Origin of the sequence: Shewanella sp. SG44-2, assembly GCF_014164215.1 — a bacterium.
Lineage (GTDB): Bacteria > Pseudomonadota > Gammaproteobacteria > Enterobacterales > Shewanellaceae > Shewanella > Shewanella frigidimarina.
This window is the reverse complement of record NZ_JACJEU010000030.1, coordinates 1-51614: the sequence shown is the minus strand read 5'-3', so window position 1 is coordinate 51614 and position 51614 is coordinate 1. Positions and strand designations below refer to the sequence as shown.

General features: G+C 41.6%; 38 protein-coding genes and 5 tRNA genes. 25 read left to right on the top strand and 18 right to left on the bottom strand.

Annotated features, from left to right (window positions below; translation table 11 throughout):
* The first annotated feature begins 679 nt into the window (after positions 1-679).
* From H5181_RS21000 to H5181_RS17435, 3 genes are read left to right on the top strand one after another with little or no spacing between them, the layout of a single operon-like run.
* Entirely contained in the window at positions 680-913 is a 234-nt protein-coding gene (locus H5181_RS21000) for a colicin E3/pyocin S6 family cytotoxin (protein ID WP_182751624.1), read from the top strand.
* Entirely contained in the window at positions 906-1235 is a 330-nt protein-coding gene (locus tag H5181_RS17440) for a hypothetical protein (protein WP_182751623.1), read from the top strand. Before H5181_RS21000 ends, H5181_RS17440 begins: the two co-directional genes overlap by 8 nt.
* Entirely contained in the window at positions 1232-2221 is a 990-nt protein-coding gene (locus H5181_RS17435) for an ImmA/IrrE family metallo-endopeptidase (RefSeq protein WP_182751622.1), read from the top strand. Before H5181_RS17440 ends, H5181_RS17435 begins: the two co-directional genes overlap by 4 nt.
* 870 nt (positions 2222-3091) lie before the next feature.
* Here H5181_RS17435 and H5181_RS17430 read toward each other — a convergent pair.
* From H5181_RS17430 to H5181_RS17420, 3 genes are all read right to left on the bottom strand, one after another.
* A complete protein-coding gene (locus H5181_RS17430; protein ID WP_182751621.1) occupies positions 3092-3673 on the bottom strand; it encodes a lipid-binding SYLF domain-containing protein in 582 nt (193 codons plus the stop codon).
* A gap of 165 nt (positions 3674-3838) precedes the next feature.
* Positions 3839-4777 carry a hypothetical protein gene (locus H5181_RS17425; protein ID WP_011635892.1) on the bottom strand — a complete coding sequence of 313 codons (939 nt, stop codon included), beginning with the start codon at positions 4775-4777 and terminating at the stop codon, positions 3839-3841.
* A 64-nt stretch (positions 4778-4841) separates the two neighbouring features.
* Positions 4842-5234 (bottom strand): nitrous oxide-stimulated promoter family protein, encoded by a 393-nt coding sequence (locus tag H5181_RS17420; RefSeq protein ID WP_011635893.1) that lies wholly within the window; start codon positions 5232-5234, stop codon positions 4842-4844.
* Between the two features lie 360 nt (positions 5235-5594).
* On the opposite strand from H5181_RS17420, the gene H5181_RS17415 reads away from it, so the two are divergent.
* From H5181_RS17415 to H5181_RS17385, 7 genes are all read left to right on the top strand, one after another.
* Positions 5595-6542 (top strand): hypothetical protein, encoded by a 948-nt coding sequence (locus tag H5181_RS17415; protein WP_182751620.1) that lies wholly within the window; start codon positions 5595-5597, stop codon positions 6540-6542.
* A gap of 107 nt (positions 6543-6649) precedes the next feature.
* Positions 6650-6982, top strand: a complete 333-nt coding sequence (locus H5181_RS17410) for a hypothetical protein (protein ID WP_235585929.1) — start codon at positions 6650-6652, stop codon at positions 6980-6982.
* The gene (locus tag H5181_RS17405; protein ID WP_123883551.1) at positions 6972-8453 is read left to right on the top strand and encodes a YdiU family protein; all 1482 of its coding nucleotides are present in this window, start codon (positions 6972-6974) and stop codon (positions 8451-8453) included. The genes H5181_RS17410 and H5181_RS17405 overlap by 11 nt, the downstream gene beginning before the upstream one ends.
* 25 nt (positions 8454-8478) lie before the next feature.
* Positions 8479-8781, top strand: a complete 303-nt coding sequence (locus H5181_RS17400; RefSeq protein WP_011635897.1) for a DUF3630 family protein — start codon at positions 8479-8481, stop codon at positions 8779-8781.
* Positions 8782-8791: 10 nt separating this feature from the next.
* The gene (locus tag H5181_RS17395) at positions 8792-9793 is read left to right on the top strand and encodes a serine/threonine protein kinase (protein ID WP_059746325.1); all 1002 of its coding nucleotides are present in this window, start codon (positions 8792-8794) and stop codon (positions 9791-9793) included.
* 131 nt (positions 9794-9924) lie between these two features.
* Positions 9925-10542 (top strand): thiol:disulfide interchange protein DsbA/DsbL, encoded by a 618-nt coding sequence (locus H5181_RS17390; protein ID WP_011635899.1) that lies wholly within the window; start codon positions 9925-9927, stop codon positions 10540-10542.
* A 504-nt stretch (positions 10543-11046) separates the two neighbouring features.
* Positions 11047-11250 (top strand): DUF1107 domain-containing protein, encoded by a 204-nt coding sequence (locus H5181_RS17385; protein WP_011635900.1) that lies wholly within the window; start codon positions 11047-11049, stop codon positions 11248-11250.
* A gap of 5 nt (positions 11251-11255) precedes the next feature.
* Here the strand turns inward: H5181_RS17385 and H5181_RS17380 are convergent, their stop codons facing one another.
* On the bottom strand, positions 11256-11477 hold the full coding sequence (locus H5181_RS17380) for a cell division protein ZapB (RefSeq protein WP_011635901.1): 222 nt from the start codon (positions 11475-11477) through the stop codon (positions 11256-11258).
* Between the two features lie 172 nt (positions 11478-11649).
* Here H5181_RS17380 and H5181_RS17375 point away from each other — a divergent pair, with 172 nt between their 5' ends.
* Together H5181_RS17375 and H5181_RS17370 are read left to right on the top strand one after the other, a co-directional pair.
* Positions 11650-12003, top strand: coding sequence for a RidA family protein (locus tag H5181_RS17375; RefSeq protein ID WP_011635902.1), 354 nt, complete (start codon positions 11650-11652; stop codon positions 12001-12003).
* A gap of 235 nt (positions 12004-12238) precedes the next feature.
* Positions 12239-13330, top strand: coding sequence for a branched-chain amino acid aminotransferase (locus H5181_RS17370; protein WP_182751619.1), 1092 nt, complete (start codon positions 12239-12241; stop codon positions 13328-13330).
* Between the two features lie 56 nt (positions 13331-13386).
* On the opposite strand, the gene H5181_RS17365 is transcribed toward H5181_RS17370, so the two are convergent.
* The 4 genes from H5181_RS17365 to H5181_RS17350 all read right to left on the bottom strand — a co-directional run bounded on the left by H5181_RS17365 (position 13387) and on the right by H5181_RS17350 (position 21545).
* Positions 13387-17847 (bottom strand): EAL domain-containing protein, encoded by a 4461-nt coding sequence (locus tag H5181_RS17365; RefSeq protein WP_182751618.1) that lies wholly within the window; start codon positions 17845-17847, stop codon positions 13387-13389.
* Positions 17848-18133: 286 nt separating this feature from the next.
* The gene (locus H5181_RS17360) at positions 18134-19039 is read right to left on the bottom strand and encodes an acyltransferase (RefSeq protein ID WP_011635905.1); all 906 of its coding nucleotides are present in this window, start codon (positions 19037-19039) and stop codon (positions 18134-18136) included.
* A 6-nt stretch (positions 19040-19045) separates the two neighbouring features.
* Positions 19046-19942, bottom strand: coding sequence for an acyltransferase (locus H5181_RS17355; protein WP_011635906.1), 897 nt, complete (start codon positions 19940-19942; stop codon positions 19046-19048).
* A gap of 79 nt (positions 19943-20021) precedes the next feature.
* A complete protein-coding gene (locus H5181_RS17350; RefSeq protein WP_011635907.1) occupies positions 20022-21545 on the bottom strand; it encodes a YifB family Mg chelatase-like AAA ATPase in 1524 nt (507 codons plus the stop codon).
* Positions 21546-21911: 366 nt separating this feature from the next.
* Here H5181_RS17350 and H5181_RS17345 point away from each other — a divergent pair, with 366 nt between their 5' ends.
* Complete coding sequence (locus H5181_RS17345) at positions 21912-23219, top strand: hemolysin family protein (protein ID WP_123778375.1); 1308 nt, start codon at positions 21912-21914, stop codon at positions 23217-23219.
* A gap of 32 nt (positions 23220-23251) precedes the next feature.
* Here H5181_RS17345 and ilvY read toward each other — a convergent pair whose 3' ends face one another.
* Complete coding sequence (gene ilvY, locus H5181_RS17340) at positions 23252-24124, bottom strand: HTH-type transcriptional activator IlvY (RefSeq protein WP_182751617.1); 873 nt, start codon at positions 24122-24124, stop codon at positions 23252-23254.
* 208 nt (positions 24125-24332) lie between these two features.
* Between ilvY and ilvC the strand changes: the two genes are divergently transcribed.
* The 6 genes from ilvC to H5181_RS17310 all read left to right on the top strand — a co-directional run bounded on the left by ilvC (position 24333) and on the right by H5181_RS17310 (position 33491).
* Positions 24333-25814, top strand: a complete 1482-nt coding sequence (gene ilvC, locus H5181_RS17335; protein WP_182751616.1) for a ketol-acid reductoisomerase — start codon at positions 24333-24335, stop codon at positions 25812-25814.
* A gap of 564 nt (positions 25815-26378) precedes the next feature.
* A complete protein-coding gene (gene ilvG / locus H5181_RS17330; RefSeq protein ID WP_182751615.1) occupies positions 26379-28064 on the top strand; it encodes an acetolactate synthase 2 catalytic subunit in 1686 nt (561 codons plus the stop codon).
* On the top strand, positions 28061-28318 hold the full coding sequence (gene ilvM / locus H5181_RS17325) for an acetolactate synthase 2 small subunit (protein WP_011635912.1): 258 nt from the start codon (positions 28061-28063) through the stop codon (positions 28316-28318). The genes ilvG and ilvM overlap by 4 nt, the downstream gene beginning before the upstream one ends.
* Positions 28319-28480: 162 nt before the next feature.
* A complete protein-coding gene (gene ilvD, locus H5181_RS17320) occupies positions 28481-30340 on the top strand; it encodes a dihydroxy-acid dehydratase (protein ID WP_182751614.1) in 1860 nt (619 codons plus the stop codon).
* Between the two features lies 1 nt (position 30341).
* Complete coding sequence (gene ilvA / locus H5181_RS17315; RefSeq protein WP_182751613.1) at positions 30342-31913, top strand: threonine ammonia-lyase, biosynthetic; 1572 nt, start codon at positions 30342-30344, stop codon at positions 31911-31913.
* Between the two features lie 435 nt (positions 31914-32348).
* Complete coding sequence (locus H5181_RS17310; protein ID WP_011635915.1) at positions 32349-33491, top strand: alanine--glyoxylate aminotransferase family protein; 1143 nt, start codon at positions 32349-32351, stop codon at positions 33489-33491.
* A gap of 122 nt (positions 33492-33613) precedes the next feature.
* Here H5181_RS17310 and H5181_RS17305 read toward each other — a convergent pair whose 3' ends face one another.
* Positions 33614-33862: a ubiquinone biosynthesis accessory factor UbiK gene (locus H5181_RS17305; protein ID WP_182751612.1), complete on the bottom strand. Its 249-nt coding sequence runs from the start codon at positions 33860-33862 to the stop codon at positions 33614-33616.
* A 143-nt stretch (positions 33863-34005) separates the two neighbouring features.
* On the opposite strand from H5181_RS17305, the gene rep reads away from it, so the two are divergent.
* A complete protein-coding gene (gene rep, locus H5181_RS17300) occupies positions 34006-36018 on the top strand; it encodes a DNA helicase Rep (RefSeq protein WP_011635917.1) in 2013 nt (670 codons plus the stop codon).
* Positions 36019-36042: 24 nt separating this feature from the next.
* On the opposite strand, the gene H5181_RS17295 is transcribed toward rep, so the two are convergent.
* The gene (locus tag H5181_RS17295) at positions 36043-38667 is read right to left on the bottom strand and encodes a diguanylate cyclase domain-containing protein (RefSeq protein WP_123778367.1); all 2625 of its coding nucleotides are present in this window, start codon (positions 38665-38667) and stop codon (positions 36043-36045) included.
* Between the two features lie 264 nt (positions 38668-38931).
* Between H5181_RS17295 and H5181_RS17290 the strand changes: the two genes are divergently transcribed.
* From H5181_RS17290 to H5181_RS17270, 5 genes are all read left to right on the top strand, one after another.
* Positions 38932-39008, top strand: a tRNA-Arg gene (locus H5181_RS17290).
* A gap of 51 nt (positions 39009-39059) precedes the next feature.
* Positions 39060-39135, top strand: a tRNA-His gene (locus tag H5181_RS17285).
* A gap of 21 nt (positions 39136-39156) precedes the next feature.
* Positions 39157-39233: transfer RNA gene (locus H5181_RS17280), tRNA-Pro, on the top strand.
* 65 nt (positions 39234-39298) lie between these two features.
* A tRNA-Pro gene (locus H5181_RS17275) sits at positions 39299-39375 on the top strand.
* Positions 39376-39438: 63 nt separating this feature from the next.
* Positions 39439-39515 (top strand) — tRNA-Pro (locus tag H5181_RS17270).
* Between the two features lie 580 nt (positions 39516-40095).
* On the opposite strand, the gene H5181_RS17265 is transcribed toward H5181_RS17270, so the two are convergent.
* The 7 genes from H5181_RS17265 to H5181_RS17235 form a co-directional block, all read right to left on the bottom strand.
* Positions 40096-42018 carry an EAL domain-containing protein gene (locus H5181_RS17265; RefSeq protein WP_182751611.1) on the bottom strand — a complete coding sequence of 641 codons (1923 nt, stop codon included), beginning with the start codon at positions 42016-42018 and terminating at the stop codon, positions 40096-40098.
* 7 nt (positions 42019-42025) lie between these two features.
* Positions 42026-42676: a transglutaminase-like cysteine peptidase gene (locus tag H5181_RS17260; RefSeq protein WP_182751610.1), complete on the bottom strand. Its 651-nt coding sequence runs from the start codon at positions 42674-42676 to the stop codon at positions 42026-42028.
* A gap of 82 nt (positions 42677-42758) precedes the next feature.
* Complete coding sequence (locus H5181_RS17255; protein WP_182751609.1) at positions 42759-43361, bottom strand: OmpA family protein; 603 nt, start codon at positions 43359-43361, stop codon at positions 42759-42761.
* Positions 43361-44770, bottom strand: coding sequence for a TolC family outer membrane protein (locus H5181_RS17250; RefSeq protein ID WP_182751608.1), 1410 nt, complete (start codon positions 44768-44770; stop codon positions 43361-43363). Before H5181_RS17250 ends, H5181_RS17255 begins: the two co-directional genes overlap by 1 nt.
* A 21-nt stretch (positions 44771-44791) precedes the next feature.
* Positions 44792-46174, bottom strand: a complete 1383-nt coding sequence (locus H5181_RS17245; RefSeq protein WP_182751607.1) for an HlyD family type I secretion periplasmic adaptor subunit — start codon at positions 46172-46174, stop codon at positions 44792-44794.
* Positions 46171-48348 carry a type I secretion system permease/ATPase gene (locus tag H5181_RS17240; protein WP_182751606.1) on the bottom strand — a complete coding sequence of 726 codons (2178 nt, stop codon included), beginning with the start codon at positions 48346-48348 and terminating at the stop codon, positions 46171-46173. Before H5181_RS17240 ends, H5181_RS17245 begins: the two co-directional genes overlap by 4 nt.
* 83 nt (positions 48349-48431) lie before the next feature.
* The coding region (locus H5181_RS17235) for a type I secretion C-terminal target domain-containing protein (RefSeq protein ID WP_182751605.1) at positions 48432-51614 on the bottom strand (3183 nt) is incomplete at its 5' end.

Sequence of the window (51614 nt, the reverse complement as noted above, 5' to 3'; positions counted from 1 at the left end):
GCCTGCGGCCACTAACGTCGTGGCGCTTCACCCACACCAGACCAAGAGGAAACCAACGGCTGTTCCCTCTTGGAACTCCCAGCCGCCCCGCAACATTTTCAAACAGCGAAAAGGTCGCCATGGGGTAAATCCAGCTTTTAATTTCGCTTGTAGTTTGCTTCGGCCTTATTCGAAAATGCTAACGCTTCCGATGGGGCGTCCCTTCCCCTTGAAAGCTAGCCTGACGTCCTGTCAGGCTCACGCTATTTTCTTCAACGGCCTCAATGTATTGAATACTGAAAGTTTGAGATCAAATGTAGGATGATATTAATCAATAACTTAAACGGCCGGCTTATTGCGTAAGCCATAAGATAAGCCTCTACGAGGAGCTTAAAGATACTTCTATTAAGTGTATAACCCTCATTGAATAAACTAGGCTTAAAGATGTATTATATAAAAATACAATGAAAAGGAATTTCAATGAAAAACTTACCCACTACTCAATATTAGCTTACCAAAAGCTCCGCTATAGCCCATAGCCAGCATCAAAAAAAATTCCTATGGCATGATGTATACCAATTTACCGGGACTTTGTGTCGGACAAATCTAATAAGCGATTTATGCTTTCAAAACAGCACAATGCATAAATACTAAAATATAGCCCTAGTATTTTGAAATGTACACAAACTAAGGAGAGTCTGTGACTCGATTACCAATTCCACATCCCTCGTATTTGGATACAGCTGAGTACTTAGGATTCGTACATGGAGCAAAAAGGTGGCGTACAGCCTGTGGACAGCGTCTTTATACTTGGGATGCATACCATGGAGAAATCGAAGTCTTTAACAAAAGAGGTCGACATATAGGTGTGATTGACGCCTTAAATGGTAACATGTTCAAAGAAGCAGTTAAGGGGAGGAAAATCGATGTTTAGAGTTATTGAAGGCGGGAGATTTATTGATCTGTGTGTCATGGGTCATGCACTACCTGATGACGTAGACGATTACGTCGATGATTGGCATGACTCTGAGTCAGACGTAACTATAAGTGAATATCTTGGTATGTCTTCAGAGGAATATGAATCGTGGGTTCATGCTCCCGAAACTTTAAATTCTATCATTACAGCAAGAATAACAAATGTTCCGCTGATAAGTGTATTGAAACAGACTTATGATTTACCAATGGCTGCTAGAGCTAGTTCCCCTGAAGCAGCTAAGTTTCTCATGAAATGGCTTAAAACTGAAGATAATAAATGAGAACTGTTATAGTTCAAAATTATGCCAAAAGATTGCATGCTAAATACAAACTGACATTACCTGTTGATTTAGATGAATTAGCCAGAAAGTATGCAACCCTTAAATATATGACGATTCCTATGAGAATCGATGGTATATGTGCAGACTTAAAAAGTTCAGTGAAGAAGACTCGTATTTATGTAAATAGTGAAATGCCGGTAAAGCGCCAAAGATTTACCTTAGCTCACGAAATTGGGCATGTCATAATACCTTGGCATACAGGAACAATATTTGACCTAACAACTATTACACAGAATGATAGTTCAGTTGATTATTGGGAAATGGAACAAGAGGCTAATTCATTTGCAACAGAATTGCTAATGCCCTCTAATTGGATCAATGTTCTAACTGAAGGTGATTTAACTAACCTTTCTCGGATTCACAAAACTGTAGTTGATACTGCGGGTGTTTCTGATATTGCTGCTTGTTTACGTTTAATTCAATTTTTACCACCGGGTTATGTATTTGTAGCTGTTGATCAAAGAAATTATGTTCAATATTCTGGTAGGAGCCAAGGAACTGTAGCCCCAGCGTTATCAAATGGTGATTTATTCAATATTAAGAAGCATTACTCCTATTGTGATAAAATATCCCATGTAGAAACAATGTCTGGTGCTTTTTATTGGTTTCAATTACCAGCAGAAATAGAACTTCCTGAAAATAATAATGATTGTGATTGGCGTACTATATTGGAATCTATTTTTGATGATTTAATATTAGAGATGCCTGCACAAGTTAAATTGACACAACAACTAAACGGTGTACTTGGTTTTGCAAATAGTATTGTGAAACGAGGAAATCAAACTAAAGAAAATCTTTATAGTGCATGCATTCAAAGGCTCGAACGAAAAGAGAACTTATTTCCTTTAACTGATCATCCTGCGTTTTCAGCGTTTTTAGTGGCTAAAATAAATGATCTTTTTGCTAAAAATTTAGATGGTAAATAGTCCTCACTAATTTAGTGGAGGCAGGCTAACATTTATAAAAAAATATGCACTAACAAGCCTCGGTCCACAAACGCGTTTTCCTTCTTAAAAAATCTAAATTCAACTCTGAACTAGAGACCGTTGAAGAAAATAACGTGAACAGGCCATATCCTCTCTCGCACATTTATGTGCTTCAAGGCATTCAGAAATCCAGTCTATCAAAGCCCGCAAATTTAGTGGAGTCAGGGTAAACTTTTATAAAAAGTAAATTGAAACACTGGCTTTTCTAACACGTTTATGTTCAAAAACGAGCTAGTCTCTGCTTGAAAATGCCTAAATTCAACTCTGAAATTGAGGCCGTTGAAGAAAATAGCGTGAAGCTCACATGGATGTGAGCTTAGCTTTCGCGGTACAGGATGTACCATCGGAAGCGTTAGCATTTTTGAATAAGGCCGAGGTAGGATTCAAATGAGGTTTCAAGCTGGATAAATTTCCGTGGCAATTTTTTCGCTGCTGTTGTTTGGTTAAATAGCGAAAATGTTGCCGGAACGGCTGGGGTGATCCAAGAGGGGATTGCTGTTGATCCCCTTTTGGCCCGTGCAGGGTGGAACCTTGCGATGTTAGTCTGGTGTGGGCGAAGCGCCACGACGTTAGTGGCCGCAGGCCATCAATACCAAACATAAAAGAATAAACCTAGATCCCGGCTACAAGCATTACCGGGATGACGAGAAGGTTATCCACAAATATATCAGCAAGGTTAATTTGACCACTGTGCATATGCTAATGCCATTGTTTGGACTCTGCGATAATAAACCAATTATTCCAAATAATTCAGGCTGCCAATGGCAGCCTGAATGTTATGTACTTAACGAGTGTTAAGACTCGCAGTGGTTACTTGCCATCAAAGGTAAACGACTGACCTGCAAGAGTGGCTTCAAACATTAACCCACCCTTTGCGGCGGTAAATATCGCCATACCATTAATATAGGCTGCTGCAGCGGCATGATTACTGCCTGCTTGTCCTGCGCCTGCTGAATTACCTGTGGTACCTACTTGCGCATTGGCACCAACGTTAATTGCCACTGCTGACGCTTGCGCGCTAAATTCAAAGCTACCGCTGGTGAACTCATTATAAGCTTTGGCATCTTTAAAGAAGATAATTTCACTATAGGCTTGTCCACCTAACTGAAAACCAATGGATAGCTGGGTTAATGTGGAATCCCCCATATAAGCATCGCTTTGGTATACACGACCATTACCATATGCGGCACCAATCCCGATGCCGCCTTTGGCTACGGTAGGGAAGACGGCATAACCGTAAGCCGTATCAAATAAATGTCGGCTTTCATTGGCCTTTTTAAAATTAGTGATGGCATCGTTATAAGCATCTTCGTCTGCAAAACTAGGAGCTGAAAACGCGAAGCTTAATAACACGAGTAAACTGGAAACAACTAAGCTAATTGAACGTTTCATAAATAACCTCGGTGACTAAATTGTCATGGTAAAACTCACCTTAGAGTAGCATAACCCTTAATTGGCGCGAGTTAATAAACATTTATACTTGGCGAGCATTGGTAAAACAGTGATCATTATTTTTAGGGTGATGAGCACGGGAAAATCAGTCTGTTTTCTGCCTAGCTAATCCTTTTTTTTATCCCTATCTATAACTGAGTTATCGTTTGGGTCGCTCTCATCTTCATCGCCCATTAGATGGTGCAAATAAGTTATTTCTTCCTCATCGAGTAGCGGATCAGTGTGCGGCTCTTTGGTTGGTGGCGTAGCTTGACTGGTGGCATTGAGCGATCCGCGCAAATAGGCCGAACGGGTGACTTGTTGGATGCCATATAATGCAAACACATATACGGTCAGTAATAGGCTTAAACGCGTTACCGCTTGGGTTAATAATAAAACTGAGTCGCCTAAGTAAAACGGTAAGTAGACCAACACGATACGCAATACCCAATTAATGAGAATGCCGATGGTTAATACACTTAGCCAGCGAAATCGAATCACTTGTAAGTTAGGCTGCCTATTGGCCAAATATTGTGGGCGATAACGGGATAATAAACGATAAATAGCCCAGAAATACCCAAAGGTTTGTAGCATTAATAGGATGGGTAAAACCATGGCTAATAGATTAATACTGCTTATTTCCCCCAGAGTTCCAATGCTGTTATTTGAGTTTTTGGGATCGATACCAATATGAAATAATATGGTTGAACTGGTGACTAATGCAATGATGATGGCAAAGCCAAAATGTTTGATTAACAGTGGTTGATAATCTTGTGCTGTTAGGCTGCTTTTACAATATAAATACAGCATTGGCATTAGCAGAAAATAGATTGGAATAAACAGCGTAAGTGTTAAATGTATCGGGATAGGGGTGGTTTCTGGGGTCAACAAACCCGTTAAAAAATAACAGCCGATAAGTAAAAAGATCCCAGCCAGCAGGCTATGGCTGCGGGTGGCACTTTGGTAAATATAATGAACATACAAGCCGACTCCAAGACAATGAATGCCTCCGAGCAAGGAGAGCCACCAGTATGTTTGAATGAATAAATCGTTAAATTGGTTCATTTTCACTCTCTTTGACGATAGTGAATACTAACCTACTTTGTGTAAACCGAGTAGTTCTCGGTTATTAACTTTGCTTTAATTTACGTAAATGTCTGTTTGAGACTCTTTCTGGTGGTAGACCTGGTGCCGGTTTGCGTTCTGCCAATAAATGCTTAATGGCAAAAATTGGATGAGGCAATAACATTCTTGGTCCTGCATACATCATGATTTCTCGTGCTCTTTGTTTCATATGAGGTTTGTAGCAATGTACAGGGCATTTATTACACGTCGGTTTATCTTGGCCGTAGGGGCAACGATCGAGTCGAGTATTGGCATAGCTTAAAAACTCGCTACATTGCAGGCATACACCTTGGGAGGGTTTAAGAGGATGGTGCGCTTTACAGTAGATTTCGACCATTGCTTGCATGGTTCGAAATTCGTAGAGGAGCTTGCCACTTAATAGTTCTGTATCAGCCATAGCGTTATCTCTTATTAAATACCTTAGTAAAACAGTCGGATATTTAATAGTGTAAGCTTGCCAGTAGTAGCAGACAAACTCCGTTTATTTAACTTTGATCTTAGGCTCAAAATGTCCTTTTTTTGAGGTTGGGATCGCAAAAATGATTAAAACTGATGTGAAATGGTGAGTAGTCTACGACTTGTTACAGATTAAAATAGATAAATACTTGATTTTATAGTGTACATTGAAATAATAATGGCTAGTGCTTAAAAAAACAGCGCGGTATCATTAAAACCATTACATTGCCTCACAATGAATGCAGTTGTGAGTGAGATAAAATAATGTGCTCTGGCACATAATCAGCAAGGTGGAAGCCTAATGAAGGTAATTTTAACTGTCATATTGATTGCAATTGCTCTGTATTTATATAGACGTACTCAAGCTGTGGCAAAACAAGAACGTGATAAAACCGATCGTAATGCCACATCGCATTCATCTAGTGAGGTTGCTCAACCTTCAACGGCAGCAGACGATACGACTATGGCAGAATCTGAGCATGTCGGTATGGATAAGTCGGCAGCAGATGAGGTATTAACTGAGGCTACCCTGAAGACCGATGAACTTGTTTCTGTTGATGTAGATCTTGTTGATCCTGTTAACGAGTCCAGCAAAAAATCGAAAACGCCAGCGGAGCAGGTTAGTGAGCCTGTTGATGTTGTCGAAATTGCTCCGGAAGCGATCCTTGAATCCGAAAGTAAAGTAACTGACGTGGTTTCTGAGCCTGAAGTTGTCCCCAAGGATGTTGCCGCGGTGGCTGACGTGAGCAAAGCGAGCGTTAGCAAGGCAGATGTCGAGCCTGAAGTGTCTACTACAACAGCCGTTGATGCGCCAAGTGATCAAGGCTTGTCCTTGAACCTAAACCGTGTTGAAGGCGATTGGGCCAGCGAAAGTTTTCTGCAACAGATTGATGCTGCCAACAACGCTAACGATCTTCAAAGCCAGCATAATGGCTTAGCCAGTGTGATTAATCATTGCTATAAAATGCGTAAACAGGCCGATTATTGCCAATATGGTGCGGCGTTACAGTTGACCTATTTAGATTTATATCGCTCATTACATCAACAATATGTTTCTCAAAAAAGCACTGATGAAATCAAATCGCCAGCGTTTATGCAGTTATCGACATTGTTAAATGATGTAGGTCAGTTTGATGAAGCTATTAAGGTGTGCGAGCAAGCGCTTGAATATCAGCTAACCGACGGTACTGTCACTGGCTTTGAAGGACGCATAAAGCGAATCGAAAAGGCCAAAGCCAAAGCGAACTAACAGGCTAATCAATACTGTTGGATGGATATCAGGTATGATATTCAAAAGGAAAGCGGACCTTGGTTCGCTTTTTTGTTGCTTCAAATCCAATGCTTTCAAGGTTTAAAATGACATTAATGACTCGTACATTAACAAAAACATTGCTGCTTACTGCCACTGCGATTTTACTGGCCGGTTGTATTCGTACACCCGAATGGACCTTATTTTATGTTGCAGACAGAACGCCTATACCGACGACAATAGTACTGCAAGACCACATTTCTGGTTATTACGATTCATTGGAGCAATGCCAAGCTAAAGGCGCCGGAATGTTACGTTTACAAGCCTCGTCAGTGCCAGCAGAACAAGCATTTGTATGTGGAGAGTTGTGTCAGATAGATGAAAAGCAACAATTGCAGTGTAAAACTCAGGTTGTGGGTATAAAACATAATGCAGTTTAAGCAAGATTTCTTTGAACAATTAGAAGGCTTTTATTCGCAAGTTTATCCTTTACCCATCAGTAATCCTCATTGGCTGGGTTGGAGTGATGACGCGGCTCAATTAATTGGATTAGAAAAGCCCAATGCTGAACTGTTGATGCAATTATCGGCCAACTATGCGGCTCCGGGTGCCAGTTATTACGCTCAAGTTTATAGTGGCCATCAATTTGGTGGTTATACACCAAGATTGGGCGATGGTCGCTCAATTATATTAGGTGAAGCTATTGGTCCAAATGGGGCTTGGGATGTCGCGCTAAAAGGCGGTGGCCCAACACCGTATTCTCGTCAAGGTGATGGTCGGGCGGTAATGCGCTCAGCTGTACGGGAGTTTTTAGTATCCGAAGCCCTTGCTGCGCTAAATGTACCTACCAGCCGTGCGTTAGCGGTTATTGGTTCCGATTTGCCCGTATGGCGCGAAAGCCAAGAAACTGCCGCTATAACGGTACGCTTGGCTAAAAGCCACATTCGGTTTGGCCATTTTGAATATTTTTTTCATAGCGAGCAAGGTGATGCAGCCAAACTGACTCAATTAGTTAATTTTACCATTCAACAGCATTTTCCACATTTATCAACCGATGCCGCAGGTTACAAACAATGGTTTTATGAGGTAGTGCAGTCTACCGCTAAAATGATTGCCCATTGGCAGTCTGTTGGTTTTGCTCACGGGGTGATGAATACCGACAATATGTCGATACTCGGTGATACTTTCGATTTTGGCCCATTTGCTTTCTTAGACACTTTTAAAGAGGGCTTTATCTGTAATCACTCCGATCACGAGGGGCGTTATGCATTTGGCCAGCAACCGGGCATTGGATTGTGGAACCTCAAGCGTTTGGCACAAACATTAACGCCTATTATCGAGTCTGACGATTTAATCGCAGCGCTAAATACGTATCAATTTGAATTAGTTCAGCAGTATTTATTACTCATGCGCGCTAAGTTAGGGTTTTCTCAACCAAATCAAAGCCCAAATGCTATTAACGCAGAGGAACAGGCTGATCTCGGTAATAAAGATTTGCAGCTTGTGGGGCAATTAACCGGATTACTTGAAACTAATCAGCTTGATTACACCAATAGTTTACGCCGTTTTGGCCAGCTGGACCCGAGTAGTGCGCATTCTAGTTTACGGGACGATATGGTCGACCTTGCTGGTTTTGATACTTGGTATCAAGCTTATCAAAACCGAGTGGGTGAGGTTGCGGATGTGAACGTGTGGCAATGTGAGCGTAATAGTGCCAACCCTAAATATATTTTGCGCAATTACCTCGCCCAAGAAGCCATTATCGCGATTGAAGAAAATGGCGACAACAGCAAATTATTGCAACTTCAACAACTTTTACGTCGTCCTTTTGACGAACAACCCGAGATGGAAGATTTTGCCAAACGCCCACCCCAATGGGGACAAGGCTTAATTATGTCTTGTAGCAGTTAATTGATGTATTTTATCTGAGTCGATTATGAAATTATTGTCAGCCAAATTAGATCCAGCAGCATTAAGTATTGTTATTCAAGCTGAAGTGGATTTTGAGCAATTTGAACAATTTGCAGAACCGCTAGCGGCTGCACTTGATTGTGACATTCGTGAGCGCCAATGGGGCGCAGATCGTCACCAATGGTTACTGAATTTTGAAGGCAGCCCTTTATGGTTACATTATGAGTTTTATGGTGATATTTGTTGGATTTCCACCGATAGCGCAAACGAGTTAGACGTATTAGCGTTTTTATTAACGCTACTTGCCCCACATATTCAAACTGCTTAAGAAGGTATACATGGACAACGGTACAGGCGCAGAGTTTCATTTTCAGGCATTGAGACCCGATCTCATTTTAGATGCCATCGAAAGCATCGGCGTCTTCCCTGAGACAGGGCTATTAGCATTAAACAGTTACGAAAATCGGGTGTACCAATTCCGCTGCGATCAAGGCATTCGTTATGTGGTGAAGTTTTATCGACCACATCGTTGGAGTAATGAACAAATCCAAGAAGAGCACGATTATGCCTTAGCTTTAGCGGCTGAAGATATTCCTATTGCTGTTCCTGTGGTTATTGAAGGTAAAACCTTATTTGAGTATCAAGGTTATCGTTTTGGTCTCTTTCCGTCTATTGGCGGGCGCGCATTTGAAGTAGACAATCTTGAACAACTTGAATCGGTTGGCCGCTTTATTGGCCGAATTCATCAATATGGCGCAATGCAGCCTTTTAAATATCGTGAATCGCTGACCCCTGCCATTTTGGGAGATGAGTCTTATCGCTATTTACGTGAAAGTGGTATTGTTGCCAGTTCGATGCAAACGGCTTTTTTTACCGTTGTAGAGCAAGTTTTAGAGAAAGCCAAGCAGATATGGCAGCAGCACAATTTTACCTCTATACGCCTGCACGGAGATTTACACCCTAGTAATATTTTATGGACACCAGACGGACCTGGATTTGTTGACTTAGACGATGCCAGGCAAGGGCCCGCAGTACAAGATTTATGGATGATGTTGACTGGCGATCGTCAGCAGCAATTATTACAAATTGATATTTTATTAGAGGGATATCAAGAGTTTTGTGATTTTGATGCGAAACAGTTGGCACTCATTGAGCCATTAAGGGCATTCAGGATGGTGCACTATAATGCGTGGTTAGCCAAGCGCTGGGATGACCCTGCATTCCCGATGAATTTCCCATGGTTTGGCGATATTAAGTATTGGGAGCAACAAACACTGGCGTTTAAAGAGCAGTTATCTGCGCTTAATGAGCCGCCATTGAGTTTACCTAGTTTTAATTAACATTATTTCATAATCACTACCTAATAGTATTTAGTTACAAATACAATTGGCTAGCGATTGAGTTACAGGCTAACGCTAGACTATGATAGAGCCAGCGTATTTATATTTTTGCCTATTTAGAAGGAAGTAAAATGAAAAAAGCATTACTGATGGCTGCTGCACTACTGCTAGCGCCGATGGCTGCGATGGCTGCCGATTATAAAGAAGGTGTACATTACACTGTGATTAATGACGGCCCTGAAACAGCCAAGCCAGAAATTACTGAGTTTTTCTCATTCTATTGTCCGCATTGTTTTAATTTTTCTAAAACAGTAGTACCTAAAATTGAAGCGAACTTACCTGAAGGTGTGGCATTTAATCAGTCGCACGTTGAGTTTATTGGTCGTGATATGGGCGTAGAAATGTCTCGTGCCTTTGCGGTCGCTCAGCAGCTAAATGTTGAGAAAAAAATGGATGCAGCTCTATTTACTGCTATCCACGACAAGCGTCAGCAATTTACTCGCCCAGACGATATCAGAGCAATATTTATCGCTAATGGCGTAGATGGTAAAGCTTATGATGCAGCGGCAAGTTCATTTATGGTGAACGCTCAGATGTCGAAAATGAAGCGTGATACTGAAAATGCTAAAATTTCTGGTGTACCAACATTAGTGGTTAACGGTAAATATCGCGTAGAAACCAGCTCGATTAAGTCTTATGACGAATTAATTGATATCGCATTTTACTTAACATCAATGAACAAAAAGTAATCTACACAACTTATGTTTGTTAAATGAGGAGCTTCGGCTCCTTTTTTGTTGTCCAAATTTTAACAAAGGGTATTGGAGAGTACTGACACTTATGAAGAAGAGGCGACGCTGTTATTTAGGCGGATTGTTGATTAGCGCGCAGTGGAAGTTTATCGCAGGCAAAAAAAAACCGTATGTCTATAAAAGACAATACGGAGATGAGTCAAGTGACTCTTTTTTACCCTGAGTAACGTCAAAGATCTTAACATGGTGTCAAAATATTGGCAAGTGGCATTAAACTGTCATTTTTATTTTTTTCGATGGATCTGAACAATAAAAATAACCTATTAATGAAACTCTTTTGGCTTCGGGTGGTCAAATTCGATGACATTGAAGTTGTGCTTAACAAGAAAGTGAATAGTGGTTTTATATCTGCTTTGGACATTTACATTTCTTATTTATACATGGCTTATCGTCGTTATTTCATTGCACCTCAGTGCATGTTATTTTCTTGGAGGAAGTCGTATGAGAATGTTCCCTGTTTATGCACCTAAACTGATAGTTAAGCATGCCAGGATTTTTTTGAGTGGCGTTATTTGGGTAAAAGACTTAGGGTTGATCGAGTTTGATAAGGGGCGTTTTTTGCAGACGAAAAAAAGCCTGCCGGAAGTTAAGCAGGCTATCAGCGAATTAAATGCTTTGATTGAAATACAATCAAAACAGCATTAATCCATTTAGATTTCGTTATTCAATAAACCAACAAGGCCGTTGACCTTATCACTCCAAGAGTTTAGGTCTTGCTGCAATTGTTGGTTTTTTTGTGTCAATTCTTGTTGCTGTGAAAGCAACGCTTCGTTCTTTTGCTTCTCTTCATCAAGCTCCATTTTTAGTAGCTCAATATTTTCGAGAGTTGCCTGGATTTTGGTTTCCAGTTGGGACAATAATTCGAGGCTCATGGGGAGTCCTATACGTTTCTGGATGGAATCCCGATTCTAGCAGTGACAAGGCCTATAGGAATAGCCTTTAAAACTAAGTGGCTAAAATATATTCAATAAATCGTACTATATTGTGCTTTATCTGAGATCGCGCTATTTTCATCTGCTAACCAAGACAGTAAAAGACCTTTTTATGACAATTACCCGACTCGATGTTAACACTCGTATGAGCAGTATTGTGATCCACAATAATACCGTTTATCTGTGTGGGCAGGTGGCTAAAGACAAGTTCACCGACATTAATACCCAAACTATTACCATGCTAGAAGAGGTCGAAAGCTTACTCGCACAATCTGGTAGTCGACGCGATCATATTTTATCAGCCACTATTTACCTTAAAGACATGGCCGATTACGATGCTATGAATCAAGTGTGGGACAGCTGGTTGCCTAAGGGGCATGCACCTGCAAGAGCTTGTGTGCAAGCAGCGATTGCCGAGCCAGAATATTTGGTTGAAATATCGGTAATAGCGGCAGTGGTAAGTTAGCCATTAATGGTTAATCATCCTGATGACAATAGACTGATTTATTTTGATTGATCCATTGTGATTGGCTTGAGATAAAATGATAGATGCACTGACAGTTTGTCTGTTGCAGTATGAATAAATATATTGATGCTTGTTACGTTCAATTGACGTATTTTGATTTAGGATCTAGGGCTGCGACTTGACATTAATCTCTAGCCTCCATAGTCTGCAAGCTCAGTTTTTAAGGTGGTATGCAATGGACATAAAATATAATTTAAAATCAGCGTCAGAGCGCCGCACAGAACCATTTAAGCCAGAAGGCGATGTAGGTTTCGGTAAGCTTCGTACTGATCACATGTTTTTGATGGATTATCGTGATGGTCAATGGTGCGATCCGCGCATAGTCCCTTACGGTCCGTTTGAAATGGCACCAGGTGCAATGTCATTGCATTATGGCCAATCGATTTTTGAAGGCGCTAAAGCCTTTATGCACGAAGACGGCGAGATTTACACCTTCCGCTTAAACAAAAATGCTGAGCGCATGAACCGTTCTGCCGATATCGTGTGTATTCCCAATATCGATGAAAGCATGCAAGTAAAGGCTATCAATGCCCTTATTGATGTTGACCGTTTATGGTTCCCACAGCAACAAGGCGCGTGTTTATACATTCGACCTTTTATTTTTGCAACAGAAGATCGTTTGTCTGTTAGCCCTAGTCAACAATATACATTCTGCGTAATGCTAAGCCCATCTGGAGCGTATTATGCCTCTGGGGTTAATAATGGTATTCGCTTGTTAATCAGTACTAAGTACCACCGTGCAGTATCTGGTGGTACTGGAGCTTCAAAAGCTGCTGGTAACTATGCAGCCTCACTGCGTGCAGGTAAAGCGGCTGTAGAATATGGCGCATCGCAGGTATTGTATTTAGATTCAACCAATACTCAAATTGAAGAAGCTGGCGCGATGAATCACTTCCACATTTTAAAAGATGGCACTGTGATTATTCCAACGTTCACTGATACCATTTTAAAATCCATTACCTCTCAGTCCATTATGGAACTTGGGAATATGCTGGGTTGTGAGGTGAGACAAGAGACGGTGATGTTAGATAAGTTCATTGCTGATATTGAAGCGGGTGAAATTATTGAAGCGGGTGGATTTGGTACAGCTGCAGTGGTATCGCCTGTAAGCTCATATATCTTCGAAGATGGCCGAATTTTGACGGTTGGCGACGGTAAAGTAGGTCCCAATATTCAGCGTATTTATAAGCTGTTTACTGATCTACAAAAAGGCAACGTTGCTGCACCGCAAGGCTGGGTAAAACGCGTTGAACGTGTTGCTCCGTAGTTTATTTAATCAATAAAATACACTTAAAAGCTCCTAAATGGAGCTTTTATTTTGCCTTATGAATGGCTAACCTCTGATTTGTCTTGCGTTAATAATGCCAGGCAATCAACCGCACTCAGTGGTTTACTGAGCAAGAAGCCTTGCACTTGATCACAACCTCCCTCACGTAAGAAATTCAATTGCGCTTGGGTTTCAACGCCTTCAGCCACAACGTTAAGCTCTAAACTGTGGGCCAAGGTTATAATGGCGCTAGTGATGGCAGCATCGTCAGGATCTTCAGTTATATCACGCACAAACTCACGATCAATCTTCAAGGTATCAATTGGGAAGCGTTTCAAATAGCTTAAGCTTGAGTATCCGGTACCAAAGTCATCAATAGCAATGGTCAAACCTAAGGCTTTGAGCTGCGATAACACGGTCACTGAATCTTGTGGGTTACCCATAATCATTGACTCGGTTAATTCGAGTTCTAGAGCACTTGCCGGTAATCCAGATACCGCTAATGCGACTTCTATAGTCGAAATGATATCGGCCTTCAATTGTCTGGCTGAAAGGTTAACGGCAATAGAGATATGCTCAAACCCTTGTTGGTGCCATTGCGCCAGTTGGTTACAGGCTTGTTGAATAGCCCAATGACCAATCTGATTAATGATGCCTGTTTCTTCTGCTAGCGGAATAAACTCAACCGGTGAAATAAAACCAAGTTCTGGGCTTTCCCAGCGCATTAACGCTTCCAGTCCGATAATTTTTTCAGTTTTTACATCATATTTAGGTTGATAAACCAAATATAGCTCATTGTCTTGAATCGCTTTTTTAAGACCAGCCTCTAACTGAACATGACGTGTTGCATATTGGTTTAATTGCTCGGTATAAAATTGGAAATTATTGCGTCCCAGTGATTTTGCGTGATACATGGCGGTATCAGCATACTTAATTAATGAGGTGGTATCATCTGCATCTTCTGGGTACAAACTGATACCAATAGACGGTGAGATCGTCAGTATTTTATCATCAAGTAAAAAAGGTGTTTGAAAAGCATGTAACACTTTTTCGGCAATAATGGTGGCGGCTTTCGTTTTGGCAACGCCTTCTAAAATAATGGTAAATTCATCCCCACCTAAGCGTGCAACAGTATCACCATCTCGAACTGCATTTTGCAGGCGATGTGCGACGGCTTTAAGCAGTAAATCACCGATGTGGTGCCCCATTGAATCATTGATATGTTTAAATCGGTCAAGGTCTAAAAATAACAATGCCACGATGCTATTGGCACGGTGTGCTTTAGTCACGGCTTGATTGAGCCGGTCCTGGAATAAAGTGCGGTTAGGCAGTCCTGTCAGTGGATCGAAGTTAGCCAGTACTCGTAAATCTTCTTCGGCTTTTTTACGTGCTGTAATATCGGTGAATACTGCCACAAAGTGACTTGTTTCACCTTTATTATCGATAACTTGGTTGATTTCTAGCCATGCAAGAATGCCGCGACGGTTGCGGGTTCTAATGTGAATTTCACCGGCCCAATGTTTGTGTCTTAATAGTTGGGTTTCAACTGAGTTATAAAACTCGCGCGACTGCTTTCCCATGGTTAAAAACAAGAAATGCTTACCGACAACATCACGGTGTTTAAAGCCAGTAATGCGGCTAAATGCTGGATTTATTGAGCGTATTTGATAGTCCAGTTCACCGACGACAACGGCTTCGTTCATGCTAAACAGTACTTGTGATGATAGCTTAAGTTCGTTTTCTGTGATCTTTCGGCTAGTAATGTCTTTATGAGTTCCGGCCATTCGCACTGGAATATTATTGCTATCACGTTCAACAATTTGGCCACGGTCGAGCACCCAAGCCCATTGTCCGGGTTTAGTTTCAACGCGATACTCTGCTTCAAAAAACTCACTTTCACCATTGAGGTGATCGTTAAGCAATTTTTGAACTCGTGGTCTGTCTTCCGGATCAATGTTTTTAATCAATAATTGATCTTTTAACGAAAAACTCATCGGCTCGACCATGTTGGTGCGATAGACTTTATCGTCTTTAATGTTCCAGTCCCACATTCCGTCGCCAGAGGCCCAAAGTGCCAGTTTTAGTCGCTCTTCAGAGGCGCGAATACTGTTATCAAATTCGCGCTGCTTGGCCACTTTTTTCTGTCTTGCATAAAAAAACCAAATAATAATCAATAACCCGACTGTCACATACAGTATGTAGGCTGTGCTGGTCATATACATTGGTGGCACTACTGACACATTTACATTGAGGGTGTATTCACTGTATCTATTCGTTCCTAGCGCATGGCGAACCGCTAATTTGTATTCACCCGGTGGTAGGTTGGTATAAGTGATTTCGTTACCATGGGATAGTTCACGCCAATCGTTATCATAACCGTCTAAAAAGTAGCTAAAACGGCTTAATCCAGGGTAACTAAAATTGAGTGAGCCGATCTCAAAGCTGATGAGTTGTTGTTCATAAGGCATGATAATGCGCGGAGCATGGCTTAAGTCGCGAATAGGGTGTTGGGTTTCACCAATAGTGTATTTTGTCAGTGCCAGTTTGTTTTCAGCTCTTTGGCTTGGAATAGTGCTTGGATTAAACTGGTTAAGGCCTCGAATACCACCAAACCATAAGGTACCGTTAAGCTCTTTAAACTTGGCTGCACCATTAAACTCATTGGCTTGCAAACCTTCGAATTTATTATAGGAAATAAAGCTTCGAGTACTAGGAGTAAAACGTGAAACCCCCGAGTTAGTACTTAGCCACAAATCATGCTTATCGTCTTCTAAAATGGCATAAACCGTATTACTGCTGTTATCAGCATTGACGTCCATTCGTTCAAATTTAAACGTACCATATTCAACTGTTAGCTTGTCTATACCACCATGAGTGGCCACCCAAAAAACGCCATTTTCTGCCTGTAAAAAGTCTCTCACACGATTGTCACTAAGACTGTAAGGATTTTCTGAGTCATGGCTTAAAAAATCTAGTTTTCGTTCTTCAGCTGAAAGCCTAACCACTCCGCCCATTGTGCCGAGCCATAAATAACCCTGGCTAAAATAGAGCCTAATAATTTGGTATTTGAATGGTGAAAAATCAGCCTGAAAGCCAAAGTTATAAGCCATCATACGATTTGTATATTCAGAGATAAAATACAAACCTTGTGAGCTGGCTATCCATAAACGGTCTTTGTCATCAAAGGCTAAGCTGCGGATCTGGGTATCTGTTTGAAATTGTCCGTTTGCCGGTTTAATTTGCTGCAGGGTATTACTCTTATCTAAGGTAAACAGCCCTACATTGGTGGCAAACCACAGTACACCTTGTTTATCTTGTTTAATATCATGCACTATCAACGATAATTGTTCTGTTGGTATTGCTAATTTTTTTGCAAATAAATCGTTGATATAGTGATATTGGTTATCATTAGGGGCCAAATACTTAAGCCCCGCACCATCGGTACCTATCCATAGGCGTTGCTGTGTATCCCGCAAAATCACGCGGATCATGTTTGCCATGCCTGGAGCATTAGTTTGGTAGTCGTAAAAGTGGCTAAAATATTGATGGCTGAGATTCAGTTTATCGATGCCCGAATAACCTGTACCAATCCATAGGGTGCCGTTTTGATCTAGCATTAGGTTTTGCAGGGTATTAGCACTGATGGTATTGAGTTTTTGCGGATTATGCTTATAAAGCGTGCTCCGCCACTTACCATCAATAAAATCGAGTTTGAATAAGCCTGTATTGTTGCCGATAGCAAATATCTGATTGGCATTCACCACGACAAAATCAATAATCTTACGGTTATTACCCAAACCATTGTCATGCGACCATATTAATTCTTTTTTATGAGTATCGAGATTGTAACGCCAAATTTGGTTGTCGATGGCTAGCCAGACGGAATAAACAGAGCTGGATTTGATTTGGTTTACCGTCATATTGACCGGGATATCAAGCCGAATAATGGTATTACTATCAATGGCAAATGTGCCATGTGATTGAGTGCCTATGACAATATATTTATCGTCAATATTGGCAATGCTGGTTATATTTGGAGTGATATTATTGCCTAAACTGACAGGAATAATTTTTTCGGTTTTTAAGGATAATATGTACAGACCCGAACGCGTTCCCACCCATAAGGTATCTCCAATCACAGCAAGATGGGTTACCTGAAGCTCAGTTAAGCCTTGAGGTTGTTTAAACGCAGTGAATTCCCCTGTAGTGAGGTTGAGTCTATTGAGTCCATTGTTGAAGGTGCCTATCCATAAATCGCCGTCAGGTGACTGCAAAATATCTGTGATAAAATTGCCTGAGATAGAGTTGATATTTTTTGACTGTTTTAAGTATAAATCAAACTCAACACCATTATAGCTGTGTAGACCGTCTTGAGTTCCTATCCATAACATGCCAGAACTGTCCATAAACAGACGAGTAATTGAGTTTTGATTAAGGTCTCCCTCGGTACTGAAGTGATCAAACTTTACTTCAGTTAGGCTGTCATAAGGATCATTTTTTTGCGCTGAAACAGACACTGAAAAACTCAATGTTATGACTAAAATTAGCCAGTGTGTTAAAAGCGTGAATGCACGAAAATTCAAATTTCACCTATAAAAAATTCATTGGGAAGGCTGTGACAAATTTCAATTATATAAACAATAAAATGCTACATTAAGTCTTGCACATTTAATTGTTAATTCATTTTATCAATTTAGTTATCGATAAACTCTTTTTCCTTATAAAACTGACAGTTTTACACCTTCAACGCAACAGAAAATCGTCATTTGTCGGTTTTATGACAGTTTAATCTCTTTAATGCAGTTATTGCTGTTGGTAAGCTTTTATTATGTCATCAATTTGCTGATCTTTTTCGACCCAAAGCTGGTTCAACCAACGTTGAAATTCAACACGAGTTTCTGGGCTTGAAAAGTAAACTTCTGAATCCACTTTTGGCACAGGCAGAGTTTCAATACGAACCACAACTTTTTTAGTGCGTCCATGCATGACATTAGTCAGCACTTTTTCCGACGTTTCAGGATAAACCAAGGTGATATTTAATAAGCCGGTAAACTGTTCGCCCATTGCTGAGAGTGTAAAAGCTATCCCACTGGCTTTAGGACGTAATAAATGGCGATAAGGTGAATTCTGACGTAATCGTTTTTCTTCGGTAAACCGACTGCCTTCAACATAATTAATAATCGAGGTTGGCATGTGCTTAAAACGTTCGCAAGCTTTGCGGGTTGTTTGCAGATCTTTGCCTTTCAATTTAGGATTTTTTTTCAGCTTAGCTGCGCTAGTACGATCCATAAACGGCATGTCGAGCGCCCAGCAACCTAGCCCCATTATTGGTACATAAAGTAATTCTTTTTTCAAAAAAAACTTCAACATTGGGATATGGTTACGCAATAAATATGTTTGGGCTGCAATATCAAAGCCGCTGACATGATTACTGATCAGTAAATACCAACCGTTTGGGTCGAGTTTCTCTAACCCTTTTACATCCCATTCAATATTAGATATTAAATATAAAATACCGCCGTTACATGTGGCCCAAGACCACATAAAACGGTTCATTATTCGAGTTAGTAGTTGGCGTGCAGGCAAGAAAGGCAGTAATAATTTTGCTACCCCACCAATCGTTAATAATGTGCTCCACACAACAGTATTAATGATTAATAGCGACAGGCTGATAATAAACAGTATCGGACCAGGTAAAAAAGCCAGCATATGTCGTTAATCCTCTTGTTTTGCTTGTGAAGCAAAATTCTGTAATTGCAGGTCTTTTTCTAGCCATATTTGATTGAGCTGCTCTTGAAACTCAATTTTAAATTCGCGATCTTTTAGATAATCGCCACGCATACGCTGAGGGATATCAGTGATTTTAATGTCCACTCTTACTTCGGATAATCCACCACAAATATAGTGCCAATAAGTCGGTACGGTATCAGGATAATATATGGTGACATTAACCAGTTTATTAATGTGCTCTCCCATAGCGGAGAGTGCGAATGCCATTCCTCCAGCCTTAGGTTTTAAAAGGTGCTGAAAAGGTGACCCTTGTTTATCATGTTTAGCTTCCGTAAAACGTGTACCTTCAACAAAGTTCATAATACTCACAGGTTTCGTTTTAAATTTCTCACAGGCTTTGCGAGTAATTTCAATGTCTTTACCTTTCAACTTGGGATTTTTTCGTAACTGTGATGTGCTGTAACGGCGCATAAATGGAAAATCTAATGCCCACCAAGCGAGGCCGAGTACCGGGACAAAAATAAGTTCTTGTTTGAGGAAAAACTTTAAAAAGGGAATTTTGCGGTTAAATACTCGCTGTAAAATGAGGATGTCGACCCATGATTGATGGTTAGCAATAACCATATACCATTCTTGTTCAGAAAAAGATTGATCGCCTGTGACATGAATACGCATTGGATGAAAAATAGATTCCACTATCGTATTGACACTGATCCATGCCGTAGCGCAATTATCGAGAATATAGCTACAGATTTTTTGACAAATGCCAATCGGGATCAATTTAACAATACTGAACGCCAAGATAGGGATGGTCCAAAAAATGGTATTAAATAAATAGCATAAGAATGCAATTGAACCTTTGATTTTCGAAAGCAGCGACATTTTTCTCTCCTATTAAACGGAGGGCTATGTTACTCGTAGTCGCAGTTTTGCTCAATCTATACGATAGGTTAAATTACGTTTATTGCTGATTCAATTTTGCCAGTAATCGGTCCATGGCCCGATAACCAAGGGCTTGAGCAATGTGACTGCGCTCGGTAGTAGGGGATTGCTGCAAGTCGGCAATGGTGCGTGATACCCGTTGAATACGATGAAAACTACGTACTGACAACCCTAAGCTCACGACACTTTGTTCCAAAAAAGCCAGATCTGGCTGAGTAATCGCGCCATCTTGTTTGAGTTGTTTTGGGGTTAACTCACTGTTTAATACCCCAGAACGGCTGAGTTGTAGATCGCGTGCTTGCTTGACTCGCTTAGCTATTTCAACGCTAGACTCACTGGGCTGGTGTTGTTGGGTTAACGTACCTGCAGGAAGTTTGGGAACATCAACGGTTAAATCGAAGCGGTCTAAAAAAGGCCCCGATAAACGCGATAAGTAACGCTGAATTTGATCTGGGGTCGAACGTGCGCGCTCCGTATCACCGCAAGGGCTTGGGTTCATGGCGGCAATGAGTTGAAATCGACTTAAAAAGGTCAATTTTGCTGCGGCTCGAGAAATCTCTACTTGGCCAGTTTCTAAAGGCTCACGCAGACAATCCAGTACCTTACGAGGAAATTCTGCTATTTCATCAAGAAATAATATCCCACGATGCGCTAATGATATCTCACCTGGTTTGGGATGGCTGCCGCCACCAATCAGTGCAATAGATGATGATGTATGGTGCGGCGAGCGAAAAGGGCGATTAAGGAAGTTTTGCGGTTTTACATGTAATCCAGCGACAGAATGAATGGCGGCTACTTCAATGGCTTCGTCGTAGGTAAGTTTTGGCAGTAATGGGATAATTCGATTGGCTAACATACTTTTCCCCGTCCCTGGGGGGCCAATAAACAACATGTTATGTCCTCCGGCCGCGGCGATTTCAAGCCCGTGTTTGGCCTGATATTGGCCAATAACATCGCTCATGCACAGCGATGATTGCGCTTGAATTTCTTCTTCAATCCATTCGGGCAAGGTGTCGAGTAACGGTAATTGTGCTTGGCCGTGTAAAAATGCCGCTAAGTTTTGTAAGTGGGCGACAAAATAACTGTGCTTATAGCCAACGAGCTCTGCTTCATGGCGGTTTTCGATGGGCATAAAAAAATGGTGCTGATCATTGCGCGCGGCAATAATGGCTGGTAATAATCCACTGCAAGGGCGAATTTGCCCAGAAAGAGCCAGCTCACCCACAAATTCGCATTGGTGCAATGCTTTAGCTGGAACTTGATTTGATGCGGCGAGAATACCGACTGCAATAGGCAAATCATAGCGCCCACCTTGTTTGGGTAAATCTGCTGGGGCTAGGTTGACGGTAATTCTTTTCTGAGGGAATTCAAATCCTGCATTAATCAACGCACTTCTGACGCGCTCTTTGGCTTCTTTAACTGAGGTTTCCGGAAGCCCCACTAGATTAAATGCGGGTAAACCGTTGCTTAAATGAACTTCAACAGTGACTCTTGGCGCTTCTACACCGCAACTTGCTCGAGTAAATACACAGGCTATCGCCATCAACAATTCCTTTTGTTTGAATAATATACAAATGAATGGGTGGTTACAGTCTAGCAGCGATGTGTTTTTTTGCGTGATAAAGGCTAAATAAGTGAGATAAAGTTGTGCTTGTAAGCTAGTTTAAATGACTGATGTTGAGTAGAATACTGTCGCTTTATAGTTCGCAAGGACCAAGTATAAATAGGTCTGTTGTCGTGAAACACTATAATGATATTCCATCACTCGTTATTTCTATCTGCATTGAATCATTAGCCTTATTAATTTGAATGTTAATAAATGGCTGAGGTCTTGCATTTGCCCATTTTGCAACAAAGATATGTACATACATTCCTGATATTTTGGCTAGTATTCGGGTAAAGGTAAACTATGAGCCTCTCTGATAATTTATTGATCATCTTGTGCCTGATCGGCATTAGTTGTTTTTTTTCTATGTCTGAAATTGCCCTTGCGGCATCACGAAAAATGCGTTTGCAATTAATGGCCGATGAGGGCGATTTGCGCGCCGCAAAAGTGCTTAAACTTCAGGCCCATCCAGGCAGCTTTTTTACCGTGGTACAAATCGGACTCAATGCGGTCGCGATTATGGGCGGTATTGTGGGTGAATCGGCCTTTAGACCCCATTTTGAGCAATTACTGTTGCCTTTATTGGGCAATGAGTGGGGTTTACAGCTGAGTTTTATTTGTTCATTTGTGACGGTTACCTCGTTGTTTATTTTATTTGCTGATTTGATGCCTAAACGAATTGCGATGGTGATCCCAGAGCAAGTCGCGGTCACTTTTGTAATGCCAATTATTTTGTGTATTAAAGTGTTAAAGCCGTTTGTGTGGATTTTTAATGGCTTGGCCAATGCAATTTTTAAATTGTTGCAAGTTCCTACAGCACGTAACGACCAAGTCACCCATGATGATATTTACGCCATGATGACAGCAGGTACTGAAGCTGGGGTGATGGATAAAGGCGAACAACAAATGATGGAAAACGTGTTTGAAATGCAGTCTGTTTCGGTAACCTCTGCAATGACGGCGCGTGAAAGTTTAGTGTATTTTTTACTGCAAGACAGTGAAGATGATATTAAACAGAAAATTGCTAAAAATCCGCATAATAAGTTTCTCGTTTGTGATGGCCAACTGGACATGATCAAAGGTTTTGTTGATGCGAAAGAGTTGCTGATTAGGGTAATTAACGGCGAGAACATCACCTTAAAAGGCAGTACGTTAGTACATAACTGCCTTATTATTCCTGATACGTTGACTCTGTCAGAATCGATGGAATATTTTAAGAATAATCGTTCCGACTTTGCGGTGGTGATGAACGAATATGCATTGGTTGTCGGCATTGTGACCACCAACGATTTACAAAGTGCCGTTATGGGCGCGTGGTCATTACATGAAAGTGAAGAACAGATTGTTGCCCGTGATGGTAACTCTTGGTTAGTCGATGGGGTGACACCGATTACTGATGTAATGCGAGCATTTAATATTGAAGTGTTTCCGCATAATCAAAACTACGAAACCATTGCAGGTTTTATGATGTATATGTTGCGCAAAATTCCTAAACGTACTGATTTTGTCAATTATGCGGGTTACAAATTTGAGGTAGTCGATATTGATTCATACAAAGTCGACCAACTACTGGTTACTCGGCTAGACATTGAGATGCCGCCTCTGCCTTAAGTCAATTAGCATAAAAAATCTAACCGACACCATTAAATGATGTCTAAGAACGCACGAATGATAGGATCATTGGTGCGTTTTTCTTTACAGCAACAACCTAATTCAAATGGTGGGATCGGGATTGGCGAAGCTAGAGTTTGGATACGATCGCGTACCGGACTATTGTGGATCACCGCTTCTGGGCTTATACCAACACCACAGCCGAGCGCGACCATAGACACAATAGCCTCCTGACCAGAGACTTGGGCATAAATATTGGGTTTTATACCCATTTGCTTAAACCACAAATCAATCCTTTTTCTGCCGGGACCATGGTCCGGTACGATATAGGGTAGTTTAGCCCAGTCAATTTTTGCTTGGTTTACCCATTGCTGAACTTGGCATTGTATTGTGGGCGCAATGACGGAAATCGGTACTTTATCAATCGGGGTAAAATGCAGACTGGCAGGGAAAGCTTCCGGTAATGCAATAATCGCGATATCGGCGCGATTTTTTTGAATTTGGTTTACCGCATTGGCTGGATCTCCGGTGTTGAGATTGATATCGACATGGGGATGCTCACGTCTGAACCGATCTAACAGTGCCGGTAAATGGCTATAAGCTGCGGTAACTGAGCAATACAAATTAAGATTGCCACGTAAAAATTGCTGGCTTGGGTCAATACGACTGCGCAGTTGGGTCCATTCCGATAATGTTTGCTCTGCAAAACGTTTAAATTCAACGCCCGCGTGGGTAATAGTGACGCTTCGATTGTCACGGTCAAATAATTTACTGCCCACTTCATCTTCTAAACGCTGCAACGCACGGCTTAAGGTTGATGGGCTGACATGCGATTGCTCTGCTGTTTTGGCAAAATGCAGGCTATCGCATAAGTGTAAATACATTTTAAGTGAACGGATATCCATCACAGCACCTTCAAGCACGCATTAAGTTGAGTGTAAGTTAAATATTAGGTTAAGCATTCTATGTTGCATTAATTGCAACGTCATGTCCCGAATATATCATTTTAAGCAATCATATGCATGCGCTATAGTGACTTCAATCACAACGCTTAAGGTCGCTGACTTATAAGATGTTGAGTCCCAAATTACTAAATTTTATAGGTGGTATCAGATGGCTAACTATTTTAACTCTCTGAATTTACGTCAACAATTAGCTCAACTAGCACAATGCCGCTTTATGGACCGTACTGAATTCAGTGACGGTTGCCAATATATTAAAGATTGGAATATCGTGATTTTAGGTTGTGGCGCACAAGGCCTTAACCAAGGTTTAAACATGCGTGATTCAGGCCTAAATATTTCTTTTGCCTTACGTCCGCAAGCTATTGCTGAAAAGCGTGCATCGTGGCAAAAAGCCACCGATAACGGCTTTAAAGTCGGCACCTTTGAAGAGCTTATTCCTGCGGCTGATTTAGTGTTAAACCTTACACCAGACAAGCAACACACTAACGTCGTTAATGCGGTTATGCCATTAATGAAGCAGGGTGCTACGTTATCTTATTCGCATGGTTTCAATATCGTTGAAGAAGGCATGCAAGTTCGTCCTGATATTACTGTGGTTATGGTTGCACCAAAATGTCCAGCGACGGAAGTTCGTGAAGAATACAAGCGTGGTTTTGGCGTACCAACATTGATTGCAGTACACCCAGAAAATGATCCAAATGGTGATGGCTTAGCGATTGCTAAAGCTTATGCAAGTGCTACTGGTGGCGACCGTGCCGGTGTATTAATGTCATCGTTTGTGGCTGAAGTTAAGTCAGATTTGATGGGCGAGCAGACCATTTTGTGTGGCATGTTACAAACGGGTGCCATTTTAGGTTATGAGAAAATGGTCGCTGATGGTGTTGAACCTGGTTATGCCGGCAAGTTAATTCAGCAAGGTTGGGAGACTGTTACCGAAGCACTTAAGCACGGCGGCATTACCAACATGATGGATCGCTTATCAAACCCAGCTAAAATCAAAGCATTTGATATGGCTGAAGAGTTAAAGGTTATCCTTAAACCGTTGTTCGAAAAGCACATGGACGACATTATTAGCGGTGAGTTTTCTCGCACTATGATGGAAGATTGGGCTAATGATGACACCAACTTGTTACGTTGGAGAGCTGAAACTAACGAAACCGCATTTGAAAATGCGCCAGTGTCATCTGAACATATCGATGAACAAACCTATTTCGACAAAGGTATTTTCTTAGTAGCAATGATTAAAGCAGGTGTTGAGTTGGCGTTTGATACCATGGTTGCCGCAGGTATTGTTGAAGAGTCGGCTTACTATGAGTCGCTACATGAAACACCGTTAATTGCCAACACTATTGCGCGTAAGCGTTTATATGAAATGAACGTGGTTATTTCAGATACGGCTGAATACGGTTGTTATTTATTCAACCATGCAGCAGTACCGATGTTACGTGATTATGTTAACGCTATGTCATCTGAGTACTTAGGTGCTGGACTTAAAGACCAAGCAACAGGTGTTGATAATCTGCGCTTAATCGATGTAAATGATCAGATTCGTAATACAGAGGTTGAGTTTATCGGCGCTGAGTTACGTGGTTACATGACAGATATGAAAAGCATTGTTGAAGCAAGCTAACGTATAAATTGGCTGGTGAAGTACCTGTTCAGTGTTTTTTGCAACATGTTTATGTTGCCGTTGTCGGACAGGCATCAATCGAAACGTCTTAATCTTATTGATTGGGACGCTGAAAAAACAAATATTAGATTGAGTTCTAATTAATTATTAGTAGAACTCATACGTTAAGTTTTTGTTGTTGTTTGCATTGTCTCGGCAGGGAAGCTGAATTTTTTTTACAAAGGCAATTTTTTAGTTGTGTTCGGTAAATCTTTTATGGTACTTGTTAGTTATACCGTAACGTTATTTGAACATAACCAAACGAATTATTTAGAAACTTAGGATACTATCTAAAACATGTTAAACCACACAGCCATTCTCATTCTCGAAATTATTACCGTAGTGATTATTAAGTCACAGCGGGGGTGGCGTTTTGGCAACTAGACTGACCTAAGAGTCAAACAGATTGCAAAAACCCCCGCTCCGAAAGGACCGGGGGTTTTTTAGTTTTAGGCTTAAGTAAAACCACAGACCCAATATTACACAGTAGAGCAGCAGATACATTGACGAAGTAGAGAGCAACATATGGAAGCAGGACAGAAAATGCGCGGCGCGGATGCAGTAATCAAAGTACTAGCAGCACATGGTGTGACAACGGTATTTGGTTATCCTGGTGGGGCGATTATGCCAATCTATGACGCCCTTTACGGCGGTCCTGTAGAACACTTGCTTAGCCGTCATGAACAAGGTGCTGCATTTGCTGCTGTGGGATATGCTCGTGCGAGTGGTAAAACAGGAGTGTGTTTTGCAACATCAGGCCCAGGGGCCACTAATTTAATCACCTCACTTGCCGACGCTTTACTTGACTCGGTGCCGTTAGTTGCCATAACGGGCCAAGTGTCTACCAGTGTTATCGGTACTGATGCATTCCAAGAAATCGATGTATTAGGCATGTCGTTGTCATGCACCAAACACAGTTTTATGGTCACCGACATCAATGAGCTTATTCCCACCTTATATCGCGCTTTTGAAATTGCCGCCGAAGGACGTCCTGGTCCTGTGTTAGTTGATATACCCAAAGACATCCAACTTGCAGCATTAGAATACAAAACTCCCCTTCAAAGTGTTACTGATGAATTACAGCCTCAGGTTAGTGACTTAGATGCCGCCGCAGAGTTAATTAAGCACGCTAAAAAGCCTATGTTGTATGTTGGTGGCGGTGTGGGTATGGCTGGCGCCGTTGCGCATTTACGTCAGTTTATCGACACCACAGGCATTCCATCAGTGGCGACGTTAAAAGGTTTAGGCAGTATTGCACATGGCACTAAAGGTTATTTAGGCATGTTGGGTATGCACGGTGGCAAAGGGGCAAACCTTGCAGTGCAAGAATGTGATTTATTGATGGTGGTTGGCGCACGTTTTGATGACCGCGTTACCGGTCGGCTAGCGAGTTTTGCTAGTAATGCCAAAGTGTTGCATTTAGATATAGATGCCGCCGAAATTGGTAAATTACGTCAAGCTGACGTGGCGATAGCTGCTGAACTTAGCATAGTGTTACCTGCATTAACGGCCGCCGTTGCTGATAAGCTAGACATTGCTCAATGGCAAGCTGATGTAGAGGAGTTATCCCGTAAGCACCAATGGAATTACCAACATCCGGGTGATTTAATTTATGCGCCAGCGATGTTACGCCGTTTAGCCAATAAACTACCAGAAGACAGTGTTGTTGCTTGTGATGTCGGCCAGCATCAAATGTGGGTTGCACAGCACATGTGGTTCCGCCGTCCTGAAGATCATTTATCCAGTGCTGGCTTAGGTACTATGGGTTTCGGCTTACCTGCTGCTATTGGTGCCCAAGTTGCCCGACCTGATGCGACGGTGGTCACGGTCTCTGGTGATGGTTCGTTTATGATGAATGTTCAAGAATTGACCACCATTAAGCGCCGTAAATTGCCGGTAAAAATCTTACTGATTGATAATCAAAAACTGGGTATGGTTAAGCAATGGCAACAGTTATTTTTTGAAGAGCGTTACAGTGAAACAGACTTATCTGACAATCCTAACTTTGTCCTGATGGCATCAGCATTTGATATTCCAGGTCGAACGATAACGAGAGCAGATCAAGTTGAGCAAGGGTTAGATGATATGTTGAATAGTAGTGGTCCTTTTATGTTACATGTGTCGATTGATGATGCTTTTAACGTATGGCCTCTAGTGCCACCGGGTGCGAGTAATAGTGAGATGATGGACCAAATGGAGAAGCAAACATGATGCATGCATTAGAAATAACCGTTCAACAACGCCCTGAAGTACTGGAACGGGTGCTGCGTGTTACTCGCCATCGTGGTTTTAAAGTCACCCAGATGCAGGTTCGTATTAATGAAGACGCCAGCATGGCGGTCGACTTATGGGTTGAGGCCGAACGTGCCATTGAATTGCTCAGCAATCAGTTAGATAAATTAATCGATGTCACTCACTGTAAAGTGCTATCGGCGGCACCATTAAACCAAGTCGCCAACGGTTAAGGCTTACTATTAAGCCAAGCATGATTTAGTTAGATACTATTTAGTTAGAGATTGTGTAGTTAGAGATTGTGTAGTTAGAGATTATGTAGTTCGAGATTATTTTAGTCGTTATAAGGTTAATAAACCGATAACGCGCACCACATTAAACAAAGGATATTAGCAATGCCAAAATTACGTTCAGCTACCAGTACCGAAGGCCGCAACATGGCAGGCGCCCGCGCACTATGGCGTGCCACTGGCGTGAAAGAAAATGATTTTGGTAAACCTATCATAGCGATTGCCAATTCGTTCACTCAGTTTGTCCCTGGACATGTGCATTTAAAGAATATGGGATCATTGGTTGCAGGTGCCATTGAAGAAGCAGGCGGCATTGCCAAAGAATTTAATACTATTGCCGTAGATGACGGTATTGCGATGGGCCATGGCGGCATGCTGTATAGCTTACCGTCGCGCGAGTTAATTGCAGACAGTGTTGAATACATGGTCAATGCGCATTGTGCCGATGCATTAGTGTGTATTTCTAACTGCGACAAGATTACTCCTGGCATGTTAATGGCGGCGCTACGGTTAAATATTCCGGTGGTATTTGTATCCGGTGGGCCAATGGAAGCGGGTAAAACCAAGCTATCCGATCAAATTATTAAGCTTGATTTAGTTGATGCCATGATCGCTGGTGCAGACTCTAATGTCAGTGACGAAGACAGTAAGCAAATCGAACGCAGTGCTTGTCCTACTTGTGGGTCGTGCTCGGGTATGTTTACTGCTAATTCAATGAATTGTTTAACCGAAGCCTTAGGATTGTCATTACCAGGTAACGGTTCAATGTTAGCGACTCATGAAGACCGTCGTGAATTATTTTTAGAAGCCGGTCGCCGTGTAATGATGTTGGCAGAACGTTATTACAAGCATGACGATGAAACGGCATTGCCGCGCAATATTGCTTCATTTAAATCATTTGAAAATGCCATGGTACTCGATGTTGCGATGGGCGGTTCATCAAATACAGTGTTGCATTTAGTGGCTGCAGCGCAAGAGGCGGAAATTGACTTTACTATGGCGGATATTGATCGCATATCGCGCTTAGTGCCTCATCTATGTAAGGTTGCACCATCAACGCCTAAATATCATATGGAAGATGTTCACCGTGCTGGTGGGGTGATGGGTATTTTAGGCGAGTTAGATAGAGCTGGTTTAATCCATAACGATGTACCGCATGTGGCCGCAGACAATGGTGGCGATTTAAAATCAGTCTTAGCTAAGTACGACATTAAACAAACTAACGATCCAGATGTAATCCGCTTTTTTAGTGCCGGCCCTGCTGGTATTCCAACCACTAAAGCATTTAGCCAAAATTGTCGCTGGGATAGTGTTGATGACGACCGTGAAAATGGCTGTATTCGTTCGCGTGAGTTTGCCTTTAGTCAAGAAGGTGGCTTAGCCGTATTGTCAGGTAACGTTGCCGTTGATGGCTGTATTGTGAAGACGGCAGGGGTTGATGAGTCTAATTTAACTTTTGTTGGCAGTGCCCGCGTGTACGAAAGCCAAGATGATGCAGTTGCTGGTATTTTAGGCGGCGAAGTGGTTGAAGGCGATGTGGTGGTTATTCGCTACGAAGGCCCTAAAGGTGGCCCTGGTATGCAAGAAATGCTGTATCCAACAACCTATTTAAAATCTCGAGGTTTAGGCGCTAAGTGTGCGTTAATTACCGATGGTCGTTTTTCAGGTGGCACTTCTGGTTTGTCTATTGGCCACGTATCACCAGAAGCTGCATCAGGTGGCACTATTGCACTGATTGAAAATGGCGATCAAATTGCGATTGATATTCCCAAGCGTAGTATTCAACTTAATGTCAGTGAAGCAGAGCTTACTCAGCGTCGCACAGCCATGAATGCAAAAGGCCCTTTAGGTTGGAAGCCGGTGTCTCGTGAGCGTTATGTGTCATTAGCCCTTAAAGCTTATGCATTACTTGCAACCAGTGCAGATAAAGGTGCGGTACGCGATCGCACTAAGCTGGAGGGGTAATATGTTGGCTTTGGCGTCTCAAACTCAATTAGATTTAGCCCACTATTATTTACAGAAAATTTTACTATCGTCTGTATATGATGTGGCTAAAGTGACGCCACTGTCGAGCATGAATAAATTGTCTGCTCGCTTTGGTTGTCAGGTGTATTTAAAGCGTGAAGACATGCAACCAGTGCATTCGTTTAAGTTACGTGGGGCTTATAACCGTATCGCTGCCTTGACTCAAGATGAATGTAATAAAGGCGTAGTGTGTGCATCGGCGGGTAACCATGCCCAAGGTGTGGCAATGTCTGCCGCCAGCCGGGGTATTGATGCGATTATTGTTATGCCAAGTACCACGCCCGATATTAAAATTGATGCAGTAAAGCGCTTAGGTGGCACGGTAGTATTACACGGACAGGCGTTTGATCAAGCCAATGATTATGCAAAAAATCTGTCGGCAACAGAAGGGCGTGTTTATATCGCTCCGTTTGATGACGAAGCAGTTATTGCAGGCCAAGGCACAATTGCTCAAGAAATGGTGCAGCAGCAGCGTGATATTGAAATTGTGTTTGTACCCGTTGGCGGTGGTGGATTAATTGCCGGTATTGCTGCGTATTATAAAGCGGTCATGCCACAAGTGCGGATCATTGGAGTCGAGCCCGAAGATGCAGCATGTTTAAAGGCGGCATTAGAAGCCGATGAACCCGTGACGCTGGCCCAAGTTGGTTTGTTTGCTGATGGTGTGGCGGTTAAGAGAATAGGTGATGAACCATTTAGATTAGCACGCGAATATGTTGATGAAGTGGTTACCGTCACTTCCGATGAAATTTGCGCCGCGGTTAAAGATATATTTGAAGATACCCGTGCCATAGCAGAGCCAGCAGGAGCCTTGTCGATTGCAGGCCTTAAAAAATACATGGCGCAACAGGGTGACTCTATCGATGCACCGAAAAAAGTAGCGGCTATTTTGAGTGGCGCCAATGTTAATTTTCATAGTTTACGTTACGTGTCTGAACGCTGTGAATTAGCTGAGCAAAAAGAAGCGGTTTTAGCGGTAAAAATACCTGAAAAACCAGGCAGTTTTTTACGTTTTTGCGAGTTACTCGATAAACGGGTGATGACCGAGTTTAACTACCGCTTTAGTAGCCGTGATATGGCAGTGGTGTTTGCCGGCATTCGTCTTACCGGTGGCCAAGCAGAGCTAAGCGAGATTATTGCTAAACTTGAGTCGGAAGGCTTTGAAGTTCAAGATTTATCCCAAGATGAAACGGCTAAATTACATGTGCGTTATATGGTCGGCGGTCACCCACTTGAACCACTAGAGGAGCGCTTGTTTAGTTTTGAATTTCCTGAACATCCTGGGGCATTATTGAAGTTTTTAACCACTTTACAGAGTAAATGGAATATCAGTTTATTTCATTACCGTAACCATGGGGCAGCCTTTGGCAGGGTGTTAACTGGGTTTGAAGTTCCGGCTAAAGACGACGTGGCATTTGCACAGTTTTTAACTGAGTTAGGTTTCGTTTATCAAGAAGAAACCCACAGTCCGGCATATAAGCTCTTTTTAAATAGCGCTAAAGCAAAATCGTAAGTCATTTTTAACTGACCTGAACTAGGGGTAAGAGACGAAGATATGATAATAAAGATCATAGACTTAGACGTTTATCACTATCAAACTTGTCATTTGTTTTACTAACAAGGCGAATTGACGCGTCAATAGCGGGTCTATTGCAAGTTAATTCAACACCGTTAGTAAGACAAAGAGCTGTTTGAGAGGCGTTTGTTATCCCGAGTTCAGGTTGACTACCATTCTGAGGTGATTTAGTGCCTCAATGTGGTATTGTCAGTTCGCCTAAAACGAAAAAATATTCGTGGGTTTGTAGAAACTATTACCAACGACCACTAATAAGTTGATGTTAATGTATTTTGCAGCAACTGATTGGTATAGTTTGCTTTATATGTAGGGTACATTTTTCCAAATTCATACATAGTTATGAATTTTCGACCTCATTTTAAGGAGACTTTGATGTTACCCGTACCAACAATTCAAGCTTTTATGCCACCGCGCCGAATCTTAATGGGCCCAGGCCCATCTGACGTGTATCCCGAAGTGCTTGCGGCACAATCAAGGCCGACTATTGGCCACCTTGACCCATTATTTGTTGGCATGATGGATGAGCTAAAAAGCTTAATTCAATATGCTTTTCAAACCAAAAACGAAATGACCTTAGCTGTATCTGCTCCAGGCAGTGCAGGCATGGAAACCTGTTTTGTCAATTTAGTTGAACCAGGTGAAAAGGTAATCGTGTGTCGTAATGGGGTATTTGGTGAGCGCATGCGCCAAAACGTTGAGCGCGTTGGCGGTGTTGCGGTAGTCGTCGACAATGAATGGGGCGAACCTGTATGCCCAGATAAAGTTGAAGCTGCACTTGTCGCACATCCTGATGCCAAATTTTTAGCCTTTGTACATGCAGAAACCTCAACGGGTGCGCTGTCGGATGCCAAAACATTATGCACCTTGGCGCAATTACATGACTGTATCAGTATTGTTGATGCGGTGACCTCATTGGGTGGCGTTGAATTACTGGTGGATGAGTGGGGCATTGATGCCATTTATTCAGGCAGCCAAAAGTGCTTATCTTGTGTGCCTGGTTTATCTCCAGTGTCATTTTCACCTAAAGCCGTTGCTAAACTAAAAGCTCGTACCACCCAGGTGCAAAGTTGGTTTTTAGATCAAACCTTAGTGATGGGTTATTGGGGTAATGGCAATGGCGCTAAGCGCAGCTATCATCATACCGCACCCGTTAATGCATTATATGCCCTACATGAGTCTTTACGTTTGTTAGCCAATGAAGGGCTCGAAAATGCCTGGGCAAGACACCGTAAAATGCATCTGTTATTACGCGATGGATTAACCAAACTTGGATTGAAATTTGTGGTTGAAGAAGCGTCTCGTTTACCGCAACTTAATACCGTTTATATTCCAGATGGTGTTGATGACGCTGCAGTGCGTAAGCATTTATTGGAAGAATATAATTTAGAAATTGGTGCAGGCTTAGGCGCTTTAGCGGGTAAAGCATGGCGCATCGGCTTAATGGGCTATGGTGCCCGTCGTGAAAACGTCTCCCTTTGCTTACATGCACTAGAAGAGTCTCTTAACCAGAACTGAGGTTAACAAACTTAGTGGATATAAAAAAATGACGCTAAATAGCGTCATTTTTTATGTCTGTAAACTGAGTAAAAACGATTATAGAGTCAAAAATATCAATCGTTATCCCTCGTTCAGGTTAGTTACTCAGCAAACCTTTTTTCTAACTCATTCACTTGTGCTTGCAATGCTTCAAGCTTTTCGCGAGTTTTAAGCAACACGTGTTGCTGCACCTCAAACTCTTCGCGCGATACCACGTCCAGTTTCATCAATTGGTTTTGTAATATCTGCTTGCTGCGTTCTTCAAACTCACCTGCAAATTGCTTAACACCGCTGGGTAAGTTATCGCTTAGCTGCTTAGCGAGTTCTTCTATTTTCTTTGGATTAATCATGATGATTCCCTACTGAGACATTGATTTAATTGTAACCGAGGTAAGCGCTTTTCCAAACCCTAACTGTGATTTTTCGTTAACCGTCACCAGTTGATTCTGCTATGATCCGCCTTCGTTTAAGGCTAAGCAAGGTGTAATGATTAATGAAACTCAATCCAGGGCAAAATGAAGCCGTACATTATGTATCGGGTCCATGCTTAGTGCTCGCTGGCGCGGGGAGTGGTAAAACACGTGTAATCATTAATAAAATTGCTTACTTAGTTGAAAAATGTGGCTATAAAGCTCGCAATATTGCCGCAGTAACCTTTACCAACAAAGCCGCCCGAGAAATGAAAGAACGTGTTGCTCAGTCGATGGGCCGCAAAGAAGCGCGCGGATTATGGATTTCTACTTTTCATACATTAGGGCTCGAAATTATTAAGCGCGAACATAAAGTGCTTGGGCTTAAAGCGGGTTTTTCATTGTTTGATGATCAAGACACTTTCGCGTTATTAAAAGAACTGACCGAAGATGAGTTAGATGATGATAAAGACCTGATTAAATCTTTGGCATCAGCGATATCGAATTGGAAAGGGGGATTAGTGATCCCTCAGCAAGCAAAAAGTATGGCAAAAGACGAGCAAAGCCAATTATTTGCCATGTTATATGCTAGGTATGCTCAGCATATGAAGTCCTATAATGCGCTCGATTTTGATGACCTAATCTTAATTCCAACATTATTGTTGCGAATGAATGAAGAAGTGCGCACCCGTTGGCAAACTAAAATTCAGTACTTGCTGGTGGATGAGTATCAAGATACCAATACCAGCCAATATGAGTTAGTTAAGTTACTGGTGGGTGAGCGTGCACGTTTTACGGTGGTAGGTGATGATGATCAGTCCATTTACTCTTGGCGTGGTGCAAAGCCACAGAACCTAGTGTTATTAGGAACTGATTTTCCAAGACTTAAACTGATCAAATTAGAGCAAAACTATCGTTCAAGCCAACGAATTCTCCGAGCAGCAAATATTCTGATTGCTAACAACCCTCACGTGTACGACAAAGCGTTATTTAGTGAGTTAGCTTATGGTGAGCCATTAAGAGTATTAATTGCCGCTAACGAAGAGCAAGAAGCTGAGCGAGTGGTGGCGGAGATAATTCGACATAAGTTTGTTGGCCGAACTAAGTTTGGTGATTACGCCATTTTATATCGAGGTAATCATCAATCTCGTTTACTCGAACGATCGCTTATGACCAACCGTATTCCTTATAAGCTTAGTGGCGGTACTTCATTTTTCTCTCGTGCAGAAATTAAAGATATCATGGGGTATTTGCGTTTAGTGGTTAACCCGGACGATGACAATGCTTTTTTGCGGGTGGTTAACTTACCTAAGCGTGGTATTGGCCCTGCGTCGCTGGAGCGTTTAGGTAATTTTGCCAATCAAAAGCATATATCATTATTTGAAGCTATTTTTGATGTTGAACTCAATCATCATTTAGCGCCTGCAGCGGTTAACTCTTTATATCAGTTTGGTAAGTTTATTGTTGATACCGGTGAAGTCGCCTCGCGGGGTGAGCCTGTTGAAGCGATTAAACAGCTTATTCGTAAAATTAATTACGAAGATTATCTGTACGAAACGAGTACCAGCGCTAAAGCGGCTGAAATGAGGATGAAGAATATTTCGGAATTATACCGCTGGGTTACCGAAATGCTCGAAGGTGATGAGTTAGATGAACCTATGACTTTGCCAGAAGTGGTTACTCGATTAACCCTGCGCGACATGATGGAACGCAACAGCGAGGATGAGGGTGGCGATCAAGTTCAGTTAATGACGTTACATGCCTCTAAAGGACTGGAATATCCCTTTGTATTTATGGTGGGCGTTGAAGAGCGTATTTTGCCGCATCAGTCGAGCATTGACGAAGACAATGTTGATGAAGAACGACGTCTGGCGTACGTGGGTATTACCCGTGCACAACGTGAATTATGGTTTGTAATATGCCGTGAACGTCGCCAGTTTGGTGAAACGATGCGATGTGAGCCGAGCCGTTTTTTACTTGAGTTGCCTCAAGATGATTTAATTTGGGAAAACCGTAAGCCTGTTCAAACAGAAGAGCAGCGTGTCGAAACCAGTAAAAGTCACATCGCCAACATACGCGATATGTTTAAAAAATAGTGCTAATTGGGTTGGTCTTATTGATTAGGCACAGGCCTTATGTGGCTTTTTTTTTTCGTTAAATAATTTACTGATTGCTCGGCCTTGGCCACGTACATAGCCAAGTTCTAAAAACTGCCTTACTTGTTGTTGTGTGTCTACTGTGGTGGCGTACATATCGAAATTAAGTGTTTGTGCCGTCAGTTGGTAAGCTTTGACTAATTGTAACTGTTTGTCATTGAGTAAATGCTTACTGATGTCATCATCTAGCTTTAATGCCTTAATTGGTAAAAAACTCAGGCAACTGAGTGAGCTGTAACCTGTGCCATAGCCATCGATACCGATTTGCACGCCCAGTTGCGAGATAAGCTCGAAGCCATTGATGTGATTTTCGGTGTCTTGCACTAGTGCTTTTTCGTTAAAGAATAATATTAATTTCTCAAGATGGATGTGACTACTTTTAATGGTTTGCTTGAGATTGCGTAATACGAATTTATTTTTGATGTGCTGGCTGCTAATGGATAGATGTAAGTATACAGACGGTCCATATTTTGATTTAAGAAATTGATATTGCTCACTTAAGTGAGAAAATATATAACCGTCTATATTAAGTGTGAGCTGGTATTGTGCGGCAAGCTGCTTCATCTTGCCATGTTCAATTAAGCCTTGCTCGGGATGATGCCACTCAATGTGAGGTTCAATGGCAATGATTTCACCAGTAGTAAAATCGACCACTTCAACGTAGTTAATTTCAAATTCTTGTTGGTCTAAGGCCTTTTTAAAATCAATTTCCAATTCATGTTGTAGCTTAGATTGTGCGCTGAGTTTGTCGTCAAAAATAACATAACAACCTTTACCGTTGGCTTTAGCCTGATACATGGCAGCGTCAGCATCGCGTAGTAGTGACTCACTGGTGACTAATTTATTGCGTCCACTAAATGCAATTCCGATACTGGCACCTGAGATGAACTCTTGTTTGGCGAGCTGATAGGGCATCGACAACGCTTGTAAAATACGATCACTTACCTCGATAGCATCTTCCGTGGCGTTAATAGAATCCAGCAAAATAACAAATTCATCACCGCCCATTCTTGCTAGTGTGTCGTTTTCACGCACACATGACTTGATACGTTGTGCGGTTTCAATTAAAAAGCGATCGCCTTCGAGATGACCAAAAGAATCATTGATCACTTTGAACCGATCAAGATCGATAAATAATAATGCAAACTGATCTAATCCATGTCGGCGCAAGTGTTTTAATGCTTGTGATAATCGTTCCATTAAATAGCTGCGATTGGGTAAACCAGTCAGCCCATCATGCTGAGCATCGTGTAAGAGCTGATTTTCAATCTTACGGCGCTGATTGATTTCTTGTTGAAGATTGTTGTTCAGTTCAGCGAGTGCTTTAGTGCGTTTAACCACCTTATCTTCTAACTGCTCATGGCTGTTTTTGAGCGACTCAGTCGCCAATTTACGCTCAATAGCGTTGGCCATATGCTGGGATACGAATGTCAGTAGTTCTAGATCTTTCAATTGATAAATATGAGCGTCATCCAAGCTATAAATCGTTAACGCACCAGCAATATCACCATTAATGATCAGCGGAATGCCTATCCATTGATGCATTCTATCGGTTTTGTTCAATTCTGGAGATTTTGCGTATATTTCGCCATTAGCAACCATATCAGCGATATCTTTAGAGGATAAGAGCCGAGGCAACTTATGTTCTAGAATGTATTCTGTTAGCCCGTCCTGCATAGGACGAGAGGCTGGATATTCGGTTGTCATCTGCGAAACATAAAAAGGAAATGACAACATATTGTTATCGTTTATCAATGAGATAAAGCAGTTATCAGCCGGTATTAATTGACTCATAATAGTGTGAAGTCGTAAATAGAAGTCTTGTTGGAGTACATTTGATGCAGATAGATCGGCAATTTCGAATAAAGCTTTTTGTAATTTTTCGGCTTTAACGCGCTCAGTTATTTCTTTTTTGACTTTTTCATAAGCCTGGCTGAGTTCTTTAGTGCGTTCAACAATGGCTTGTTCTAGCTGTTCATGATGCTCAAGCCGTTCCATAACCCCAGAAATATGATGACAAATGAAACCCATTAATTCTAATTCAAGTTCACCGTAAGTATTGGCTTCGTTATAGCTTTGCACAACAAGTACACCACTGACGATTTCTTGGTTCTTGATGGGTACGCCAAGCCATTGATGACTTGGAGAGCCTAGGCTTTTAATATCGCCACTTGCGATCAATTCATTAAACTTAATATCGTCGCATAATAAAGGTGTGCCATTACGGAGCACATAACCTGTTAAGCCACTATTGAGTAATGCCGATATTTCTTGGTCTGGGTAGAGTTCCGTTGGGTGAGAATCTTGTTGGTCGGCAAAAAAAGGTAAACTTGTCAGTCCGGTTTTAGGGTCTTGAGAGGCAATAAAAAAGTTCTCCGCAGGGATAAGTTGCTGCAGATGTAAGTGTACTCGTTGATAAAAATCATCAAGAGAAGTGACCTGGGTCGCAATATTGGAGATACCCAGTAAAGCGTTTTGAATAATTTCAGAACGCTTATATTTTTTAGCCAAACGCTTTAAGCGAGCTATCCTTTTTTGCAGATGCTCGACTCGTGGAGAAGCTATTGAGTGACTTATTGCAGTATCCATACCCTTGTTGACCGTTATCCTATTAATTATGCGAACAAATTATTGTTGAACAACCATTATAATTACCATAAATACAAATGTGATCCAAGCTAAATTAATGTCAGTATAAAGTTAAGAAGTCTCGTAAATGAGTGCGAATAAGTAAGAAGTGAGCAAATAGTTAGCGCAAATGAGTCAAAAGTTAATCAGTCAGTTAAAAAAAGCAAATCAGGGCTAGACGTGGCGGTGTTTTATCCCTAATATATGCGTCGCTAACCAAGGCGAGCGCCCATAGCTCAGCTGGATAGAGCGTACCCCTCCGGAGGGTAAGGCCGAAGGTTCGAATCCTTCTGGGCGCACCATTCGGCATGTACTGTTTCTGTCGTATTGGTTAGTAGAATTGAAAGTCAGTGGTGATTGTAGCTCAGTTGGTAGAGTCCCGGATTGTGATTCCGGTTGTCGTGGGTTCGAGCCCCATCAGTCACCCCATTCAATTTACAGCTTTATTTTCGGTGATTAGCGCAGCCCGGTAGCGCATCTCGTTTGGGACGAGAGGGTCAGAGGTTCGAATCCTCTATCACCGACCACTTTTATGTATTCCAATTAGTGTCATTTCCAATTGGCCTACCGCTCAAAAATTAAAGATAGATTTCGGTGATTAGCGCAGCCCGGTAGCGCATCTCGTTTGGGACGAGAGGGTCAGAGGTTCGAATCCTCTATCACCGACCACTTTTATGTATTCCAGTTAATATTTTTCAATTGGCTTACCGCTCAAAAATTAAAGATAGATTTCGGTGATTAGCGCAGCCCGGTAGCGCATCTCGTTTGGGACGAGAGGGTCAGAGGTTCGAATCCTCTATCACCGACCAATTAACAAAAAAGCCACTCTAATGAGTGGCTTTTTTGTTTTTCGCGATTTGATTGGTCATTATAATCGTATATTTTATTACTTAATATTGTGCATTAAAAGTGATGAATACCAATTACACCAGCTATTTATATTCGCTACCCTCATTAACTATTCATATTAATGGCGCTAACAGGGCCGACATACAATATTCCATGTCGTTTCCATATCTTTTAACCGCAACGTCGTAGCGCATCTGTTGAAAGGGGTGGTTGATACAATTCCGACAACAATAGACATAAATGCCTCTACACTGCTATTTAGGTTGTCAGAGTCGTGCCATGCCATAGCTAAACTCCATAGAGCAAGCCTTGGTAGTCGATTAAGTCGCATCACGCCTGTGGAGTTGACTGACTCATGCTTAAGCTTGAATGAGTTCTCCAGAGCCGCGTAGTACGGGTAGTACAGTGTTATCACTGCTTGGATAACCTCATAGATGACCTTAGTGAGTTTGTCGTCTGTCAATAACTCTGAATATAAAAAAACCACTCCGAAGAGTGGTTAGTCTTAATTGGTCCAACGGCTTGATATTACTTAGAGACTTAGAGCTTCACATTGACCGGCGGTACAATAAAGCCTTGATAAGCATCGACTCTAAGTTCAGTAAATCGTGTTAACTGCTTTGCTTCTTGGATCCCCGTGACAATCACTTGAATATCTAATCCTTTAGCTACATTCACTAAAGCACGACATAATTCACTGTTGTGTTGATTCTCTTCAATATAAGCAAATGACTGGTCTAGTTTGACATAATTTGGACGCAGGCTTTGTAAGTAGGCCATTGAGCCGAATTGACGGCCAAAATGATCGATACCAAACTGAGCACCAGAATCTCGAATGACTTTGCAGAGATTTTCGCAAGATTCTAAATCGCTATATACACTCGCCTCTGGGATTTCAAAGCAAATACGTTCAGCGTATTTATTTGCCCGAAGAAACTGTTTTAGCCAAAGATGAAAATCAACATCGCTTATGCTCTGATAAGTAAGGTTGATGGCGACGCGTTCATAATTGCGCTCGAGTAAACGATGTTCATTGACTGTTTCTATTAAACAACGATCGAACATTGTGCCTAGTGAAAGTAATTCTATGTATGGTACAAACTGACCTGCGTGCAAGATTGTGTCGCCAATTTGCAGTTGGCAATATAGCTCACGCTGACAAATTTCATCTTTGGCACAAAGTTGGATCGGCTGCCAACGAAATTGGAATTTTTTGTTCTTTATGGCATGACTTAAATTATTGCGCCATTCTTCACGGGTAAACAGCTGCTTTTGGGTGTTCTCAAACCAATGGAACACTTTGTCGTCTTTAATGGACTGCTGGAGTGCGTTATCTGCTTGTGCCAACATATCTGACACTGTCATTTGTCCTAGACGTTCTGCGACACCAATATAAAACTGTTCGTTTGGTTTACAGCCAGCTTTAGATATTTCTTTATTAACAGTACGTATGAGGCTTTGTAAATACTTAGCCAGTTGGTCATGTTCACAGTCTTCAACAAGGAAGGCGAATTCATACGCTGCAATACGGGCGATAACAGAAGAAGCTATTTCATCTTGATGATGTTGCAGCTTTTCAGCCAGTATGCGAATAGTCTCATCGCGAACTTGGAAACCGTATTTGCTATGTACATCCTCTAGCCAATCCATTTTGACTAAGTAAAGTGCGCCTGTACTGGGTTCGCTTAACCAACCATTAACTCGACTGACCATATATTGTCTATTTGGTAGCCCTGAGACTTGATCAACAAGATTTTTCTTTCTTAATGCAGAGACTTCTTCGTCAAGAGAATTAAATACTTGTTTTAATTGCGCTGACATACTGTTAAATGCGTTGACTAGCTCTTTAAGCTCCCTCGTTTTTGGCGTTGGCATATCGGGGCCAAATTGTTGTGCTGCTATTTGCTTGGCATGTAAGGAAAGTGTGTTTAAAGGTTTTAAAATCCAGCTTAATCCCACTCGCGCAAATATAATGGCGATAAGAAATAAGATTGAAAATAGAATAATTATGTCGGAAATAATCCGCCATAATTCCTGATAGCCAAACCCTGGGTGAGCTGTAATTTCAAGTGTAGCAAGCTGTAACCAACCAGAGGTAATAGTGGTTTGTTTTTTAATGGTTTTAAACAGGTTGAGATCAATAAACCATTGGGGAATATTTTCGACTCGAACAGAGTTATTCCACACTTGTTGCTTACCATCCACTAACCAAGTTAATTTGATTTGTTGATAATAGCCGCCTTCAAAAATAACATTGACTAATGTTTCTGCACCGGCATCATCACCAGCTTCTAAAACAGGAGTGAGCATTAATCCTAATGAATTACTGGCATTATTGAGATCAGATTCCATTTGTTTGGATAAGAAACCTTGGGTTTCTGAAAATTGTACATAGGCTACGCTTGCAATCGTTAACAAGAAAAGCCCGAAAAGTAACGCATAGATCTGCCTGAACAGGGTCATGTTGTCACTACTCCATGTTGAGTTTGGGTTGGCGTAAGCGGTCTACACCTAATCTAAGTTTAAGGTCAGTCCATTTTTCAAGGCGTGATGATGAACCAGCTAACACACCTCGGCCTCTTTCTTTGTTTAGCCATAATTGTTTACCGTTAAAACTGTAAACAGGCAGAAGATCTTTTCGTTTTGTTGCCAATTTTATGGTTTTATCCAAATTATCGAGTACTAACGGGATCGAGTTAGGCTTTTCATAATATGCTAAAACCATATGATACTGATTCAACGATGTGGCTTTTACCATAGTGATCCTAAGTTTATCTTCAGGAATACCTAGCTGGAGAAGGGTAAAATACTTTGCGATTGAGAAGTCTTCACAATCCCCTCCGTTAACCCCAATAAACTCCATCGGTGATGCCCAATAATTGGAATCACCCCATAGTGTTTGATCATCAATGAATCGAAATAAATTAAAAAACTGATTAACTTTTTCTAACTTATCAATTTCAGCAAGTTGCTGCGAATCATTGACGATTTTAAACCAAGCGTTTGCTCGTAATCCTGCTCGTTCGCCATAGCGTTTCGATAAAGCCGACACGGTTTTTTGCTGATTTAATTCTTGTGTCGGTGCGGCATATAAACATGAAACTAAAAGGGCCGATGCCATAATAAAAATATGACAGACCCTTTTATGCAACAATGTCGTTACTTTGCTGTCGTATCGACTCAACTAATCAATGCCTTGTCCGTTAGTCAATTTGCTCATCAACTGTGTAGATATTCCATCTCATTTCTGGAATGGTGTCATCGGCTGTGACTTCAGCTATCACACGGCGATTACGTTCTTCTGCTTCTGGTGTACCACTGTTATCAATAGGGCGATCAAAGCTATAACCCGTCGCGTTTAGACGGCTTGGATCGATACCAAATGTATTTTCTAACACTTCAATAACCGCTTTAGCACGTTTTTGAGATAACGCTAAATTAAGCTCATAGCTACCCCGTTTACTTGTATGACCTTCAATCGTTACCTTAGTAGTAGGGTAGGTTGTCATAACATTAGCGACGCGTTCAATTTGGTTATAATATTGAGGTTCGATAACCACTGAATTATTACTAAATAGGATTTTTAAGTCTTGGCGCTCATTGATATCTTTGACGCTACCACAACCATAGTTGTCGACAGCGGCCCCAATGAGGGTGCCCGCACAACGTTCTCTGGCCATTATCACACCATCACGATCACTGTCGGCAAGATCAAAATTTTGTTGTGTAGAAGCACTAGACTCGACAATATCGTTGACTGAACAACCTGTTGTAATCAATGCGAGTAAAATCATCAAATATTTCATTATTTAACACCTCCCTCATATTCACGCTCACCACGCCATTCTCCTGGACGTGTAACTCGAAGTGAGTCAAGTAGATCACCTGTCGCATTCAATACTCGATAGCGAGCTGCAATTTCATCATACTCGGTTTGCAAGTAGTCCTTACGCGCTTCAAATAGTTCATTCTCGGTATCGAGCAAATCGAGCAAAGTACGTTGGCCTAAGTTAAATTGTTGCACATAAGCCACTTGAGTCTGCTTTGCTGCTACAACATGTTCACGGATGAATTGTTTTTGTGGGGCTAGCATTTCATAAGCATTCCAAGCTAAAGAAACACCCTCAACAACTTGCCGGTAAGCACGTTGTTGGATCTCTTTTGCTTCGTTGACTTTATAGGCTGTTTCTCTGTCTTTTGAGACGTCTTTACCACCTGAGAAAAGGTTATATTTAACCCGAACCATAGCAACTAAATCATTGTTATAGCCGTTAACATTTTGGCTGTTAATTGCGCTGTAGCCATCTTCACCGTCAGTATCATTATTCCAGTTACCATTAAGTTCCAAGCTTAATTGTGGAAAGTAGTTGGCTTGGGCTGAGCTACGCTCTTTTTTTGCGGCATTAATATCGCTTTCTGCTGATTTTAATACTGGGTGTTTCGATTTTGCTGCCATGAGGCCTTTATCTAAACTTTTTGGTAGCATATCTGCATCAGGCACTGGCAAGATTAGGTCATCAGGCTTTGCTTCAACAATTCTGATATAAGCTGCACGAGCATCTTCTAAATTGTTTTGAGCCGAAATCACATTGGCGTTTGCACGGGCAAGGCGACCTGTGATTTGCGACAAATCGGCAATTGAACCTAAACCAGAGTCAGTGCGCTGTTTGATTTGATCGTAAATCTCTTTATGACTCGCAAGGTTTTTCTCGGAAAGTAATAATACTTGATCGCTACGGATGTAGTTCAAGTAGACCTTTGCAACATCCAATGCCATATCTTCAGCTGCAGCAAATAATGCCCACTGGTCAGCACTGGCTTCAAAAGAATAACGATCGACTTCGCTACTAGTATAAAAACCATCAAACAGCATTTGTTTGATACTAAAACCGGCTTCGCCACGTTCTAAATCAATCATACCGTCATTATCAACATCGCCTTGGCCTAATTTACGACGAGTTGAAGGGCTATCGGTTTGCTCCCAGCCATAGCCCGCAGAAATATCTACGGTTGGCATATAGCCTGCTACTGCTTGATTAACTTGCTCTTCGCGCGCTTTAAAACGATTAAAAGCAATACGTAAGTCTGGGTTTGTGTCTAGCGTATGCGCAACAGCTTGCTCAAGAGTCTGGCTTGAGGCTGTTGGCACTATCAACATTGATAAAGCAAGAGCTACAGCACTTAGCTTTATTTGTTGATTTATAATAGTTTTCATAAAAAACCCTCCTGGTTCTTCTTAGCGCTCTCTAAGGGCGGTATCTTTCGCTCTTAAAATTGGATTTAAAATGTACTCAAGTATGGATCTCTTTCCTGTAATGACATCTACTGATGTGAGCATTCCAGGGATTATTGGCATCTCTGTGCCATCGTCTTTCATTAAACTGGATTCTTGTGTTCGCACTTTTACAATATAGAAGCTGTTGCCTTCTTCATCCTGTGATGTATCGGCACTAATGTGTTCAACGGTTCCTTTTAACCCGCCATAACGGGTAAAGTCATATGCGGTGACTTTTACGATAGCGGGTAATCCTGGATGTAAAAAAGCAATATCTTTAGGAGTGATTTTGGTTTCTATCAGTAGTTTATCTTCTGATGGAACAATTTCCATAATCTCTTCGCCTGGCTGCACAACGCCACCTAAGGTATTAAAGTTAATTTTTTTAATTGTTCCTATAACAGGAGAGGCAATGACAGCTTTACTGACCTTATCAAATGCGCCTTTTTGTGCCTGATTCATACGTGATAATTTTGTTTGCATTTCATTGAGCTGTGCACGTAAATCAGTGGCATAAACAAATACTGCTTCTCGGCGCTTTAAGATGGCTTCATCCATAGACGCTTTCACTTTTGGACGCAAGAGCCTAACCGATTGTAGTTCGCCTTGAATATCATTTACCGTACGCTCAAGTTTGAGCAGTTCAACTTCAGGAACAATGCCTTTACGGGCTAATGGGCGAGTTAACTCAAGCTCGCGAGATACTAGTTGATAACTTGTCGTAAGAGTACTAATTCTAGAGGCTAACTCTTCAATTTCTTGTTGGCGCTGCTGGATCTGACGTACAAGAATTTCTAATTGGTTGCTTAAATTATCTAATCGAATCGAATATTCTTCTTGTTGACGCTTAACCAGTTCTGGCTCTTCGTCAATAATGGTCTGCGGAAATACCAAGTTCTGTTTGGTTATTTTGACCTGTTGGCGCCAGTCTGAAGACATATCTGAAATAATAATACTGTCTAATTCAGTGCGCATGCGAATAATATTAGTTTGTAATCCGAACACTTCCTGTTCTTGTTGGTCGAAATCTGAGCGGAATCGAGTATCATCAATCCGGGCTAAAGGTTGTCCTTTAGTGACCATCCCACCTTCTTGGACATAGATTTCCTGTAAAATTCCGCCATCTAGACTTTGGATAATTTGAATCTGTGAAGACGGAATAACTTTACCGGTTCCAGATGTCACCTGATCTAATTCTGAGAAGTAAGCCCAAATAAAAAAACACACCATCATAGCGGCCAGTGACCAAATGATAAGACGATGTCCTGACGGGGCATCGGTCATCATGGCACCATAAACGTCATCAACCATTTCTAAGTCGGCTACGGTAAGATGCTTACTCATGAGTTTTGGTCTCCAGCAACTGTCCCTGCATTGAGTTTAGCTAGGACTTCATCTTTAGGACCATCAGCCACTACATGACCACGTTCGAGCACAATAATGCGATCGACTAGATTTAATAAATGCATCTTATGGGTAATGAGTAATAATGTTCTGTCGCGACTAACCAGTTGCATTGAGCGAATAAACTGTTTTTCTGCTCTAGCATCCAGGCTTGCTGTTGGTTCATCCATTAATAATATCGAGGGATCATTCAATGTTGCTCTGGCTAAAGCGACGGTTTGTCGTTGGCCACGACTGAGTGACAAGCCTCCTTCACCAACTTGTTGATCTAATCCTTCAGACTCTAAGTTAGTAAACATACTTACACCAGAAAGCTGGATAGCTCTTATTAATTGATGTTCAGTCACTTGCCTAGAACCGAATAAAATATTGTCGCGAATAGTCCCATGAAACAAGGTGACGTCTTGAGGTAAATAGCCAAAGTTACGTCTTAGGTCGCTAGGGTGAATCTGTCCTGCATCTAATCCATCATAGCGCAGGCTGCCTTGAGTTGGTTTGTACAGTCCGAGTAGTAATTTGGCTAGGGTGCTTTTACCTGAGCCGTTACGGCCGATAATGGCAATACGCTCACCAGGATTAATCTGTATTGATAAAGGGTGTAGGCTTGGTTTTTCGGATCCAGGGAAGCTAAAACTGATATTATCCGCTTCAATTTTTCCCATAAATCGTTCTTTACTGGCTAGGTTTCCTTTGTCTTCAAACTCATCTTCTTGTTCCATTATTGCGTCTAATTGGCGCAGTGAACTGATGGTATGATTACCTCGGGTAATTAACCCTGCTAATTGAGCCATCGGAGATATAGCTCTGCTAGATAGCATGACTGCGGCAATGATCCCACCCATGGAAATTTCGTTTTCTGCTAGTCGATACACACCTAATATCACCACTAATACCACGGTTAATTGCACCATAAAATTAGCTATATGGCTGACATAATTAGACAGTTTTTTGGTTTTGAGCTGCCAATTGGCTGTATGGCCAATCATTTGTTGCCAGCTTTTTTGTACTAACCCTTCGGCACCATTGGCTTTAATTGACTCTAACGCGGTTAAACTTTCAATCAAATGGCCATGCTTTAAACTGGCAAAGCGATTACTTTCTTCAATTGCTTGTTTCAGTTTAGGTTGTAGATAAAAGGTGACTGCAATAATGACTAAGCTGCAAATCACCGGAATAATGGCTAAATCGCCAGCAACAATATAAATGATGATCACGAATAGTAATGCAAATGGTAAATCAACTAACGCAGTAATGGTTGCGGAGGTTAAAAACTCCCGAATACTGTCAAACTCACCTAGCTGCCTAGCCATACCTCCGACACTTGGTGAGCGTTTAGATAATGGAATACCAATGGCTTTTGCAAATAATTTTGAAGAAACAATAATGTCGACTTTTTTACCTGCGATATCGATTAAATAGCTGCGTAATTGGCGCATGATAAAGTCGAATATGTAGGCAATGCTTGCCCCAATGGCTAAAACCCATAGTGATTCAAATGCAAGATTGGGCACCACTTTATCATAGACATTCATAATAAATAGTGGTGAAACCAATGCAAACAGGTTGACCAATACTGAGGCTATAAGGGCATCGCGGTAAATAGGAGCAGAGTCTTTAATACTTTGTAGCAGCCAATGCGTACTGCTGTCATGCAGGTGAACATCAAAACTTTTGTCACCACGGTAATCTTGTTTAACTAAAAATAAGTAACCTACATATAAGGTTTCTAAGCCTTCAATTGTCAGAGTCTCTTCGCCGCCCGTTTCAGGTAATTGTATAACGGCTTGGTCTTGCTCTAGATCGATTTTTCTTAGAATACAGGCCTTTTTATCTTTTAATAATAAGATACAAGGCAATAATATGTCAGAAATTTGATTTAAATCTTTGCGTGATAACTTAGCTGAAAGTCCAGCTCTGGCTGCAGCTTGAGGGATTAAATCCGGCGTAATGACTGCACCAGACAAAGGAAGACCTGCCGCAAGGGAATCTATTGAGCAAGGACTTCCAAAATGTTCAGTTAATAAAACCAAACAATCGAGTAATGGATCGACGGTTACCCGCTGGGAAGCAGAGATCGTCCACTGCTCACTTTTGTTAGACGCAGTTATAGGCACCTAATCATTATCCTTAATGTTTATTGTTAGAGTAATCAAATATGCGCCACATAATACTATGTGACGCAGTCAATGTGTTGTTATTAAGGAATAATATTTCCATTATGTTGATCAAATAGATCAGCATGACTGGTTCCTGGCGACGGTGCAGGGTTGACGGTTGCAGTATCTACAATGAGTGCACCATCATTAAGCAAACCGTTAATGATCACTCCGTCAGTGGTGCTACCGTATTCTTGCGACAGGTCGACACCATCCAGAACAATAACTTGGTCAATACTACCATTATGGTCGGCATCGATAGAAATTGTCGTGCTGCCATTATTGAACGAGAAATCTAAGTAGTTATCTAAATCGCCGTTCTGTTCATTCTGCAATAAATCACTGATATGAAGGGAGTCATTATTGACTTCGAAGTCTTTAATCGTATCGGTACCAGTATCGCCCTTAGACCATACAAACGTATCGTTACCCAAGCCACCAATTAGCGTGTCATTACCTAAGCCGCCAATAAGAACGTCATTACCTTCACCACCATAGATAACATCGTTGCCACCTTGGCCAAACAGAATATCGTCACCTATACCGCCATCGAGAATGTCGTTACCATCATTTTGGTTGTTGATATTAAATTCATTTACATGGTCACGAATGTAATCATGCACTGCTCTTACATCAACATCACCAACGTTTTGGCCTGTTTTGTCTGCGACATAGGTTTGTAAAGCCACATACCCTTGCTCTGATGAACCGCTAAATCTAACTAAGTCACCAAAGATAATGTCATCACCTTGGTTACCGACAGTATTGTCGTCACCTTGTGATTGAAGTGTCTCAGAACCTGTGATGATGCTTGATAAATCAGATACATCAATCGACGCACGAACATTGCCGTCTGTATCGTATAGCTTCAAGTTAGCTTCATTAACAGTGGTGCCACCGTTTGCACTTGCTAAGCTTATCGCTTCAACTTCAGACACTGCAGCGAGTAAGTTAAACGTGTGAATAGCCTGATTAGTACTATTTGTTCCATTATCGGTATAGCCAGTGAATTTATTATTACTATCAAAACTAATTTGGCCAATTTTAGCGCCTGTATAAGGTGAATAAACCGCACCGTTAGAATTGACAACAACTTGGTTATCAAAGCTAATTATTGTGCCTTTACTATAGTTTGTACCTATTAGTTCACTCAAGCTCACATAACTGTTTGTGGTCGCGTCATGGCCAATCAATACTTTAGTTACATCTCTATCAACGGTCTGGACATTTGGTGAACCGTCAGTAATGAAATAAGAAATATTATTTCCCACATTTTGTTGGATTGCTGAACTAGTAAACCAGTCTATTGCCGACTCAAATCCAGCTTCATAGTTTGTGGAGCCTGATGCACCAGCTGAGTTCAGTTTAGCCATTAAAGTTTCAACAGCTTTTGGATCGTCCATGTTAACTGACACTGAATAATTTGAACCTGTGGCAAAATTAGTCAGTAATACGTTAACAATACCACTATGAGAGCCAGTCGCACTATTTGCGAGTGATTCAAAGACGGCTTCCAGCTGAGTTATCGCTTCTGCTATTACGCCTCTCATGCTGCCGGAAGTATCGAAAATAAATGCAATATTGTAGTTCTCTCCAGCAACAATCTGTAAACCTTGTTGATCACTGACAATAATATCGTTATTTGGCGTTCCTTTAATCACGTCATTACCAGGATTGCCGTTATAACTGACGTAAGTGGAGCTAGCGTCAGCTTCTCCAACAATGTTAATTGTCACTGTCGCTGTGTCAGTAGCGCCATATTGATCAGTTACAGTATAAGTAAAGGTATCAGTTGCAAGTTGCCCAGCGGTAAGTGCTTCAAATGAATCGTTGGTATCATAAGAATAAGTACCATCACTGTGGATAGTTAGCAATGCCCCGCTTGGTAATATAACTACCTGACCATCTGTAACTATTGCGCCATTTACACCTGTTAGAGCAAATGTATGTGCTTGGGCATCAGAGTCATTATTAAGTAGACCTTGACTCGTGCTTGAAATGGTTAATACACCATCTTCTGACACTAAGTAGGTTCCCATAATAGCAGGACCAGATGCGGTAACATTTGTTAGGAAATAATCCGATGAGTCAACTAATGCTGCGCCACCATTAGCTTCACTAATGGTTTTAGTTGCTTGAAATACCAGTTGGTCGAAGACAATATTACCGGTATCAATACTGAAAGTACCAGCATCACCTGAAGTTGTCTTAAACGTATCACTTGCAACTAATTGACCATTGTAATAAGCCTTCCAAACACCTTGTTCACCATTATTTTCATTAGAGAACATGTTTGAAACACTGAATGTGGCCTGATTAACTAAGCCATTAAAATCAATAACAATTGATTCAGATGTCCCTGTAGCTGAATCATATTCGATTTGACCTGCAATTTGACCTGAAGTCCTTGGTGAACCAGCAACACCGAGTTTGTTAGAACCAGATTCTATGTTTACTACACCCATTGAGCCATCAGCTGTACGAGCTGAAATTTTCATTAAGCTCTCGCCGTTTGACTGAGGAATGGTCCAAGCGTTAGTTGCACCTGCAGTCACACTAAATGATGTACCAGGAAGGTCACCATTAGCATCAACATTGTTTATCGATGCAGTATCAGTAACAGCTGTTGATTCGTTACCTGCGGCATCAGTTTGAGTTATTTCAACGGTAATTTGTTCACCTGGACTTGGAACATCAGCTGTCCATGTGATCTCACCATTGTCGTAATTGAAAGCTATACCAGTTGTTGAACCATCTAAATTAACTAATTGACCATTTTCGAGTTTCAGATCAAATGAAACATCATAACCATTGACAGTTATGGATATTGAAACAAAACCACCTGCAACAAGGTCTGCATTATCTACTTCAGCTTTAATTTGTATCCCATTACCATTGGCAGCTATTTCATTATAATTTAACCAACCGTCTCCAGGGACTCCATCGTCTACAATAATAATTGACAGTGCAGAGGGGGCCGTTCTATCGACGCCTTGCACATCGGTTGCCACAGCAGATGGGTTACCGGCGATATCAATCACTTGCGCGGTGACATCAACATCGGTCGCGCCGGCAGTCACAGGCACTTCCACCGGATAACCGTTGTCGAGCATGTCTTGGGTGACGGTCACAGAGGCTAATACGTTGCCGCTGCCATCGGTGACCACTAAGGTGTCGCCAACTTGGGTGCCAGTCGCTAGCGTCACGGTGGCGGTCACAGTGCC

What these genes read in the sequence shown, in the direction of transcription:
- H5181_RS17440 (WP_182751623.1), top strand. Translation starts at nt 906, where the DNA reads ATGTTTAGAGTTATTGAAGGCGGGAGATTTATTGATCTGTGTGTCATG.
- H5181_RS17435 (WP_182751622.1), top strand. Translation starts at nt 1,232, where the DNA reads ATGAGAACTGTTATAGTTCAAAATTATGCCAAAAGATTGCATGCTAAA.
- H5181_RS17430 (WP_182751621.1), bottom strand. Translation starts at nt 3,673, where the DNA reads ATGAAACGTTCAATTAGCTTAGTTGTTTCCAGTTTACTCGTGTTATTA.
- H5181_RS17425 (WP_011635892.1), bottom strand. Translation starts at nt 4,777, where the DNA reads ATGAACCAATTTAACGATTTATTCATTCAAACATACTGGTGGCTCTCC.
- H5181_RS17420 (WP_011635893.1), bottom strand. Translation starts at nt 5,234, where the DNA reads ATGGCTGATACAGAACTATTAAGTGGCAAGCTCCTCTACGAATTTCGA.
- H5181_RS17415 (WP_182751620.1), top strand. Translation starts at nt 5,595, where the DNA reads ATGAAGGTAATTTTAACTGTCATATTGATTGCAATTGCTCTGTATTTA.
- H5181_RS17410 (WP_235585929.1), top strand. Translation starts at nt 6,650, where the DNA reads ATGACATTAATGACTCGTACATTAACAAAAACATTGCTGCTTACTGCC.
- H5181_RS17405 (WP_123883551.1), top strand. Translation starts at nt 6,972, where the DNA reads ATGCAGTTTAAGCAAGATTTCTTTGAACAATTAGAAGGCTTTTATTCG.
- H5181_RS17400 (WP_011635897.1), top strand. Translation starts at nt 8,479, where the DNA reads ATGAAATTATTGTCAGCCAAATTAGATCCAGCAGCATTAAGTATTGTT.
- H5181_RS17395 (WP_059746325.1), top strand. Translation starts at nt 8,792, where the DNA reads ATGGACAACGGTACAGGCGCAGAGTTTCATTTTCAGGCATTGAGACCC.
- H5181_RS17390 (WP_011635899.1), top strand. Translation starts at nt 9,925, where the DNA reads ATGAAAAAAGCATTACTGATGGCTGCTGCACTACTGCTAGCGCCGATG.
- H5181_RS17385 (WP_011635900.1), top strand. Translation starts at nt 11,047, where the DNA reads ATGAGAATGTTCCCTGTTTATGCACCTAAACTGATAGTTAAGCATGCC.
- H5181_RS17380 (WP_011635901.1), bottom strand. Translation starts at nt 11,477, where the DNA reads ATGAGCCTCGAATTATTGTCCCAACTGGAAACCAAAATCCAGGCAACT.
- H5181_RS17375 (WP_011635902.1), top strand. Translation starts at nt 11,650, where the DNA reads ATGACAATTACCCGACTCGATGTTAACACTCGTATGAGCAGTATTGTG.
- H5181_RS17370 (WP_182751619.1), top strand. Translation starts at nt 12,239, where the DNA reads ATGGACATAAAATATAATTTAAAATCAGCGTCAGAGCGCCGCACAGAA.
- H5181_RS17360 (WP_011635905.1), bottom strand. Translation starts at nt 19,039, where the DNA reads ATGCTGGCTTTTTTACCTGGTCCGATACTGTTTATTATCAGCCTGTCG.
- H5181_RS17355 (WP_011635906.1), bottom strand. Translation starts at nt 19,942, where the DNA reads ATGTCGCTGCTTTCGAAAATCAAAGGTTCAATTGCATTCTTATGCTAT.
- H5181_RS17350 (WP_011635907.1), bottom strand. Translation starts at nt 21,545, where the DNA reads ATGGCGATAGCCTGTGTATTTACTCGAGCAAGTTGCGGTGTAGAAGCG.
- H5181_RS17345 (WP_123778375.1), top strand. Translation starts at nt 21,912, where the DNA reads ATGAGCCTCTCTGATAATTTATTGATCATCTTGTGCCTGATCGGCATT.
- ilvY (WP_182751617.1), bottom strand. Translation starts at nt 24,124, where the DNA reads ATGGATATCCGTTCACTTAAAATGTATTTACACTTATGCGATAGCCTG.
- ilvC (WP_182751616.1), top strand. Translation starts at nt 24,333, where the DNA reads ATGGCTAACTATTTTAACTCTCTGAATTTACGTCAACAATTAGCTCAA.
- ilvG (WP_182751615.1), top strand. Translation starts at nt 26,379, where the DNA reads ATGGAAGCAGGACAGAAAATGCGCGGCGCGGATGCAGTAATCAAAGTA.
- ilvM (WP_011635912.1), top strand. Translation starts at nt 28,061, where the DNA reads ATGATGCATGCATTAGAAATAACCGTTCAACAACGCCCTGAAGTACTG.
- ilvD (WP_182751614.1), top strand. Translation starts at nt 28,481, where the DNA reads ATGCCAAAATTACGTTCAGCTACCAGTACCGAAGGCCGCAACATGGCA.
- ilvA (WP_182751613.1), top strand. Translation starts at nt 30,342, where the DNA reads ATGTTGGCTTTGGCGTCTCAAACTCAATTAGATTTAGCCCACTATTAT.
- H5181_RS17310 (WP_011635915.1), top strand. Translation starts at nt 32,349, where the DNA reads ATGTTACCCGTACCAACAATTCAAGCTTTTATGCCACCGCGCCGAATC.
- H5181_RS17305 (WP_182751612.1), bottom strand. Translation starts at nt 33,862, where the DNA reads ATGATTAATCCAAAGAAAATAGAAGAACTCGCTAAGCAGCTAAGCGAT.
- rep (WP_011635917.1), top strand. Translation starts at nt 34,006, where the DNA reads ATGAAACTCAATCCAGGGCAAAATGAAGCCGTACATTATGTATCGGGT.
- H5181_RS17295 (WP_123778367.1), bottom strand. Translation starts at nt 38,667, where the DNA reads ATGGATACTGCAATAAGTCACTCAATAGCTTCTCCACGAGTCGAGCAT.
- H5181_RS17265 (WP_182751611.1), bottom strand. Translation starts at nt 42,018, where the DNA reads ATGACCCTGTTCAGGCAGATCTATGCGTTACTTTTCGGGCTTTTCTTG.
- H5181_RS17260 (WP_182751610.1), bottom strand. Translation starts at nt 42,676, where the DNA reads ATGGCATCGGCCCTTTTAGTTTCATGTTTATATGCCGCACCGACACAA.
- H5181_RS17255 (WP_182751609.1), bottom strand. Translation starts at nt 43,361, where the DNA reads ATGAAATATTTGATGATTTTACTCGCATTGATTACAACAGGTTGTTCA.
- H5181_RS17250 (WP_182751608.1), bottom strand. Translation starts at nt 44,770, where the DNA reads ATGAAAACTATTATAAATCAACAAATAAAGCTAAGTGCTGTAGCTCTT.
- H5181_RS17245 (WP_182751607.1), bottom strand. Translation starts at nt 46,174, where the DNA reads ATGAGTAAGCATCTTACCGTAGCCGACTTAGAAATGGTTGATGACGTT.